General features: G+C 66.5%; 54 protein-coding genes, 1 tRNA gene, 3 rRNA genes and 1 riboswitch (2 of these 59 running past the window's edge). Of the genes, 37 read left to right on the top strand and 21 right to left on the bottom strand.

Annotated features, from left to right (window positions below; translation table 11 throughout):
* The 5 genes from OG205_RS23760 to OG205_RS23740 form a co-directional block, all read left to right on the top strand.
* On the top strand, window positions 1-101 hold the final stretch of the coding sequence (locus OG205_RS23760) for a histidine phosphatase family protein (protein WP_330270297.1). Its footprint begins 505 nt before the window's first position; the window shows 101 of its 606 coding nt (coding positions 506-606); its start codon lies off the left edge, out of view; the stop codon is at window positions 99-101.
* Window positions 98-829: a diglucosylglycerate octanoyltransferase gene (gene octT / locus OG205_RS23755; RefSeq protein WP_330270296.1), complete on the top strand. Its 732-nt coding sequence runs from the start codon at window positions 98-100 to the stop codon at window positions 827-829. Before OG205_RS23760 ends, octT begins: the two co-directional genes overlap by 4 nt.
* Window positions 830-849: 20 nt before the next feature.
* Entirely contained in the window at window positions 850-1,743 is an 894-nt protein-coding gene (locus tag OG205_RS23750; protein WP_330270295.1) for a DegV family protein, read from the top strand.
* Between the two features lie 87 nt (window positions 1,744-1,830).
* Window positions 1,831-2,529 carry a ComEA family DNA-binding protein gene (locus OG205_RS23745; RefSeq protein WP_330270294.1) on the top strand — a complete coding sequence of 233 codons (699 nt, stop codon included), beginning with the start codon at window positions 1,831-1,833 and terminating at the stop codon, window positions 2,527-2,529.
* Between the two features lie 759 nt (window positions 2,530-3,288).
* Window positions 3,289-6,045 carry a DNA internalization-related competence protein ComEC/Rec2 gene (locus OG205_RS23740; RefSeq protein WP_330270293.1) on the top strand — a complete coding sequence of 919 codons (2,757 nt, stop codon included), beginning with the start codon at window positions 3,289-3,291 and terminating at the stop codon, window positions 6,043-6,045.
* Here OG205_RS23740 and OG205_RS23735 read toward each other — a convergent pair.
* Complete coding sequence (locus tag OG205_RS23735; protein WP_330270292.1) at window positions 6,039-6,542, bottom strand: hypothetical protein; 504 nt, start codon at window positions 6,540-6,542, stop codon at window positions 6,039-6,041. The genes OG205_RS23740 and OG205_RS23735 overlap by 7 nt on opposite strands.
* A gap of 81 nt (window positions 6,543-6,623) precedes the next feature.
* On the bottom strand, window positions 6,624-7,880 hold the full coding sequence (thrC, locus tag OG205_RS23730) for a threonine synthase (RefSeq protein WP_319981652.1): 1,257 nt from the start codon (window positions 7,878-7,880) through the stop codon (window positions 6,624-6,626).
* A gap of 11 nt (window positions 7,881-7,891) precedes the next feature.
* Window positions 7,892-8,026, bottom strand: a riboswitch (SAM riboswitch).
* A 78-nt stretch (window positions 8,027-8,104) separates the two neighbouring features.
* Here thrC and holA point away from each other — a divergent pair.
* On the top strand, window positions 8,105-9,082 hold the full coding sequence (gene holA, locus OG205_RS23725; protein WP_442916579.1) for a DNA polymerase III subunit delta: 978 nt from the start codon (window positions 8,105-8,107) through the stop codon (window positions 9,080-9,082).
* 10 nt (window positions 9,083-9,092) lie between these two features.
* On the opposite strand, the gene OG205_RS23720 is transcribed toward holA, so the two are convergent.
* From OG205_RS23720 to OG205_RS23695, 6 genes are all read right to left on the bottom strand, one after another.
* Entirely contained in the window at window positions 9,093-9,902 is an 810-nt protein-coding gene (locus OG205_RS23720) for a hypothetical protein (RefSeq protein WP_330270290.1), read from the bottom strand.
* A 100-nt stretch (window positions 9,903-10,002) separates the two neighbouring features.
* Complete coding sequence (rpsT, locus tag OG205_RS23715) at window positions 10,003-10,269, bottom strand: 30S ribosomal protein S20 (RefSeq protein ID WP_330270289.1); 267 nt, start codon at window positions 10,267-10,269, stop codon at window positions 10,003-10,005.
* Window positions 10,270-10,394: 125 nt separating this feature from the next.
* Entirely contained in the window at window positions 10,395-12,659 is a 2,265-nt protein-coding gene (locus OG205_RS23710) for a glycoside hydrolase family 3 N-terminal domain-containing protein (protein ID WP_330270288.1), read from the bottom strand.
* Between the two features lie 116 nt (window positions 12,660-12,775).
* Window positions 12,776-14,128, bottom strand: coding sequence for an ATP-binding protein (locus tag OG205_RS23705; RefSeq protein ID WP_330270287.1), 1,353 nt, complete (start codon window positions 14,126-14,128; stop codon window positions 12,776-12,778).
* A 68-nt stretch (window positions 14,129-14,196) separates the two neighbouring features.
* Window positions 14,197-14,412 (bottom strand): hypothetical protein, encoded by a 216-nt coding sequence (locus tag OG205_RS23700; RefSeq protein WP_330270286.1) that lies wholly within the window; start codon window positions 14,410-14,412, stop codon window positions 14,197-14,199.
* Complete coding sequence (locus tag OG205_RS23695; RefSeq protein WP_330270285.1) at window positions 14,412-15,341, bottom strand: SPFH domain-containing protein; 930 nt, start codon at window positions 15,339-15,341, stop codon at window positions 14,412-14,414. Before OG205_RS23695 ends, OG205_RS23700 begins: the two co-directional genes overlap by 1 nt.
* 72 nt (window positions 15,342-15,413) lie before the next feature.
* Here OG205_RS23695 and OG205_RS23690 point away from each other — a divergent pair, with 72 nt between their 5' ends.
* The 5 genes from OG205_RS23690 to rrf all read left to right on the top strand — a co-directional run bounded on the left by OG205_RS23690 (window position 15,414) and on the right by rrf (window position 22,811).
* On the top strand, window positions 15,414-15,848 hold the full coding sequence (locus OG205_RS23690) for an NUDIX hydrolase (RefSeq protein WP_330270284.1): 435 nt from the start codon (window positions 15,414-15,416) through the stop codon (window positions 15,846-15,848).
* A 44-nt stretch (window positions 15,849-15,892) separates the two neighbouring features.
* Window positions 15,893-17,239 (top strand): polysaccharide lyase 6 family protein, encoded by a 1,347-nt coding sequence (locus tag OG205_RS23685; RefSeq protein ID WP_330270283.1) that lies wholly within the window; start codon window positions 15,893-15,895, stop codon window positions 17,237-17,239.
* A 396-nt stretch (window positions 17,240-17,635) separates the two neighbouring features.
* Window positions 17,636-19,152, top strand: a 16S ribosomal RNA gene (locus tag OG205_RS23680).
* Between the two features lie 346 nt (window positions 19,153-19,498).
* Window positions 19,499-22,581, top strand: a 23S ribosomal RNA gene (locus tag OG205_RS23675).
* Window positions 22,582-22,694: 113 nt separating this feature from the next.
* Window positions 22,695-22,811: ribosomal RNA gene (gene rrf, locus OG205_RS23670) — 5S ribosomal RNA — on the top strand.
* Together the 16S, 23S and 5S rRNA genes form the textbook arrangement of a ribosomal RNA operon.
* A gap of 58 nt (window positions 22,812-22,869) precedes the next feature.
* Here the strand turns inward: rrf and OG205_RS23665 are convergent.
* Entirely contained in the window at window positions 22,870-25,062 is a 2,193-nt protein-coding gene (locus tag OG205_RS23665; RefSeq protein WP_330270282.1) for a P-loop NTPase fold protein, read from the bottom strand.
* 98 nt (window positions 25,063-25,160) lie between these two features.
* Here OG205_RS23665 and OG205_RS23660 point away from each other — a divergent pair, with 98 nt between their 5' ends.
* The 5 genes from OG205_RS23660 to OG205_RS23640 are packed head-to-tail and all read left to right on the top strand — an operon-like array spanning window position 25,161 to window position 29,654.
* Window positions 25,161-26,792 (top strand): circularly permuted type 2 ATP-grasp protein, encoded by a 1,632-nt coding sequence (locus OG205_RS23660; RefSeq protein WP_330270281.1) that lies wholly within the window; start codon window positions 25,161-25,163, stop codon window positions 26,790-26,792.
* A 13-nt stretch (window positions 26,793-26,805) separates the two neighbouring features.
* A complete protein-coding gene (locus OG205_RS23655) occupies window positions 26,806-27,753 on the top strand; it encodes an alpha-E domain-containing protein (RefSeq protein WP_330270280.1) in 948 nt (315 codons plus the stop codon).
* A 2-nt stretch (window positions 27,754-27,755) separates the two neighbouring features.
* A complete protein-coding gene (locus OG205_RS23650; protein ID WP_330270279.1) occupies window positions 27,756-28,598 on the top strand; it encodes a transglutaminase family protein in 843 nt (280 codons plus the stop codon).
* A gap of 59 nt (window positions 28,599-28,657) precedes the next feature.
* Window positions 28,658-29,503 (top strand): helix-turn-helix domain-containing protein, encoded by an 846-nt coding sequence (locus OG205_RS23645; RefSeq protein ID WP_330270278.1) that lies wholly within the window; start codon window positions 28,658-28,660, stop codon window positions 29,501-29,503.
* Window positions 29,478-29,654: a DUF397 domain-containing protein gene (locus tag OG205_RS23640; protein WP_266042573.1), complete on the top strand. Its 177-nt coding sequence runs from the start codon at window positions 29,478-29,480 to the stop codon at window positions 29,652-29,654. Before OG205_RS23645 ends, OG205_RS23640 begins: the two co-directional genes overlap by 26 nt.
* Here the strand turns inward: OG205_RS23640 and OG205_RS23635 are convergent.
* Window positions 29,639-30,067 (bottom strand): type II toxin-antitoxin system PemK/MazF family toxin, encoded by a 429-nt coding sequence (locus OG205_RS23635; RefSeq protein WP_330270277.1) that lies wholly within the window; start codon window positions 30,065-30,067, stop codon window positions 29,639-29,641. The genes OG205_RS23640 and OG205_RS23635 overlap by 16 nt on opposite strands.
* An 83-nt stretch (window positions 30,068-30,150) precedes the next feature.
* Between OG205_RS23635 and lepA the strand changes: the two genes are divergently transcribed.
* The 8 genes from lepA to OG205_RS23595 all read left to right on the top strand — a co-directional run bounded on the left by lepA (window position 30,151) and on the right by OG205_RS23595 (window position 38,909).
* Window positions 30,151-31,986, top strand: a complete 1,836-nt coding sequence (gene lepA, locus OG205_RS23630) for a translation elongation factor 4 (protein ID WP_330278212.1) — start codon at window positions 30,151-30,153, stop codon at window positions 31,984-31,986.
* Window positions 31,987-32,541: 555 nt separating this feature from the next.
* A complete protein-coding gene (locus OG205_RS23625; protein WP_330270276.1) occupies window positions 32,542-33,474 on the top strand; it encodes a hypothetical protein in 933 nt (310 codons plus the stop codon).
* Window positions 33,471-35,927: a hypothetical protein gene (locus tag OG205_RS23620; RefSeq protein ID WP_330270275.1), complete on the top strand. Its 2,457-nt coding sequence runs from the start codon at window positions 33,471-33,473 to the stop codon at window positions 35,925-35,927. The genes OG205_RS23625 and OG205_RS23620 overlap by 4 nt, the downstream gene beginning before the upstream one ends.
* A complete protein-coding gene (locus OG205_RS23615) occupies window positions 35,924-37,387 on the top strand; it encodes a vWA domain-containing protein (RefSeq protein WP_330270274.1) in 1,464 nt (487 codons plus the stop codon). Before OG205_RS23620 ends, OG205_RS23615 begins: the two co-directional genes overlap by 4 nt.
* Before the next feature lie 2 nt (window positions 37,388-37,389).
* Window positions 37,390-37,887, top strand: a complete 498-nt coding sequence (locus OG205_RS23610; RefSeq protein WP_330270273.1) for a hypothetical protein — start codon at window positions 37,390-37,392, stop codon at window positions 37,885-37,887.
* A gap of 9 nt (window positions 37,888-37,896) precedes the next feature.
* Window positions 37,897-38,145, top strand: coding sequence for a hypothetical protein (locus OG205_RS23605; RefSeq protein WP_330270272.1), 249 nt, complete (start codon window positions 37,897-37,899; stop codon window positions 38,143-38,145).
* 55 nt (window positions 38,146-38,200) lie between these two features.
* The gene (locus OG205_RS23600) at window positions 38,201-38,737 is read left to right on the top strand and encodes an EF-hand domain-containing protein (RefSeq protein WP_330270271.1); all 537 of its coding nucleotides are present in this window, start codon (window positions 38,201-38,203) and stop codon (window positions 38,735-38,737) included.
* Window positions 38,738-38,835: 98 nt separating this feature from the next.
* Window positions 38,836-38,909: transfer RNA gene (locus OG205_RS23595), tRNA-Asp, on the top strand.
* Window positions 38,910-38,915: 6 nt separating this feature from the next.
* Here the strand turns inward: OG205_RS23595 and OG205_RS23590 are convergent.
* Window positions 38,916-39,278, bottom strand: a complete 363-nt coding sequence (locus OG205_RS23590; protein ID WP_330270270.1) for a PPOX class F420-dependent oxidoreductase — start codon at window positions 39,276-39,278, stop codon at window positions 38,916-38,918.
* The gene (locus tag OG205_RS23585) at window positions 39,275-39,862 is read right to left on the bottom strand and encodes a dihydrofolate reductase family protein (protein ID WP_330270269.1); all 588 of its coding nucleotides are present in this window, start codon (window positions 39,860-39,862) and stop codon (window positions 39,275-39,277) included. The genes OG205_RS23590 and OG205_RS23585 overlap by 4 nt, the downstream gene beginning before the upstream one ends.
* A gap of 91 nt (window positions 39,863-39,953) precedes the next feature.
* On the opposite strand from OG205_RS23585, the gene OG205_RS23580 reads away from it, so the two are divergent.
* The gene (locus tag OG205_RS23580; protein ID WP_330270268.1) at window positions 39,954-40,415 is read left to right on the top strand and encodes a winged helix-turn-helix transcriptional regulator; all 462 of its coding nucleotides are present in this window, start codon (window positions 39,954-39,956) and stop codon (window positions 40,413-40,415) included.
* A 37-nt stretch (window positions 40,416-40,452) separates the two neighbouring features.
* Entirely contained in the window at window positions 40,453-41,064 is a 612-nt protein-coding gene (locus OG205_RS23575; protein ID WP_330270267.1) for a class I SAM-dependent methyltransferase, read from the top strand.
* Window positions 41,065-41,117: 53 nt separating this feature from the next.
* Here OG205_RS23575 and OG205_RS23570 read toward each other — a convergent pair whose 3' ends face one another.
* Both OG205_RS23570 and OG205_RS23565 read right to left on the bottom strand, forming a co-directional pair.
* On the bottom strand, window positions 41,118-41,345 hold the full coding sequence (locus tag OG205_RS23570; protein WP_093600589.1) for a hypothetical protein: 228 nt from the start codon (window positions 41,343-41,345) through the stop codon (window positions 41,118-41,120).
* Between the two features lie 73 nt (window positions 41,346-41,418).
* Window positions 41,419-41,850 (bottom strand): HD domain-containing protein, encoded by a 432-nt coding sequence (locus OG205_RS23565; protein ID WP_330270266.1) that lies wholly within the window; start codon window positions 41,848-41,850, stop codon window positions 41,419-41,421.
* A 98-nt stretch (window positions 41,851-41,948) separates the two neighbouring features.
* On the opposite strand from OG205_RS23565, the gene OG205_RS23560 reads away from it, so the two are divergent.
* The 4 genes from OG205_RS23560 (at window position 41,949) to OG205_RS23545 (ending at window position 47,657) form a co-directional block, all read left to right on the top strand.
* Window positions 41,949-43,418: a chitinase gene (locus OG205_RS23560; protein WP_330270265.1), complete on the top strand. Its 1,470-nt coding sequence runs from the start codon at window positions 41,949-41,951 to the stop codon at window positions 43,416-43,418.
* Between the two features lie 129 nt (window positions 43,419-43,547).
* Window positions 43,548-44,594, top strand: a complete 1,047-nt coding sequence (locus OG205_RS23555) for an NAD(P)H-dependent flavin oxidoreductase (protein ID WP_330270264.1) — start codon at window positions 43,548-43,550, stop codon at window positions 44,592-44,594.
* Window positions 44,595-44,604: 10 nt separating this feature from the next.
* Window positions 44,605-46,128, top strand: a complete 1,524-nt coding sequence (locus tag OG205_RS23550) for a DUF885 domain-containing protein (protein WP_442916578.1) — start codon at window positions 44,605-44,607, stop codon at window positions 46,126-46,128.
* A complete protein-coding gene (locus OG205_RS23545) occupies window positions 46,128-47,657 on the top strand; it encodes a DUF885 domain-containing protein (protein ID WP_330270263.1) in 1,530 nt (509 codons plus the stop codon). Before OG205_RS23550 ends, OG205_RS23545 begins: the two co-directional genes overlap by 1 nt.
* Here the strand turns inward: OG205_RS23545 and OG205_RS23540 are convergent.
* Window positions 47,632-49,050: an amino acid permease gene (locus OG205_RS23540; protein ID WP_330270262.1), complete on the bottom strand. Its 1,419-nt coding sequence runs from the start codon at window positions 49,048-49,050 to the stop codon at window positions 47,632-47,634. The genes OG205_RS23545 and OG205_RS23540 overlap by 26 nt on opposite strands.
* Window positions 49,051-49,119: 69 nt before the next feature.
* Complete coding sequence (locus OG205_RS23535; protein WP_330270261.1) at window positions 49,120-50,088, bottom strand: zinc-binding dehydrogenase; 969 nt, start codon at window positions 50,086-50,088, stop codon at window positions 49,120-49,122.
* A 70-nt stretch (window positions 50,089-50,158) separates the two neighbouring features.
* Between OG205_RS23535 and OG205_RS23530 the strand changes: the two genes are divergently transcribed.
* The 4 genes from OG205_RS23530 (at window position 50,159) to OG205_RS23515 (ending at window position 51,531) form a co-directional block, all read left to right on the top strand.
* A complete protein-coding gene (locus OG205_RS23530) occupies window positions 50,159-50,371 on the top strand; it encodes a hypothetical protein (protein WP_319978651.1) in 213 nt (70 codons plus the stop codon).
* Window positions 50,368-50,811 (top strand): ribonuclease domain-containing protein, encoded by a 444-nt coding sequence (locus OG205_RS23525; protein WP_330270260.1) that lies wholly within the window; start codon window positions 50,368-50,370, stop codon window positions 50,809-50,811. The genes OG205_RS23530 and OG205_RS23525 overlap by 4 nt, the downstream gene beginning before the upstream one ends.
* Window positions 50,808-51,071, top strand: a complete 264-nt coding sequence (locus tag OG205_RS23520; protein WP_330270259.1) for a barstar family protein — start codon at window positions 50,808-50,810, stop codon at window positions 51,069-51,071. Before OG205_RS23525 ends, OG205_RS23520 begins: the two co-directional genes overlap by 4 nt.
* Window positions 51,072-51,264: 193 nt before the next feature.
* Window positions 51,265-51,531 carry a hypothetical protein gene (locus tag OG205_RS23515; RefSeq protein ID WP_330270258.1) on the top strand — a complete coding sequence of 89 codons (267 nt, stop codon included), beginning with the start codon at window positions 51,265-51,267 and terminating at the stop codon, window positions 51,529-51,531.
* 5 nt (window positions 51,532-51,536) lie between these two features.
* Here the strand turns inward: OG205_RS23515 and OG205_RS23510 are convergent, their stop codons facing one another.
* Window positions 51,537-52,307 carry an enoyl-CoA hydratase family protein gene (locus tag OG205_RS23510; protein ID WP_330270257.1) on the bottom strand — a complete coding sequence of 257 codons (771 nt, stop codon included), beginning with the start codon at window positions 52,305-52,307 and terminating at the stop codon, window positions 51,537-51,539.
* A gap of 62 nt (window positions 52,308-52,369) precedes the next feature.
* Between OG205_RS23510 and OG205_RS23505 the strand changes: the two genes are divergently transcribed.
* Both OG205_RS23505 and OG205_RS23500 read left to right on the top strand, forming a co-directional pair.
* Complete coding sequence (locus OG205_RS23505; RefSeq protein ID WP_330270256.1) at window positions 52,370-52,984, top strand: DJ-1/PfpI family protein; 615 nt, start codon at window positions 52,370-52,372, stop codon at window positions 52,982-52,984.
* Window positions 52,971-53,423, top strand: coding sequence for a MarR family winged helix-turn-helix transcriptional regulator (locus OG205_RS23500; RefSeq protein WP_330270255.1), 453 nt, complete (start codon window positions 52,971-52,973; stop codon window positions 53,421-53,423). The genes OG205_RS23505 and OG205_RS23500 overlap by 14 nt, the downstream gene beginning before the upstream one ends.
* Window positions 53,424-53,453: 30 nt before the next feature.
* Here the strand turns inward: OG205_RS23500 and OG205_RS23495 are convergent, their stop codons facing one another.
* The 4 genes from OG205_RS23495 to OG205_RS23480 form a co-directional block, all read right to left on the bottom strand.
* Window positions 53,454-54,068 carry a cyclase gene (locus OG205_RS23495; protein WP_330270254.1) on the bottom strand — a complete coding sequence of 205 codons (615 nt, stop codon included), beginning with the start codon at window positions 54,066-54,068 and terminating at the stop codon, window positions 53,454-53,456.
* A gap of 162 nt (window positions 54,069-54,230) precedes the next feature.
* Window positions 54,231-54,752 carry a hypothetical protein gene (locus OG205_RS23490; protein WP_330270253.1) on the bottom strand — a complete coding sequence of 174 codons (522 nt, stop codon included), beginning with the start codon at window positions 54,750-54,752 and terminating at the stop codon, window positions 54,231-54,233.
* A 68-nt stretch (window positions 54,753-54,820) separates the two neighbouring features.
* Window positions 54,821-55,438 (bottom strand): response regulator transcription factor, encoded by a 618-nt coding sequence (locus OG205_RS23485; protein WP_330270252.1) that lies wholly within the window; start codon window positions 55,436-55,438, stop codon window positions 54,821-54,823.
* Window positions 55,435-56,538, bottom strand: coding sequence for a sensor histidine kinase (locus tag OG205_RS23480; RefSeq protein ID WP_330270251.1), 1,104 nt, complete (start codon window positions 56,536-56,538; stop codon window positions 55,435-55,437). The genes OG205_RS23485 and OG205_RS23480 overlap by 4 nt, the downstream gene beginning before the upstream one ends.
* A gap of 112 nt (window positions 56,539-56,650) precedes the next feature.
* On the opposite strand from OG205_RS23480, the gene OG205_RS23475 reads away from it, so the two are divergent.
* Window positions 56,651-56,772: the 5' portion of a hypothetical protein gene (locus tag OG205_RS23475; protein ID WP_330270250.1), read on the top strand. Its footprint extends 55 nt past the window's final position; 122 of the gene's 177 nt are visible here — the first part of the coding sequence; the start codon lies at window positions 56,651-56,653; the stop codon falls past the right edge of the window.

Below are 56,772 nucleotides of genomic sequence, written 5' to 3'. Positions count from 1 at the left end.
GGTCGCAGCTCGGCGGCATCTCGAACTGCCACTGGACCGTGTTCACCCGTCGCAACGACCGGTGGCGGCTGTCGTCGTACAACGCGGGCACCACGCGTTGAGACTGCTCGTCCTCGGGGACTCGCTGTCGTTCTTCGGACCTTCCGGGCCGCTGCCCGCTGATCATCCACGCCTGTGGCACAACATCTGTGCCGAGGCGCTGGGTGGATCGGCGGAGCTGGCGGCCGGGTTCGGGTGGACGGCGCGGGATGCCTGGTGGGCGTTGACCGGGGACCCGCGGATCTGGTCGTTGCTGCCTCGCACGGACGTGCTGGTGTTCGCGGTGGGCAGCATGGACACGTTGCCCTCGCCGTTGCCGACGTACCTGCGCGAGGGGCTGCGTTATGTGCGGCCGGACTGGCTGCGGCGTTGGGTGCGTGCGGGCTATCAGGCCGTGCAGCCGCGGTTGGCGCCGTACACACGCGCGTCGCTGCCCCCTGCGCTGACCGCGCGCTATCTGCGCGACATGCACAAGTCGGTCCGCAATCTTCAGTACACGATGCCGGCGGTCGGGATCGTGCCGTCGGTGCACCGCGCAGCTACGTACGCGTATGCGCATCAGGGGCACGCGGCTGCGGTTGCCGCTGTGCGCGGGTGGGCCGCGGGTGCGGGTGTGCCGTTGCTGAACCTGCCCGCCGTGATCGGGGAGCACGTGCGGTCCGGTGCCGGAAATCCGGACGGGATGCACTGGGGCTGGGAGGGACACGAGCTGGTGGGCAAGGCGATGGCGGAGTTGATCTCGTCCTTGGACACCATCTCGTCCGTGGCGTTGAGTCCCTCGGAGGAGTGAGCACCGTAGGCTCGTCGCTCGTGCGCATCTCCATCGTCACCGACTCGACGGCATACCTGCCTGAGGGGTTCGCGAAGCGCCATGCGATCACTGTCGTGCCGTTGCACGTGGCGGTGGACGGTGCCGGACGCCTCGACGGCGTCGACTTCGGTCCTTTCGAACTGGCCGCCGCCCTCGCCGAGCACCGCCGGGTGACCACGTCCCGTCCCACACCTGGCGAAATGGCCGCGGTCTACCGCGAGGCCTTGTCGTCCTCGGATGCCGTCGTGTCCGTGCATCTCTCTCGTGAGCTGTCCGGGACGTGGGAGGCGGCACGGCTGGCGGCGGAGGAAGTCGGCCCCTCGCAGATCCGCGTCGTCGACTCGCGGTCGACGGGCATGGGACTCGGGTTCTCGGTGTTGCGCGCGTGCGCGGCCGTGGCGGCTGGAGGTTCGCACGCCGAGGTGGAGGACGCCGCTTCCTCGGCCGCGTCCCAGACCCGGATGTTCTTCTGCCTCGAGACGTTGGAGCACCTGCGCCGAGGCGGCCGGATCGGCACGGCGGCGGCGCTGGTGGGGACCGCGCTGGCGGTGAAACCGTTGCTGCACATGGACGACGGCCGAATCGTGCCGCTGGAGAAGGTGCGCACGATCAGCCGTGCCGTGGGTCGCCTGGTCGATCTGGCGGCGGCTGCGGCGGGGGACGGCCCAGTCGGACTGGCCGTGCACCACCTGGCCGCTCCCGAACGCGCCGCGGAACTGGCGACCCGCCTGGACGAACGGCTGCCCGGCTCGACGGGATGCGTGATCTCGGAGGTGGGCGCGGTGATCGGCGCGCACACGGGCCCAGGCGTGCTGGGAGTCGTGGTGCTGCCGGGAGGACCGGACAGTCTCCCACAGACCCCCGACAATTCCCCGTCCTCACGGCCCGAGTGATCGCGACCTGTCCACAACCCGCGAGTAATCCACAGCCCCGGAGCCAACCCCACCTCCCCGCCCACCCCGCTCCGTAACGTCGCTCGCATGTTCCCCCGCTCCCACCAGGACACCCTCCCGACCGAACGCCTGGCCGCCCTGGCCGACAAGGTGAGAGCCGACCCGACCCTGGTCTACGCACGATCAGAGGACTCGGACGAACACGGCCCGCCTCGCCGCCGCCTCTCCCTGCCGCGCCTCCCACGCCGAGGCCTGCTGGCCTTGGGCGTGGCCGTGGCGTGCACGGTGATAGGCCTGGGCAGCTGGTGGCAGAGCCCCGCCGCCGAACCCGCCCCGGACCTGGCACTGGTGAGCACCTCGGCCCCGGCCCCCGAACTGGTCGTGAACGTGATCGGCGAGGTGGCCACGCCAGGCCTGATCACCGCACCGTCAGGCGCACGGGTGGCCGACGCCATCCGCCTGGCAGGAGGCATGAAACCGGGCACCGATCTCCACAACCTGAACCTGGCCCGAAAACTCACCGACGGCGAGCAGATAGCGGTGGGCGTCCCACCCCCGCCCCAAGGCGGCGCGGCCCAGGCCGGTGCGTCCCAGCCGAAGCTGAACCTGAACTCCGCCACGGCGACCGAACTGGACGCCCTGCCCGGCGTGGGCCCAGTGACGGCTCAGCGCATCGTCGACCACCGCGCCCGCAAAGGCCCCTTCGCCTCGGTCGACCAGCTTCGCGACGTGGAGGGCATCGGCGATTCGAAGCTGGCCAAGCTGGCCGATCTGGTCCACACATGAGCCTCGCCGTCCAAGTCCTGGCCCTCTACCACCGCATCAGGGCCCAGTACCGCCACCTGACCAGCCCATCGCTCGTCCCAGCTGACCACTACCACCCCGTCCGCCGGCTGGCCATCGCCTTCCCGGTCCACCGCTCCCCAACCCCACCTCGCCGCCGATCCCGCCCGCTGACGACAGCCCTCCGTCACCTGCTGGCCGAAGCCTTCTCGCCGCCCCCACCCGCACCACCGCGCCCGGCACCACCCGCTCCGCTCCCAAGCCCGGCGGTTCCCCATCGGCGACCTTGCCGCATGTGCGCGGCAACCGTTCAACCCTGAATCTGCTGCCGGCACAACGGAATCAACCGCTTTCCCGCTCCCCGCCGTCCGATCGCTTTCTCTCCAACCGCAGCCCGTTTCTCCGCTGCACCGTGCCGTGGCTCCGGAACTTGCCGCAATCCCAACGAAAACCAGCGGGGCGTGCCCCGCCGAGCCGTGATTCCAGACCCGGATCGGCCGCCGGTTCGCACTCATCCCCGAGCAGCAGCCGCACGTCACCCGCGCCGTCACCTCACCGATCGGAGTCAGCCATGCCCTCGGTCCGCATCACCCGCCACACCCGCATCGACACCGCCTGGCACCACCCCACTGCCCGCCGCCCCCAGATCCAGCCGCAAGCTCTCCCACGCCACTCACGGCCGCGCCCTCCGAAGTTGCCCCAACCCCGCCAGGGCAGCCCCACCCCTGACCCGAGACCTCCCACCGACCAGGGGAGGCGCCGATGTCTCGCAAACATCCGATAACCCACGACTACCGCCTGGTCCCAGCGGCCGCCGCAGTCTGGACCACCGCGGTGGCCGGCCTCTTCGTGAGCTGGCAGGCAGCGGCGATCGCCGGCCTGGCAGCAGGAGCCGTAGGCCTGATCGCTTGGCGAAGAGCGTGGTGGACCAGGACCTGCGCGATAGCCCTCCTGATCTCCGGTCCGCTGGCGGCGGCCTGGGTAGGAGGCCACGTCCTGCGAGCCGAGTCCCACCCGCTCCGCCTGGCCGCCAACGAGGGCCGCACGACCACCCTCACCGTCGAGCTCACCACCAGACCGAAGGGAATCCGAGCAGCGGGCTTCGGCGGAACCCAGGCAGGCGTGGAGAACGTCGTGATCAGAGCGACCGCGAACGGCGCCCAGCTCGTGCTGCTGGCTCCTGCGGACAAGTGGCGGGATCTGTTGCCAGGCCAGAAGGTCACGGTCAAAGGCACGCTCGCCCCACCCAGGGGCGGCGACCTGGCGTCGGCACTGCTGCGCGTACGAGGTCCGCCGGGTGATCCGCAACCGCCGCCGGTCTGGCAGGCCTGGGCCGACGAACTCCGTGGCGGCCTGCGGCAAGCCAGCACGGTGCTGGACGACGAGGAGGCCGGTCTCCTGCCGGCGCTGGTGGTGGGCGACACCGAGCAGATGGTGCCGCGCATCGTGGAGGAGTTCCGCACGGCAGGCCTCTCCCACCTGCTCGCCGTGAGCGGGGCGAATCTAGCGATCGTGTGCGGTGCGGTCTACCTCCTGACGAGGCGGCTCGGTCCGCGGCCGGCGGCCTTGGCCGCTCTGGCGGCGCTGGTCGGGTTCGTCGTCCTGGCCGGGCCGGAGCCGAGCGTTCTTCGGGCCGCGGTCATGGGTGCCGTCGCGTTGGTGGGGTTGGTGCTGGGGCGGCAACGGTCCGCGGTGCCGAGCCTCGCGACGGCGGTGCTCGTCCTGGTGCTGCACGATCCGGCGCTGGGTGGTGATCCGGGGTTCGCGTTGTCCGTGGTGGCTACGGCGGCGTTGGTGCTCGTCGCGCCGAGGTGGGCGCGTGCGCTCAAACGGCGTGGCGTACCGAACGGGCTGGCCGAGGCGATTGTCGTGCCGATGGCCGCGAGCCTCGCCACGGCTCCGCTCGTGGCGGGGCTGTCCGGGCAGGTGAGCCTGGTGTCGGTGCTGGCCAACCTGGTCGCCGGGCCGGTGGTCGCGCCGGCGACGGTGCTGGGTGTGCTGGCGGCGGCCGTCGCACCACTCTCGCCCTGGGCGGCCGAGGCCATCACCCGCGTTGCCGGGCCCGCGGTGACCTGGCTGATCCAGGTCGGCCGGCAGGCGGCCTCCGTGCCCGGTGCGGCGGTCGGCTGGCCCGCGGGCTGGGCCGGGGCGATCGCGCTGGCCGCCGTCACCGTGGCGGTCGTGTTGTTGCTGCGGTTCAAGAAGACGCGAACGTTGATCGTCGCTGTGCTCGTCGGCGGGTTCGTGGTGCTGGTGCCCATGAGAGTCGTGGCGCCGGTCTGGCCGCCCGACGGGTGGAAGGTCGTCAGCTGCGACGTGGGCCAGGGCGATGCGCTGGTCCTGGCCACCGACACCGCGGACACGGCAGTTCTCGTCGACACCGGGCCCGACCCCGGCGCGGTGGACCGGTGCCTGAAGACGTTGGGAATAAAGAAGATTCCGCTGGTGGTGCTGACGCACCTGCACGCGGACCACATCGGCGGTCTCGACGCCGTGCTCACCGGGCGTGCGGTGGGGGCGGTCGCGGTCGGGCCGCTCAAGGAGCCCGCGTGGGCGTGGAGGGAGGTCGGCCAACGAGCCCGCGCCCGGAACGTGCGGGTGGTGGAGCCGAAGGCGGGCGAGCGGTTCACCTTGCCAGGACTGGAGTTGGAGGTGCTGGGACCGAGGCGGCCGCCGGTCGCCCAGGACGAGAACACGACGGTGAACGACTACTCGCTCGTGCTCAAGGCGCACACGAGGGCGGGCCGGGTGTTGCTCACCGGCGACGTCGAACTGGCCGGCCAGGCGGCGTTGCTGGGGGAGCGGGACCTCAATGCCGAGGTGCTCAAGGTGCCGCACCACGGGTCGCGGTACTCGCTGCCCGCGTTCCTCAAGGCGGTGCGGCCGCGGGTGGCGCTGGTGAGCGTCGGCACGGGCAACAGGTACGGGCACCCGAGTCCGCACGTCCTCGACGTGTTGCGGACGGGAGGCGCGCTGGTGTTGCGCACGGACAAGGACGGAGACCTGGCGGTGTTGCCGGGAAACCGAATCGTACGAAGGAGAAGAGATGGTCTGGGTCAGGTTGTTCAACGCGCGTTACCCGATTCCCGGCGGCACGCCAGGACTCGCATGGGCGTTGTGGCAGACGAACTACACGGCGACGCCGTGGCCGCACGACGAGCTCAAACCCGATTTCGGTTACTACATCTGCGAAACGCTAGAAGACGGCACACGCGCCGTCACGTACCGGGCGACGACCACGCACGTGCTGCCGCCGACGAAGGCCGCGACTCCGGAGGAGGCGTACGACCTCACCGCGCAGCACGTGTTCGACGACGGCCTGCGGATCGAGCCGGACGTGTGGCACGACTACCACTACAACGCGCTCAAGGCGGAAGCCCCGTGGCCGCAACGGATCGTGGCGTGGCGCGCGAACGTGGAACCGGTCGGCCCGCACGTCGTGGACGGCCTGCAGCGCTTCCCGCGCACGGGTTGGCTCAGGACGGACGCGATCACCTTGTGAGCCACCGTGTTCAGTGATGGTGGTCGAGGAGACTGTCGGCCAGTGGCAGGGAAAGGCGTCTGCTGTCGGGCCACGGAGGGCGGTCGGGAGCCGATCGCCACGTGAGGTGGACCTGAGCGAACCACACGGGGTCTTCTTCGACGCTGAACACCACCTCGTCGCAGGCATCGCAGCGAGCGATCGCGATGATCGTCTTGCCGAACAACGGGTGTCCGTTCGCGACCTCGGTGCGCAACTGGGCTTCCAGAGCGGCTCTGGTGTCCTTGTGCGTGATCGTCGCCCACGGTTCGGGCAGTGGTCGTAGCGTCGCGAACAGGTAGTCGTGCTCGGGAAGCGATCCGCCATCGGACCACGGACCCGTGCCGCCTTCGTGTCGCCAGGCGACGTGACCGCAGTGTCCGCATCGCCGAAGCTCACGAATGTCCTTGCGGCGCGCGCGAAGCGGGTCCTCAGGCGAGGCTTGGCGGACGGTCCGGCCGGTCAGCGGCGCGGAACAGCTCGGGCACAGGTCCACGCCCGGAGCATGGCAGGAGTTGATGATCAGGCACAACGCGGTTCGGGGACGCGGGTGCGTCCCCGAACCGGAAGGAGGTGATTAACCCAGTGCCTTGATGACGGCCTCGGCGGACGCCGGGACCGTCGCGCGCGGGCCGATCGTGTCGCCGAGCGCGTCGAGGGTCTTGAGGCCGTCGCCGGTGATCAGCAGCACGGTCTCGGCGTCCGGGTCGAGCTGGCCCGACTCGAACAGCTTCTTCGCCGTCGCGACGGTCACGCCGCCGGCGGTCTCGGCGAAGATGCCTTCGGTGCGGGCGAGCAGCTTGATGCCCTCGACGACCTCTTCGTCGGTGACGTCGTCGATGGCGCCGTTGGTGCGGCGCACGGCGTCGAGCACGTACGGGCCGTCGGCCGGGGCGCCGATCGCCAGTGAGCGGGCGATCGTGTCCGGGCGGACCGGGCGGATGACGTCGTGGCCCGCCTTGAAGGCGGCCGAGATCGGGGAGCAGCCGGTGGCCTGCGCGCCGAACACCTTGTACGGCGTGGCTTCCACCAGGTCGAGCTGGCCGAGTTCGCGGAACGCCTTGTCCACCTTGGTGAGCTGCGAGCCGGACGCGATCGGCACGACGATCTGGTCGGGCAGGCGCCAGCCGAGCTGTTCGGCGACCTCGTAGCCGAGCGTCTTCGAGCCTTCCGCGTAGTACGGGCGGACGTTGACGTTCACGAACGCCCAGTCCTCGTTCTCCGCGGCGAGTTCCTGGGCGAGGCGGTTCACGTCGTCGTAGTTGCCGTCGACGGCGATCAGGGCGCCGTCGTACACCGCGCTCATGAGGATCTTGGCGCGCTCGAGATTGGAGGGGACGAGAACGACCGACTTCCAGCCCGCGCGGGCGGCGGCAGCGGCGACGGCGTTCGCCAGGTTGCCGGTGGACGGGCAGGCCAGCACCTTGAAGCCGAGTTCACGGGCGGCGGCGAGCGCTACGCCGACGACTCGGTCCTTGAACGAGTGGGTGGGGTTGCCGGTGTCGTCCTTCACCCAGATCTTGCGGACGCCCAGGGCCTTGGCGAGGTTGTGCGCCTCGACCAGGCGGGTGCCACCGGGATCGGTGTTCGGGTGCTGTTCCACAGTGGACGGAACAGGGAGAAGGCCGCGGTAGCGCCAGATCGACCTGGGGCCGGCCTCGATGTCCTCGCGCCGGATCTTCCCGAAGTCGTAGGCCACTTCCAGCGGCCCGAAACACTCGAGACAGGCGTACTCAGGAGCGAGAGGGGTTTCGTTTCCACACTCACGGCACAGCAGCGCGCGGGCGGGTCCGAGGTCGAACTTGGTGCTCGTAGGCACAGAGACAGCAGTCATCGCGAGGTATCTCCTCATCTTTCCCGCGAAATCGAACGGGTCGGAATTGGCACCGTGATCGTCTTCTACGCGCAGTTCTGCGCATAGCGGTGACGCCGGTTGCCGGGGCTTCGTCGGGCCGTTCCCTCTGCCCCTCTGGATGAGCGGTGTTCAGTTGTGGCTACCAACGTACGGCACCTGTCCGGTGGTCAGCCACCAACGTCCACGATTCGGGACGTGGGAAGATGCGGAGCGTGAGCGCACCGGAGTCACTGCACCTCGTCATCGGCGAGGAGGAGTTGCTGGTCGAACGTGCTGTTCGAGCGGCTCTCGAGGCTGCCCGCGAGGTCGATTCGACCGCCGACCTGACCCGCGTCCAGGTGACTGATCTCACGGCTCCGGAGCTGGCCGAACTGGTGAGCCCGTCGCTGTTCGCGGAGGGTCGCGTGATCGTCCTGCAGAACGGGCAGGACATCAGCAAGGAGGTCGCCGACACGGTGCTCTCCTACGTCAAGGCGCCCGCGGACGGGGTCACGCTCGTCGTCGTGCACACGGGCGGTGGTCGCAGCAAGGCGGCCAAGGACCTCCCCGGACAGCTGAAGAAGGCCGGTGCCGCGGTCACGGAGTGCGCCAAGGTCACCAAGTCCGCTGAACGCGAGGCGTTCGTGCGCAACGAGGTGCGGCGGGCGGGCGGCAAGATCGACCCGGAGGCCGTCGCCACGCTCATCGACGCCGTGGGCACGAACCTCCGCGAACTCGCCGCGGCCTCGTCGCAGCTCGTCTCCGACACCGACGGCAAGGTGACGGTCGAGGAGATCCGCCGCTACCACCAGGGCAAGGCCGAGGTGACGGGGTTCGCCGTCGCGGAGAAGGCCGTCGTCGGTGATCGGGCGGGCGCCATGGAGGCGTTGCGCTGGGCCATGCAGCTCGGTGTGCCGCACGTGCTGGTCGCGGACGCGCTGGCGGACGCGGTGCGCACGGTCGCACGGGTGTCCGCCGTGGGGCGCGCCGACCCGTTCAGCCTGGCCGGGCCACTCGGCATGCCGCCGTGGAAGATCAAGAAGGCGCAGGCCCAGTCGCGCGGCTGGGACCAGGCGGGGCTCGCCGACGCGATGCAGGTGGTCGCGGGGCTCAACGCCGACGTGAAGGGCGTGGCGGCCGACGCCGGCTACGCGCTGGAACGTGCCGTGCTCCGGATCGTGTCCGCGCACAGCCGCCGCTGACGCCGCGAGATCACGGCGAGCGCGGTATCCCGATCAGGTACTGGGCTCCCGTGAAGCCGGGTTCGACGCCGATCGTCCACGCGAACGACTCGGTGCCGTCGAGGCCGTCGACCATCCGCCGCAGTTCCGCGCGCCCGTACATGCGCAGGAACGACACGACGCTGTCCCAGAACATCATGAACGGCAGCACCGGAACGACGTAGGTCAGCACCAGCCGCAGCAGGTAGTGCGGCAGGGGATTGCGCTGGAACGGCGCCGCCAGCAGCACGGCCAGCGTCAGGAAGAACGGGAAGACCAGCACGTAGAGCCAAGAACGCTTGGTGTCCACGACGACCATCGGCTGCTGTGTGTCGACGGCGTTCTGCAACATGCGCGTGGCCAGCGCGGGCGGGAAGTGGTGGAAGGCGCCGTAGATCGTCCGCGTCCCTTCCAACAGGCAGTCCGTGGCGTCGACCGGCGACGGCACGTGATCGACCGAGCAGCACGGGTCCGGCAGCCGACGCCGGTTTCCCGCGGCGACGCGTTCGAAAGCGGGCACGTTCGGCACCAGGTCCGTCAGCGTGACCTGGGTGTGGACACCCGAGGCGTGCAGCCGGCGCTGGATCAGTGGCACCGGCCCGCCCGAACCGGCGCAGAGGTCGACGATCCGGTGGTCCGCGCCCGACCACAGAGCCAGTGCCAACGGGCGTGCGTACTCGCGTGCGGCATCCGTGAGCCGGTAGATGGTCGTGATGGACTCCGTGTGCAGCGTGCGCAACACGGCCGGCGTGCCGTCGAGATCGTGGAGCTCGACGAAGTCGATGCGCGGAAGCGATTCCATGGAGCTACGCCTACCGTGCCCGAGACAACACGCGAAAGGGCTCCACCTCCGCGAGGAAGTGGAGCCCTTTGCAGAAGCTCGATGCGAGCTACGAGCGAGATCAGCCCTCGAGGGAGTTCGCGCGCAGTGCCATCGCCGACTTCTTGTTGGCGGCCTGGTTGGCGTGGATGACGCCCTTGCTGGCGGCCTTGTCGAGCTTGCGGGACGCGTCCTGCAGCATCTCCAGGGCCTTCGCCTTGTCACCGGCCTCGGCAGCCTCGCGGAACTTGCGGACAGCCGTCTTCAGGGACGACTTGACCGACTTGTTGCGAAGGCGAGCCTTCTCGTTGGTCTTGATCCGCTTGAGCTGGGACTTGATGTTCGCCATGCGACATCACCCTTCTTGTCGAAACCGGAGTTCGTGACGCGCTACGTCGGCACCGGCCACAAGGGCCAGGTCTCCTCCACGGCGGAGAGCCGCGCGTTCACGACGACGAAGGATATCAGGCCAGCTCAGCGCACCGTGAAGGTGGCCTTCTCGGCACCCACCACGGCCTCGTAGCCGCCGCGGGCGACCTCACGCCGTCCGTCGCCGTCCACGTCGCCGACGGTCAGGGCCAGCTGCGAGAGCTTGAACGACACCTCTACCTGCTTCGACTGTCCCGCGGCGAGTTCCACGCGCGTGAAGCCCACCAGCCGGGCGTCCGGCGTGAGCACGGGGGAGGCCGGCTGACGCACGTAGACGGGCACCACAGTGGTGCCCGCACGCCCACCGGTGTTCGCCACCGTGAACTTCACCACGCCGTTGTGACGATCAACGGACACCGAGGTCCCCGAGGTCGTGAAAGACGTGTACGACAGCCCGTGCCCGAACGCGTAGAGCGGGTCGTACTTCGCGCCCGCCGAGGTGTTCGCGCCGGGCAACTGGTCGTAGGTCAGCGTCGGGTCGCCCAGCGCCTTCGGCCACGACACCGGCAGCTTGCCACTCGGGTTCACCGCGCCGAACAGCACGTCGGCGATCGCACGGCCACCCTCGCTACCGGGCAACCAGCCCGCGACCAGCGCGTTCGCGTCCGCCGCCGCACCGAGCACCTGCGGACGCGCGGTCAGCAGCACCACGACCACCGGCTTGCCGGTCGCCTGCGCCGCGTCCACCCACGCTTGCTGCTCGGGCGTCAGCACCGGGTTCTCCGTGTCGGCGGGACCCTCCGCACCGGGCTTCTCACCCAGCACGACGACCACCGCGTCCGCGCCGTCCGCCTCAGCCACCGCCGCGGCCTGAGTCGGAGCGTGCACGACGGACGCACCAGGAACGGCCTCGCGCACACCGGCCAGCACGGTCGCGGTCGGCGGCAACGGCGAGTCGTCCGGCACGCCCTGCCACTCGACGGTCCAGCCACCGAGCTGGCGGCGCACGTCGTCCGCGGTCTCACCGGTCACGACGATCTTCTTGGCAGACGACGAAAGAGGCAGCACACCGTCGTTCTTCAGCAGCACGGTGCCCTCGGCGGCCGCCTGGCGAGCCAGCGAGCGATCCACGTTCACCACGTTGCCGTCGGCCTTCGCCGGGTCCACGTACGGCTTCTCGAACAGCCCCAGGTCGAACTTGAGCTTCAGCACCCGCCGCACGGCCTGGTCGATCCGCCCGCGCGACACGGAACCGTCGCGAACGTTCGCCAGCAGCAACGACGTGAACTCGGCCGCGTTCGACGGTTCCATCGCCATGTCCACACCGGCGTTGACGCTCATCGCGATCGCCGTCTTGTAGTCGGGCGCGACCTTGTGCCGGTCCACCAGGTACTTCATGTCCTGCCAGTCCGAGACCGCGACGCCCTTGAAGCCCATCTTGTCGCGCAGCTGCGTCTGCAGCATGTACTTCGACGCGTGCACCGGCACACCGTTGAGCGAGCCGGAGTTGATCATCACGGTCTTCACGCCCGCGTCGAACTGCGCCTGGAACGACGGCAGCACGAGGTCCTGCAACTGCCGGATCGGGATCTGCGCCGCCGCGCGGTCGTGCCCGTTCGCCGGCGCCGAGTACCCGGCGAAGTGCTTCGCCGTCGCGGTCAGCTGCGCGGTGTCGTCCACCTTGGACTGCTGCCCGCGCACGTTCGCCGCCGCCAGCTGCCCGGCCAGGAACGGGTCCTCGCTGTAGGTCTCGTAGAAACGGCCCCAGCGCGTGTCCCGCGCGATGTCCGACACCGGCGCGAAGTTCCAGAAGACACCGGTCGCGCGCAACGCCTTCGACGCCGACACGCCGATCTTCTCCTGCAGCCCGGGATCCCACGTCGCACCGAGCCCGATCTGGTGCGGGAACATCGTCGCCGAGATGACGTTGTTGTGCCCGTGCACGCCGTCCGCGCCGTAGATGATCGGGATCTTCAACCTGTTGTTCTCCAACGCATAGCGCTGGATCGCGTTGTTCATCTCGGCCCACGCCCTGGGCGTGTTGTCGAGCGGCGCGTCACCGCCGCCGGACAGGATCGAACCGACGTGCGCGTCCGCGAGCACCGCCTTCAGGCAGGAGTCGACCAACGGCCCGTTGACGTTGTTGCAGTCACCGCGCAGCTTCCCGACGCGGATCTGGGCCATCTGCCCGATCTTCTCCTCGACCGTCATTCTGCGCAGCAGGTCCTCGACCCGTCGCTCCGTTGACGCCCGACTGTCCAAATAGATCTCTTTACCCGCCGCCAGACCACCCGCCGGTGTCAGCGACGCGATCACCACAGCAACGCCCAGCACGCCGAAACCAGCGCGCTTGCGGGAGAACAAAGACAAGACTCCTCCACGTACCCCGGTGCGCCCGCCGCACACGATCGCGTGGAGGAGTCGGTCAAAACACCCCCGAACGGATGAACTAAATGACAGCGTTTTCATGCTGGTGAAACGCCTGTTCAGCCGCCCAGGAGAGTGCGCGTCAACAACTGTTTTTCTTCCATCAGTCCGGCCAGCGCGGCCGAGATCGTGGCCTCGTCGAGTCGCACGCGTCCGACACCCGGTTGCTCGTCCAACGCGAGCAGCGTCGCCCGCCGCACGAGTTCCTTCACGAACGACGCCGTCACGCCCTCGCTCGCCGCCACGATCGCCGAGGCGTCCGAAAGATCGAGATCGGTGCCGGAGGCGTAGAGGCGCAGCAGCCGTTCGCGGGCGTCCGCGTCGGGCAACGGCACGTGCGTCGCGAGGTCGATCCGGCCGGGCCGCTGGGTGAGGGCCTGCTCCAGCACGTCCACGCGGTTGGTGGTGAGCACGAACGTCACGTCCGCCTCGGAACCGATGCCGTCCATCTCGTTCAGCAGCTCGAACAACGCCGGGCTTCCCGACTCGGTGTGCCGCCGGTCCTCGGCGATCAGGTCCACGTCCTCGACGACGATCACCGACGGTGCGAGCTTTCGTGCCATCGACGTCGCCACCTTCAGGAGCTTCAGCATCGCGACGCCGCTCAGCACGATCACCGTCGAGGACTCCAGCCGTCCCATCAGGTACCGGATCGTGTGCGTCTTGCCGGTGCCGGGCGGTCCGTGGAGCAGCAGTCCGCGTTTCAGGTGTTGTCCGTGTGCCTTCAGCCGTGCGCTTTGTTCGGCCGTGCGCACGACGTGGCGTTCGATCGCGTCCAGCACGCCCTCGGGCAGAACAACGTCCTCGGGTTGCAAGGACGGTCTTGGCAGGAAGGTGAGGAGCTGATTGCGCCGGTGCTCGCTGAGTCCGAACGCCATCACCTTGCCCTGGAACAGGTTGTGCCGCGCGATCTGTCTCTCGACCGCCTCACGCGTGGCCGTCGCGATCTCTCTCGACCCTGCCAGCACCTGCAACGAACAGAGCGAGTCGCAGTCCTCTCCCGGACCCTGCAACGCGAGGACCACCGGCTCACCGTCCGGTGACCGCGAGAGGACCAGCCCGAGCTGCACCGCCTCGACCGCGGTGTCGGGACCGGTGGCCACCGTCGCGTAGTCGACGGGCCCGAGCCCGAAGCTGCCGTCGTGGACCGCCCCGCTCACCATGTCCACGAGGTACTGGAACGCGCGCTTTCCCGCTATGCCGAACCACTCCGCCTCCGGAGAGTGCTCGGCGAGGTACGTCTCGATCCCGCGGTGGACGTTGACGTGCTCCCAGGCCATGAACTTGGCCGTCACGGTGGGAACCTGTGCCATCGGAATGCCCATGTGCCCGGAGACCTTCCGGACCAGCGTCGACTCCGCGCCGTCGGAGACCAGTTTCCTGGCCTCCTCCAACAACCCCTGCAGAGCCAACGCAAGCGATCGTGCGTCAGATGTGTGGAGATCTGTCATCGATTTCCACCGTACGCACGACCGTCCGGTCAGTCCTCGGCGTTCTGCTCAGGATCCTTCGGTGGCCTGCCTCGACGCGGCATTTTCTTTGCCCCGTCGGGCAACCGGCCGGCTTCCGCCAGCGCACGTCGCAGCAGGAACTCGATCTGCGCGTTGGTGCTGCGCAGCTCGTCGTTCGCCCACCTGCTCAACGCGTCGTGCACCGCCGGGTCCAGCCTGAGCAGAACGCTTTTACGCTCAGCCATCAGGTGTAGAGCGATCCCGCGTTCACCACGGGCTGGGTGGATCGGTCACCGCACAGGACGACGAGCAGGTTCGACACCATCGCCGCCTTGCGTTCCTCGTCGAGCTCCACGACGTCGTGCTCGGCGAGCCGGGCCAGCGCGAGTTCGACCATGCCGACGGCACCCTCGACGATCCGGGTCCGCGCCGCGACGACCGCGCTCGCCTGCTGCCGCTGCAACATCGCGTGGGCGATCTCCGGCGCGTACGCGAGGTGCGTGAGCCGCGACTCGATCACCTTCACGCCCGCGGACTGCACCCGTGCCGAGATCTCGATCGCGAGCGTCTCGGTGATCTCGTCCGCGTTCTCCCGCAGTGAAAGACCGGTCTCCTCGTGGTTGTCGTACGGGTAGCTGTTCGCGATGTGCCGCACCGCGGTCTCGGTCTGGATGCCGACGAACCGTACGAAGTCGTCGACCTCGAACCGTGCGCGCGCAGTGTCCTCGACCTGCCACACGACGACGGCGGCGATGTCGATCGGGTTGCCGTCGGCGTCGTTCACCTTCAACGTCGCGGTCTCGTGGTTGCGGATCCGGACGGAGATCTTCTCCCGCGTGGTGATCGGATTCGCCCACCGCAGACCGTCCGTGCGCACCGTACCCACGTAACGGCCGAGGAACTGCAACACCCGCACCTCGCCGGGCGCGACCGTGAAGAGCCCCTTCCAGATCAGCGCCGCCGCCAGCACCAGCAGAACGCTGGCGATCATCCACCCCACCGGCGCCTCTTCGGTCGTCACGGCGTAGTCGATCCCCTTGATGATCGTCCACACAGCCAATGCGAACACCGCCAACCCTGCGAAGAACATCGGCAGACCCGACAGCTCCCGCGCGTGCTTCTCACGGACGGCAGGTGCGGGCATGTGCACTGTCGCTTCGATCGTCGCGCTCATTCGGACCCCCTATCGAAGTAGTAGCTAAGTGATATCACTTTTCGCGGGTGATCGCCAGTTAGGCTGGATCGCATGAGGGCGAAGAAGCAGCGCGTGGCCGCGTACGGGGTCTGCATCAACGACGACGACGAGATCCTGCTGGCGCGCTGGATTGGCCCAAAGGGCAAACGTTGGATCCTGCCCGGAGGCGGCATCGACCACGGCGAGCACCCGTACGACGGGGTCATCCGGGAGTTCGAGGAGGAGACCGGCCACACCGTCGAGGTGCTCCGCCTGCTCGGCATCGACTCCGAGTTCCGCGAGGAGCCGGACCGCGACTACCACGCGCTTCGCATCATGTACGAGGTGCGGATCGTGGGCGGCGAGCTGCGCAACGAGGTGGGCGGCTCGACCGACCTCGCGCATTGGTTCCCCGTGGCAGAGGTCGGACAACTGGACCGCGTGCCGTCCCTCGATACGGCCCTTGGTTTGTATCGGACTGCCCCACCTGCCGGAATCTTGCGGTAGATTTCGTTCTACCGCCGCCAACTTGCCTCCAATGGAGTTGGCGAATGATCCGATCACTGGCCGCAGTCGGCGCGGCCGCCCTGCTGTCGTCCTTCGTTCACGTGCCGGCCCACGCGGCTGTCGTCAGCGTCTCGAGCGTGTCCTCCCTGCAGGCCGCTCTCGACACCGCGCGAGCCGGTCAGCGCATCGTGCTGGCCCAGGGCCTGCACACCGCCGACCGACCCATCAAGATCACCAAATCGGGCATCACCGTCGCCGCGCAGACCGTCGGCGGCACGGTGTTCACCCGTGGCGGCTTCGAACTCGGAGCCGTTCGAGACGTGACAATCGAGGGCTTCGTCTTCAACGGAACCAGCACGCTCTCGGTACCGGCGGAAGCGCAGGCCACGCGCATCACCCGCAACACGTACTCGGGGAACAAGGACGGCGCTTCGCTCAGCGTGAGCGCCGACGACGTCCAGATCGACCACAACACGTTCCAGAACCGGAACAACGAGGGCGTCTACCTGCAGATCACCGGCCCCGGCAGCGAGATCGCCAAGCGGTCGTGGATCCACCACAACTACTTCTACAACCACCAGTTCACCGGCGCGAACGGCGGTGAGTCGATCCGGCTCGGCTACAGCCACAAGCAGTCGAAGTCGGCGAACGCGATCGTCGAGCACAACCTGTTCGAGAAGGCGGACGGCGACGCCGAGGCCATCTCGATCAAGTCGTCGGACAACATCGTCCGCTACAACACGATCCGCAACAGCAAGGGCTACATCGTCCTGCGTCACGGCCACCGCACCACGGTCGAGGGCAACCTGCTGTTCAACAGCGGCATCCGCTTCCACGGAAACGACCACAAGGTCATCAACAACTACGTGGAGACCACCAAGGACCGCGCGATCGTGTTCGGCTCCGGCAAGGAGGCCGACAGCGGCCCCGACTCGAAGCTGCACGATCGTCCTGACCGCGTGACGGTCGCGTTCAACACTCTGATCGGTACCGGCGCGGTGGTCGACAGCGACGGCGGGGACTTCAAGCCGAAGGACTGCGTGCTCGCGAACAACGTCATCAAGGGTTCTTCGGGTGGCGTCGTATCCATGCACTCCGGTTCGACCGTGAAGTACGAGGGCAACGTCATCTGGGGCGGGACCGGCGGCAACATGCCGGCGTCCGGTTACAAGTCCGTGGACCCGAAGCTGGTGAAGGACGCCAACGGGCTGCTCCGGCTGTCTTCCGGTAGTCCTGCCATCGACGCGTCGGTGGGCACCTACTCCTATGTGACGCGTGACTTCGACCCGCAGCCACGCGCGGGCAAGCCTGATGTCGGGGCGGATGAGTACAACTCGTCGGCGGTGCGGAAGCCGCTGACGAAGGCCGATGTCGGGGTCTCCGCGCCCTGACGAACGCATTTGTCCTGGTGATCGCACGTTTCGCGGTCACCAGGACCCCCCGATTTGGAGATCGAAACAGCCCCGTGTAATGTTCTCCATGTCAGAGCGAAGCGGGCCGGGAAATACAGACCGGAACGGGCCTGGCCAAAAAACCGGAAGACAAAGAGCCTCCAAGAGGCCGATTTGACACCGGGAAGCAACACCAAATAAGCTTCAAACACAGCCCCGAGAGAAAGCCTCCGGAAACGGAGACTGGAACCGGTGAGCGCGTGTTCTTTGAGAACTCAACAGCGTGCCGAAACACAGCCAGTAATATATGAATTACCTCCTCGTCGAGGTAGTTCCTTTGAGGCAAGACCAGATTGATGCCAGACATATTCCGTCTGGAGCGATCAAACACAATCCTTATTGGAGAGTTTGATCCTGGCTCAGGACGAACGCTGGCGGCGTGCTTAACACATGCAAGTCGAGCGGTAAGGCCCTTCGGGGTACACGAGCGGCGAACGGGTGAGTAACACGTGGGTAACCTGCCCTGTACTCTGGGATAAGCCTTGGAAACGAGGTCTAATACCGGATACGACCACGGGATGCATGTCTTGTGGTGGAAAGTTCAGGCGGTATGGGATGGACCCGCGGCCTATCAGCTTGTTGGTGGGGTAATGGCCTACCAAGGCGACGACGGGTAGCCGGCCTGAGAGGGTGACCGGCCACACTGGGACTGAGACACGGCCCAGACTCCTACGGGAGGCAGCAGTGGGGAATATTGCACAATGGGCGAAAGCCTGATGCAGCGACGCCGCGTGAGGGATGACGGCCTTCGGGTTGTAAACCTCTTTCAGCAGGGACGAAGCGCAAGTGACGGTACCTGCAGAAGAAGCACCGGCTAACTACGTGCCAGCAGCCGCGGTAATACGTAGGGTGCGAGCGTTGTCCGGAATTATTGGGCGTAAAGAGCTCGTAGGCGGTTTGTCGCGTCGGCCGTGAAAACTTGGGGCTTAACTCCAAGCTTGCGGTCGATACGGGCAGACTTGAGTTCGGCAGGGGAGACTGGAATTCCTGGTGTAGCGGTGAAATGCGCAGATATCAGGAGGAACACCGGTGGCGAAGGCGGGTCTCTGGGCCGACACTGACGCTGAGGAGCGAAAGCGTGGGGAGCGAACAGGATTAGATACCCTGGTAGTCCACGCCGTAAACGGTGGGTGCTAGGTGTGGGGGGCTTCCACGCCCTCTGTGCCGCAGCTAACGCATTAAGCACCCCGCCTGGGGAGTACGGCCGCAAGGCTAAAACTCAAAGGAATTGACGGGGGCCCGCACAAGCGGCGGAGCATGTGGATTAATTCGATGCAACGCGAAGAACCTTACCTGGGCTTGACATGGACTAGAAAGCTCTAGAGATAGAGCCTCCCTTGTGGCTGGTTCACAGGTGGTGCATGGCTGTCGTCAGCTCGTGTCGTGAGATGTTGGGTTAAGTCCCGCAACGAGCGCAACCCTCGTTCCATGTTGCCAGCGGGTAATGCCGGGGACTCATGGGAGACTGCCGGGGTCAACTCGGAGGAAGGTGGGGATGACGTCAAGTCATCATGCCCCTTATGTCCAGGGCTTCACACATGCTACAATGGCCGGTACAAAGGGCTGCTAAGCCGTGAGGTGGAGCGAATCCCATAAAGCCGGTCTCAGTTCGGATCGGGGTCTGCAACTCGACCCCGTGAAGTCGGAGTCGCTAGTAATCGCAGATCAGCAACGCTGCGGTGAATACGTTCCCGGGCCTTGTACACACCGCCCGTCACGTCACGAAAGTCGGTAACACCCGAAGCCCGTGGCTCAACCCGCAAGGGGGAGAGCGGTCGAAGGTGGGACTGGCGATTGGGACGAAGTCGTAACAAGGTAGCCGTACCGGAAGGTGCGGCTGGATCACCTCCTTTCTAAGGAGCATCTACCGATGATCTTGGGCAAACGTTCCGAGCATCGGTCAGAACCACACCAGCCTTGATGCTGGGTGGGCTCATTAGTGGATGCTGGCTGGCTAGACGTCCGGTTGCCGGATGAGTGAGTACTGCAGGCTTGCCTGCGTGGAAAGGTCATCGGGGGGCTGGGTGAACAGATCGGTACGCTGTTGGGTCCTGAGAGAACACGCTTTTGTGTGTCTTTCGGTGATCGGCTCTCTGCCGCGGATGAACCACCTAGTCATTGGACTTGGTCGGCGTTCGCAGTAGTGCGGAGAGATCTGATTGTTCTTTGAGAACTGCACAGTGGATGCGAGCATCTTTGTAGCAAGTTAGTAAGGGCATACGGTGGATGTCTTGGCACCAGGAGCCGATGAAGGACGTAGGAGACTGCGAAAAGTCTAGGGGAGCTGTCAACCGAGCTGAGATCCTAGAATTTCCGAATGGGGAAACCCGGACCCAGTCATGTGGGTTCACCCATACCTGAACACATAGGGTATGTGGAGGGAACGCGGGGAAGTGAAACATCTCAGTACCCGCAGGAAGAGAAAACAACCGTGATTCCGTGAGTAGTGGCGAGCGAAAGCGGATGAGGCTAAACCGTATTCGTGTGATACCCGGCAGGGGTTGCGTGTACGGGGTCGTGGGACCTCTTGGTCAGTTCTGCCGAACTGGCAAACAGTCAGAAAACGTGTGGTTAGAGGAATACGTCTGGAAAGCGTGAGCGTAGAGGGTGAAACTCCCGTACTCGAAAACCTATCGTCTGTTTAGAGTGTTCCCAAGTAGCAGCGTACTCGTGAAATTCGCTGTGAATCTGGCGGGACCACCCGCTAAGCCTAAATACTCCCTGGTGACCGATAGCGGACTAGTACCGTGAGGGAAAGATGAAAAGTACCCCGGGAGGGGAGTGAAATAGTACCTGAAACCGTGTGCCTACAATCCGTCGGAGCCTTTAGGGGTGACGGCGTGCCTTTTGAAGAATGAGCCTGCGAGTTAGTGCTACGTGGCGAGGTTAACCCGTGTGGGGTAGCCGTAGCGAAAGCGAGTCTGAATAGGGCGCTTGAGTCGCGTGGTCTAGACCCGAAGCGGTGTGATCTAGCCATGGCCAGGGTGAAGCGCGGGTAAGACCGCGTGGAGGCCCGAACCCACCAGGGTTGAAAACCTGGGGGATGAGCTGTGGTTAGGGGTGAAAGGCCAATCAAACACCGTGATAGCTGGTTCTCCCCGAAATGCATTTAGGTGCAGCGTCGTGTGTTTCACCACGGGGGTAGAGCACTGGATGGTCTAGGGGGCCTACAAGCTTACCGAAATCAACCAAACTCCGAATACCGTGGTGTGAGAGCGCGGCAGTGAGACTGCGGGCGATAAGGTTCGTAGTCGAGAGGGAAACAGCCCAGAACGCCAGCTAAGGTCCCTAAGTGTGTGCTAAGTGGGAAAGGATGTGGGGTCGCACAGACAGCCAGGAGGTTGGCTTAGAAGCAGCCACCCTTTAAAGAGTGCGTAATAGCTCACTGGTCAAGTGGTCCTGCGCCGACAATGTAGCGGGGCTTAAGCACACCACCGAAGCTGTGTCATTTCGAGTTTACTCGGGATGGGTAGGGGAGCGTCGTGTAGCGGTTGAAGCGGCGGAGTAATCCAGCCGTGGACGCTATGCGAGTGAGAATGCAGGCATGAGTAGCGAAAGACGAGTGAGAAACTCGTCCGCCGGATGACCAAGGGTTCCTGGGCCAGGCTAATCCGCCCAGGGTAAGTCGGGACCTAAGGCGAGGCCGACAGGCGTAGTCGATGGACAACGGGTTGATATTCCCGTACCCGTGTGAACGCGCCCATGATGAACCTTGTGATACTAACCGCCCAAAGCACCTCCTGAAAGCCTTCGGGCCGATGGGGACTGTGGAGCGCGGGAACTGAACTTGTAGTAGTCAAGCGATGGGGTGACGCAGGAGGGTAGCTCCGCCAGTGAGTGGTAGTACTGGTGCAAGCGTGTAGGCCGAACTGTAGGCAAATCCGCAGTTCACATAGGCTGAGACGTGATGCGTAGCCGATTGAGGCGAAGTAGAGTGATCCCATGCTGCCGAGAAAAGCCTCTAGCGAGCTTTCACGCGGCCCGTACCCCAAACCGACACAGGTGGTCAGGTAGAGAATACCAAGGCGATCGGGCGAACTGTGGTTAAGGAACTCGGCAAAATGCCCCCGTAACTTCGGGAGAAGGGGGGCCGTAGCGCTTGAAGCCTCTTGCAGGCTAGGGCGAGACGGCCGCAGAGACCAGCGAGAAGCGACTGTTTACTAAAAACACAGGTCCATGCGAAGTCGCAAGACGATGTATATGGACTGACGCCTGCCCGGTGCTGGAACGTTAAGGGGACCGGTTAGTCCTTCGGGGCGAAGCTGAGAACTTAAGCGCCAGTAAACGGCGGTGGTAACTATAACCATCCTAAGGTAGCGAAATTCCTTGTCGGGTAAGTTCCGACCTGCACGAATGGCGTAACGACTTCTCGACTGTCTCAACCGCAGGCCCGGCGAAATTGCATTACGAGTAAAGATGCTCGTTACGCGCGGCAGGACGGAAAGACCCCGGGACCTTTACTATAGCTTGGTATTGGTGTTCGATTCGGCTTGTGTAGGATAGGTGGGAGACTGTGAAGCGCTGACGCCAGTCAGTGTGGAGTCAACGTTGAAATACCACTCTGGTCGTATTGGATGTCTAACCTCGGTCCGTGATCCGGATCAGGGACAGTGCCTGGTGGGTAGTTTAACTGGGGCGGTTGCCTCCCAAAGAGTAACGGAGGCGCTCAAAGGTTCCCTCAGCCTGGTTGGCAATCAGGTGTTGAGTGCAAGTGCACAAGGGAGCTTGACTGTGAGACTGACGGGTCGAGCAGGGACGAAAGTCGGAACTAGTGATCCGGCCATGGCTTGTGGAAGCGTGGTCGCTCAACGGATAAAAGGTACCCCGGGGATAACAGGCTGATCTTCCCCAAGAGTCCATATCGACGGGATGGTTTGGCACCTCGATGTCGGCTCGTCGCATCCTGGGGCTGGAGTAGGTCCCAAGGGTTGGGCTGTTCGCCCATTAAAGCGGTACGCGAGCTGGGTTTAGAACGTCGTGAGACAGTTCGGTCCCTATCCGCCGCGCGCGTAGGATACTTGAGGAAGGCTGTCCCTAGTACGAGAGGACCGGGACGGACGGACCGCTGGTGTGCCAGTTGTTCTGCCAAGAGCATTGCTGGTTGGCTACGTTCGGAAGGGATAACCGCTGAAGGCATCTAAGCGGGAAGCTCGTTCCAAGATGAGGTATCCCACCCTTCGTGGGTTAAGGCCCCCAGCTAGACCACTGGGTTGATAGGCCAGAGGTGGAAGACCGGTAACGGTTGGAGCTGACTGGTACTAATAGGCCGAGGACTTGTTACAAAGACGCTACGCATCCACTGTGCGGTTCTGGAAGAACAACCAGAACCGATCGAACCCGCTACGGGCCTTCTGGGGTCTGTTGGATCGGGGTTCTAGGTTGAATTCCATAGTGTTTCGGTGGTTATAGCGTTGGGGAAACACCCGGTCCCATTCCGAACCCGGTAGTTAAGCCCTTCTGCGCCGATGGTACTGCACTGGTTACGGTGTGGGAGAGTAGGTCGCCGCCGAACTTAATTTGCCCTGCGGGTCGAGCGCCATTGAGCGCTCCCCGCAGGGCTTTTTCATGTTCTAGAACAATCTGTTCGCCAGCTCCGCGACCGCCGGCGCATCGCAGTCGCGCAGCAGGTCCCGCAGGCTCGCCGCGGGTCGGCGGTCCGAGTAGGCGAAACCCAGCCTGGCGATCGTCGCGCCCCACTGGACGTCGTCCTCGACCGCGTCGGCCAGTTCCTGCCAGGCACCGCGCGTCCGGTGCAGATACGCTGGCCAGCGCGTGGCGATCTCTGCGACGGCGACCAGGTGGCCGGCTTCCTCAGCGTCCACTGTGCCGAGCATTCGCAGGTAGAACTGCCAGACGTTGAGCAGCCGTTTCTCCTCCCGCACCGACTGCTCAGGCTGAGCTCTGAGCCGTCGGCGCAGATGTTCCCGGACCTCTGGGTGCTGCTCGATCGCGACGACGGACTTCCCCATCCTGCTGAGGGCCGCGATCTCGGACATCGAGAACAAGATCCGCTCAGGCTCGGCCTCGGCCGGGGTGGTCTCGTCTTCGCGATGCACCGGGCCGAGTTGGGACAACAGCACCTGGTCGACGTTGTGCGTCGTGGCCCGAGGCAGCCTCACCGGGAGTTGGACCAGCTTGCGCAGGAACGTCCACCCAGGACTCGGATCGTCGGGATGCGTCACGATCTTCGCGTCGGCGAGCTCCTTGTAGGCGTAGTCGACGTGGGCGGCGACGACCGTGGTGTCGAGCCCCAGCACGAACCTCGTGGCCGGGAAGTCGTCCGACAGGAACACGTTGATCGCCTCGAACACCTGCGCCGTCGTGCGGGGTGTGCAGCGGTCGAGATCGTCGATCAACAGGATCAGCTCGTGATGACTGGCAGCCAGGTCCTTCACCAACGCCTCGACGTCGTGCTGCACGAGGTAGAGGTAACCGGCGCGGGCGTTGTAGTAGGGATCACGGATCAGCGGATCTGTTGTGGTGCCTGCGAAAGCGTTGCTCGCCACGGGGCCGGCGAACAGCTCACCCGGCAGGAACGCCGAGGCCCTGGCGAACAGGTATCGCCATCCCGTGTGCAGCACCCCGGTGGACGCGAGGCCCGCGGTCACCCACCACGCCCAGCCGAACTTCAGGTTGGTGAGGGCGTTGAGCACCGACAGCCCGAACCCCAGGGCCGCCAGCGACAGGAAAGGCGAGAGGGTGCGCCGCCACAGCTGACGCTGGAGGTGCCGGCGGTCGACGCGGCCGGCGTTGCGGGTGAACCAGTACCGCTCGCGGGCGTTCTGATGCGGCATGATCACCGACTCGGCGGCCTCCGTCACGGCCTTTGCGAGTCCTGCCCACACCTGTTCGCTCGACTGGTGCCGCCACGGGTTGAACGACACGAGGACAGGCCTGGACTCCGGCAGGGATTTCGAGGGCTTCGGCTTCTTCCTGGTGTGCGGATGCCACAGCAGGAGGTCCGCGCCGAACACGGTGAGCCTGCGCCCCTTCGGAATCCGCAGCGGCGGTGGGGACAGCTTGCGTTTGACGAGCTCCAGCAGTGTGCTCTTACCCGAACCCCACGCGCCTTCGACCGTGATGATGGTCGGTGCGTCCACACCTCTCGGCCGGAGCATGTCCCTGAGCGCTTCCACCAGTGCGCCGCGGCCGAGCAGGTCCTGCTGTGCCACCCGGTCGCTGAACCCGTGGGTCGACACCAGGCCGGTCAGCGGGCCCCATGGCAGCCGTGGGTTCCACACGCGCAGCTTTCCGGTACGGCCGCCCGACGCGATACGTGGCCGGCCGTCCGGTCCCGTGAACACGAGCAGCGCGGAGACCCTGCACGGCGCACTCTGGCTCACGAGCTCGCCGGTGCGCGGGTTCCAGATCCGGATCGAGCCGCCCTCGCTCCCCGACAGCAGCATCGGCGCACCTGGAGTGAGGAACAGGCTCAACGTGGTGACAGGCGTGCCGTGCCCGATCAGCCGACGGGACAGACCGGAACTGGAGGTCACCAGGATGTCCGGGCCGTCGGCGTTGATCCGGAAGTCCTCTGTGGTCAGAGAGCGTTGTGGCCTGGGTGGTCTCTCCATGAGGGAGTCGGGTATCTCGAGAACGAGTTCACCGGTGGCCAAGTCGAACGTTTGCGCCCGTTGCTCCTCGAAGTACACCGAAATCTCTTGGTCGGCTGTGTCGTCGTCGCCTCCCGAGAGGCCGGTGATGGGTGATTTGAGCTCGATCGTGCGTTCGAGTTCCATCCGCTGCGGCTCGGCTGAGGTCACGCCTGCAAGGTCGGGAAAGGGACGAGTTTCGTTTCCGGCAGGTTTCTGTCCGGTCGGACTAGTGCGAAATCGGCCTGAACAGGGTGAAGATGTGGACCATGGAACGCCGAGCCCGCACCTCAGGACTGCGCAGCAGCCGCACGGTCACCACGCCGAGGCTCGGTGAGCTGTTCAACGGCTATCTGAATCCGGAACGGCCGCACGCCGGCGCGTACGACGAGATGTTCTCCACCGACAACGGGGTGCGGAGTGCTTACCGCGCGCTGTACGAGTCGGTGGCTCCGTCGCAGGTCAACGAGCTGAATGCGCGCTCTGAAGCGTTGGGGCGGGCCTTTGTCGACCAAGGGATCACGTTCTCGCTGAGCGGTCAGGAACGGCCGTTTCCGCTTGATCTGATTCCTCGGATCATCACCGCGAGTGAGTGGTCGAAGCTCGAAAAAGGCATCGTTCAACGGGTGCGGGCGATGGAGATGTTCCTCGCGGACATCTACGGCGACGCGCAGATCGTTCGGGACGGAGTGTTGCCTCGACGTCTCATTACGAGCTGCGAGCACTTCCATCGGGAGGCCGCCGGCATCAGTCCGCCCAACGGGGTGCGCATCCACGTGTCGGGTGTGGACCTGGTGCGGGACGAGCAGGGGACGTTCCGGGTTCTTGAAGACAATCTGCGCTGTCCTAGTGGCGTTTCCTACGTCATGGAGAACCGGCGGACGATGGCGCGGGTGTTTCCCGATCTGTTCGCACGGCATCGCGTGCGCGCCGTGGGTGATTACGCGGTGCATCTGCTGAGGGCACTCCGCAACGCTGCCGCGCCTAACGCGGCGGATCCAAACGTTGTTGTGCTGACGCCGGGTCTCGGCAACAGCGCGTACTTCGAGCACTCGCTGCTCGCGCGGCAGATGGGTGTGGAGTTGGTCGAGGGGCGGGATCTGTTCTGCCGCGACAACTTCGTTTACCTCCGGACGACCGAGGGGGAGCGCCAGGTCGACGTCGTCTATCGGCGCATCGACGACGACTTCCTCGATCCCGTGCACTTCCGGCCGGACTCGGTGCTGGGCATCGCCGGGCTGTTGAACGCGGCACGGGCGGGCAACGTCGTCGTGGCCAACGCGGTGGGCAACGGGGTGGCGGACGACAAGCTCGTCTACACGTACATGCCGGAGATCGTGCAGTACTACCTCCACGAGAAGCCGTTGCTGCCGAACGTCGACACGTTCCGGTGCTGGCTGTCCGAGGAGCGGGCGCACGTGTTCGACTGCCTCGACGAGCTCGTCGTGAAGCCCGTCGAGGGGTCTGGCGGGTACGGGATCGTGTTCGGGCCGGACGCGACGGTCCGGGAGCTGAACTCGCTGCGGAAGCGGATCAAGAGCAACCCTCGCGGGTGGATCGCGCAGCCCGTGGTGCAGCTGAGCACCGTGCCGACCAAGATCGGGGACAGGCTGGCTCCGCGGCACGTCGACCTGCGGCCGTTCGCGGTGAACGACGGCAACTTCATCTTCGTGCTGCCCGGCGGGCTCACTCGCGTGGCGTTGCCGGAGGGGAGTCTCATCGTGAACTCCTCGCAGGGCGGCGGGTCCAAGGACACCTGGGTGCTGGCGGCGAAGTCGTCGAACCAGGAACGGGAGCTCGCGGAGCCCGGGCTGGCCGGGCCGGGCGAGATGGAGGCCGCTGCCGCCGAGCAGGGGCCTGAGCTGTCCACTTCCCAGCAACAGCAACAACAGCAGCAGTAAGGAGGCGCGCGAAATGCTGGCACGCAACGCGGAGTCGCTGTACTGGATCGGCCGTTACGTTGAACGGGCCGACGACACGGCGCGCATTCTGGACGTCTCGGTCCACCAGCTGCTGGAGGACGCGACCGTCGACCCTGACGCGACGTCGCGGCAGTTGCTGACGGTTCTGGGCATCAAGCCGCCGCCCGGGGCCGACCAGTTCGACGTGTGGTCGCTCACGGAACTGGTGGCCTACAACAAGGACAACCCCAGTTCCATCGTGTCGTCGGTCAACAGCGCGCGCGAGAACACACGTGGTGCTCGTGAGGTCGTGTCGACCGAAATGTGGGAGTGCCTCAACGCGATGTGGAACGCCGTCGCGGAACGGCAGACCTACGCGCGCACGATGGGACCGCACGCGTTCTTCAGCTTTGTCGAGGAACGGGCGGCGATGTTCGCGGGCCTGGCCGACTCCACGATGTCACGGGACGATGGCTGGCGGTTCCTCGTGCTGGGACGGTCTGTCGAACGCGTCGACATGATCGTGCGGCTGCTGTTGGCTCGTGTGGGAGACAAGGCGTCTTCTCCTGGTTGGGTCACGGTTTTGCGGTCGGCCGGTGCGCACGACACGTACCTGAGGACGTACCGCGGCGCGTTGGACGCGTCGAGAGTGGTGCAGTTCCTGTTGCTGGACAGGCTGTTCCCGCGGTCGGTGTTCCACGCGCTGAGGCAGGCCGAGGCCTGTTTGGAGCAGCTGGAGAACCAGCCGTCGGTGCGCGTGGGGGCGCGGGCGGAGGCGCTCCGGTTGCTGGGCCAGGCTCGCAGTGAGCTGGAGTTCCTGCGGCCGCACGATCTGCTGGACGACCTGCCGAAGCGGCTGGCGGCGTTGCAGAAGACGGTTCGTGATGTCGGTGAAGCCGTGTCGCAGCAGTACTTCCACGTGGCGCAGTGGGTTGCCTGGACGAACACCGAGGTGGGCTGACCATGAGCTGGCGAGTACGTGTCGTGCACACGACGGGTTACCAGTACGACGCACCCGTCGTGCAGTCGTACAACGAGGCGCGACTGACACCGCGTGGTGACCGCCGACAGAACGTGGTCGTCTCACGCGTCGAGACCACCCCTGCGACCCGTGCGTACCGGTACACGGACTACTGGGGCACGGAGGTCACGTCGTTCGACCTCCACGCACCGCACAAGGAACTGCAGGTCGTCGCGTCATCGGTCGTCGAGACGAGCGCGGAGATCGAACCGGTGACCACGGGCACGTGGGGCGACGTGCGCGCGGAGAACATCGTTGACCGCTACACGGAGTTCCTCGAGCCCACGCGCTACACGCCGCGCAACCGCGACCTGCTGGCCGTGGCACGCGACCTGAAGAAGGGGCAGTCGCCCTCGGGTGCGGTGCTCGCGGCGTCGCAGTGGGTGTGGGAGCAGTTGACGTACCAGCCAGGGTCGACCGGCGTGCACAGCTCGGCCGTCGACGCGTGGCAGGAGAAGAAGGGCGTCTGCCAGGACTTCGCGCATCTGACGTTGGTGTTGTTGCGCGGCATGGGGATTCCGGCGCGCTATGTGTCCGGATACCTGCACACGAAGAAGGACGGCGCGCTGCGAGAGACGGTGCGCGGCGAGTCGCACGCGTGGATCGAGGCTTGGACCGGCGGATGGTGGGGGTACGACCCCACGAACGCGATGCCGGTCGGGCCTCGGCACGTGTGGGTCGCGCTCGGCCGCGACTACGCGGATGTGGCTCCGTTGAAGGGGATCTACTCGGGTAGCGCGGCGACCGCGTTGGAGGTGACGGTCGACATCACGCGCCTCGCGTAGGACGTTTTCACCCGAACGAGGCTCTATTTTGGAGCAAGGGCAATCCCTAGCGTCGCCCTATGACTGTGATCACATCGACCGCGTGCAGCAGGGCTTTGGGCGACGAACTGCGCCGGCTTCGGGAGACGTGTACCGATCTGGGCGGTGCCCACATGGCCGTGCGATTGGGCTGGCACCCGAGCAAGGTGACCAACATCGAGAAGGGCAAGGCGCGCGCCAGCGAGATCGACCTGGTGCAGTTCCTGACGATGTGCGGCAAGGACATCGACTTCTTCGAGGACTTCCGAAGGCGCTACAAGAACGCCTTCGAGGAGTACGTCGTGCAGGTGCACGAGGATCTGCGAATAGTCGCGTTCGCCGAGTCCACGGCCAAGACGATGACCAGCTACTCCCCGAGGGGTGTGCCGGGGCTGGTTCAGACGTCGGAGTACGCCGATGCCCTGTACAGGCTGGGCGGATTCGTCCCCGAGGAGCGGATCCCGAACCTCGTGCGGTTCCGCATCGAGCGGCAGGCGATCCTGCGACGACATGATCGGCCGACTTGCTTGTTCTACGTCCACGAGTTGGCGCTCCGGCAGACGGTCGGAAACGACCAGATCATGGAGGACCAGTACGCCAAGCTGCTCTTCTCCGCACAGGACATCCGGATCGTGCCCGCGGACGTCGTGGTGCCGTCGTCAGGCTGCGTCTTGTGGTCGTATGAGAAGTCGACGTCAGCGGTCTACTGCGAGGCCGATCTCGTGAACGTGTTCGTGCAGGATCCGGGCGCCATCGCGCGGACCAGGCTCCTCTTCGACCATCTGGATCAGGTCGCGTTGGATGCGGGACAATCGCGGACGAAGTTGGCGGAGTACGTCAGCCCACCGCGAGAGGAATTCGATGGCCGGGGACCGCGTCTGGCGTAAGAGCAGCTACAGCGGAGCAACCGAGGGCGGCGAGTGCGTCGAGGTGGCGTTCGGCCACGACGTGCTGGTTCGTGACTCCAAGAACGCCGACGCGGGCACGCTGAGCTTCAGCGCACCCGCGTGGCGTGCGTTCGTTCAGCGCCAGCCGTGACGTTCGCGTAGGGCGTCCACGACCTGGCCGAAGGCGGCGGGTGCCAGCACGGCACCCTCACGCCGGATGTCGTCGTCCGAGTCGAGGGCGAAGACGCGGTCGAGGCGCAGGTAGGAGGGCCTGCCCTCGCGGTCCCAGGCGCCCGCGCCCAGTTCCAGGAAGTCGTCGCGCGGCTCCTTCGACGAGAGCATCAGCGCCACGAGGTCGCTGCCCGCATGGCCCACGACCAGCAGCGGGCGGTCCTTGCCGCGGTTGGCGTCCTCCTCGAAGGGCACCCACGCCCACACGACCTCGCCAGGGTCGGCGTCGCCGTCCATGGTGGGCGCGTAGTCCAGCTTGGCGGCCTGTGCCGCGTCGAAAACCTCACGGACCGCGCCCTTCGCCGGGCGGGGGTCTTCACCGTTCGTCTGCACGGACGCACCCTAGTGGTGCAGGGCACAGCGACCTCTATGGGACCATAAGGGGACACCCGTCCGATTTCCTGTTGAGGACTGCCTTGACCTCGTTCGCCGACACGACCTTCACGCCGCCGGAGCTCATCCGGAACTTCTGCATCATCGCGCACATCGACCACGGCAAGTCGACGCTGGCCGACCGCATGCTGCAGCTCACCGGCGTGGTCGACGCGCGGGCGATGCGGGCGCAGTACCTGGACCGCATGGACATCGAGCGGGAGCGCGGCATCACCATCAAGGCGCAGAACGTGCGCCTGCCGTGGCAGCTCGACGGGCAGGACCACGTCCTGCACATGATCGACACGCCTGGTCACGTCGACTTCACCTACGAGGTGTCCCGCGCACTGGAGGCCTGTGAGGGCGCCGTGCTGCTGGTCGACGCCGCGCAGGGCATCGAGGCGCAGACGCTGGCGAACCTGTACCTGGCGATGGAGAACGACCTCACCATCATCCCGGTGCTGAACAAGATCGACCTGCCCGCCGCGGACCCGGACAAGTACGCGAAGGAGATCGCGCACATCACCGGCTGTGAGCCGGACGAGGTGCTGCGCGTGTCCGCGAAGACCGGTCTCGGCGTCGGCGCGCTGCTCGACGAGGTCGTGAAGAAGGTGCCGGCCCCCGTCGGCAGCGCCGACGCCCCGGCCCGCGCGATGATCTTCGACTCGGTCTACGACACCTACCGCGGCGTCGTCACCTACATCCGCGTCGTCGACGGCAAGATCACGCCGCGCGAGCGCATCAAGATGATGTCGACCGGTGCGACCCACGAGATCCTCGAGGTCGGCATCGTCTCGCCGGAGCCCAAGCCGTCGCAGGGCCTCGGCGTCGGCGAGGTGGGTTACCTGATCACCGGTGTGAAGGACGTGCGCCAGTCCAAGGTCGGCGACACCGTCACGTCGGAGCGCAAGGGCGCCACGGAGCCGCTGGCCGGCTACCGCGAGCCCCGTCCGATGGTCTACTCCGGCCTGTACCCGGTCGACGGCTCGGACTACCCGGAGCTGCGCGAGGCGTTGGACAAGCTCCAGCTCAACGACGCCGCCCTGACCTACGAGCCGGAGACGTCGGCCGCGCTGGGCTTCGGTTTCCGCTGCGGCTTCCTCGGCCTGCTGCACCTCGAGATCACCCGCGACCGCCTCGAGCGCGAGTACGGTCTCGACCTCATCTCCACGGCCCCGAACGTCGTGTACCGCGTGGTGATGGAAGACGGCACGGAGATCGTCGTGACGAACCCGTCCGACTGGCCGGAGGGCAAGCGCGCCGAGGTCTACGAGCCCATCACCAAGTGCACCATCATCGCGCCGTCCGACTACATCGGCCCGATCATGGAGCTCTGCCAGTCCAAGCGCGGCCAGCTCGGCGGCATGGACTACCTGTCGGAGGACCGCGTCGAGCTGCGCTACACGATGCCGCTCGGCGAAATCATCTTCGACTTCTTCGACTCGCTGAAGTCGCGCACCCGCGGCTACGCGTCGCTCGACTACGAAGAGTCCGGCCAGCAGGACGCGGAGCTCGTCAAGGTCGACATCCTGCTGCAGGGTGAGACGGTCGACGCGTTCAGCGCGATCGTGCACAAGGACTACGCCTACGCGTACGGCACGCGCATGGCGACGCGTCTGCGTGAGCTCATCCCCAGGCAGCAGTTCGAGGTGCCGATCCAGGCCGCGATCGGTGCCCGCGTGATCGCCCGCGAGACCATCCGCGCCATCCGCAAGGACGTGCTGGCCAAGTGCTACGGCGGTGACATCACCCGTAAGCGCAAGCTGCTCGAGAAGCAGAAGGAAGGCAAGAAGCGCATGAAGATGGTCGGCCGCGTCGAGGTGCCGCAGGAGGCCTTCGTCGCCGCGCTGTCCACTGATGAGCCGAAGGGCAAGAAGTAGGTTCATTCCGCCGAGAAGAGCCGGATCCGCATGTCGGGTCCGGCTCTTCTCGTATCCGGAAATCCCGCGCGGGTTGGAATAGTGGTGGCCTGGAAAAACCACGTGATCAAATTCGGTTTGGGGCCACACGCCGTTTCTGTCACCCGTTCGGACTCAACCTGCGGCCGTCGGTAACGACCGTTCGGCGGCGTTCGATGAGCGGCGTAGACAGCATCCAGAACTGTTAAGGGAGCACCGCGAAATCGTGCACCGCGGCGAATTTGTCGTGGCGCGATGAATCGCGCCCTGAATTCGTGCCGCGCCGATGGAGGTCAGTCGATGTCTGAATCCGCCACACCCGACGATTACGACTACCTCTCCGATGCGCCACCGGCAACCGATGATGATGAAACGTCGTTCGTCGCGGACGACGAACCGTCAGTTCCAATCGCGCGCCCGAGACCAGTCGCGGAAGTCAGGGAAATCCCGGCACCGGTCTGGCCGCGAACTGAGCCCCCGAACGTCGTCCGGCCACGTCCGGTGACGCCCAGGGCACCGCAGAGGGCTCCGGCGGACGTGCGTCTCGGGCTGTGGGGAGCGCCGCGAGCAGGCAAGACCACCTATCTCAGCGCCCTGCGCATCGCCGCGCAGAAGCCGGTGGGGGGATACAACTGGAGCATCTCCGGATGTGATCCCGCGTCGGTGAAGTTCTTGAAGGAGAGCGTCCAGAGGTTCGTTCGTGACAAGGACTTCCCTCCCGCGACCATCGGTTATCGGCCGTTGTCGTGGCGGTTCCAGGGCGCTCGCCACCACGAAGTCGAAAGCCTGTTCGGGCGGCTGCGCAAGAAGTTGTCGGCGGGCACCTCGCATGAAGTCACCCGCGAGTTCATCGTGGAGATGCAAGATGCCGCCGGTGAGTCGTTCGGGGAAGACGAAGCCGCGCGTCAGAACACGGGTGTGCTTGACCACCTGTTGAACGCCAACGGAATCGTCTACGTGTTCGACCCGATCGGGAACAAGGAGAAGGGCGCCGGCAGCTTCGACTTCTACTACGACACGGTCGACCGGCTCAAGGAAAAGATGCGGGAACTGGACATGCTCGCCGGGAGCAGTCTTCCGCACTTCGTCTCGGTGTGCGTGACCAAGTTCGACCACCCGGACATCTTCGACGCCGCGATGAAGGCCGGAATCATCTACCAGGAGCACGAGGGCGCGATGCCCGTCGTGCCCTCCTCCATCGCCCCGGAGTTCCTGCGCAGTCTGTGTCAGGACGAAGGCTCCCGCTGGGTCTGCGACACCCTTCAGTCGGACTTCCTGCCGGAACGGGTCAAGTACTTCGCCACCTCCTCGGTCGGCTTTCACCTGAACAACGGCAAGTTCAACCTGCGCGACTACTCGAACGTGGCGGAGGACGGGCGGCACTTCCTCAGCGCGGCGGCGCCGATCAACGTCCTCGAACCGATCATCTCGCTGGCCGACCGCGTTCGTGACCAGGAAGGCATGGCGTGAAAGCAGAGCACGCCCTCACTGCGACGTGGGCGATATCGAGCAAAACGCCGGGGAAGACCCAGGGGTACCAGACGAACTGCGCCACCCTGAACAAGAAGGTCGTCGGCCGGCTGGTCATGCAGGCCAACATGATGGGCACACCGCACGGGCAGCGTGACGGCAAGCTGGACGCGTTGCCGTGGCTGACCATCTCCGGTGGCGGTGGAGAGGCGCCCGACATGGTCGCACTCGCCTCGGTCGTGTGGTCGGAGGACCAGGACGGCACCGGGCAGCCGATCACGCCCACCAGGATGGTCTGGCTTCCGTGGAACGACGTCGCGAGCCTCGGGCTCGACCACTTCTCGTTGTGGCAAGGTGTGCGGCAGCTGACCTGGCCGGCGGTGGACGCCGGTCCCGCGGGCGCGGCAGGTCACCGGACCGAGATCGCCGTGCGTCAGCCGGACCAGCGAGATCTCGTCAACGAGATCGTTCGGCGTGACCTGGACTTCGTCTCGGCGATCGCGGCGCATCTGGTCGATGGCAGCCGCGTCGCGATCGTGCTGGACCAGCACGACGAGATGACTCTCCCGCAACGACTGCGGCTGCTGGACGCGGTGCTGGCGCTGCTTCCGTTCGGTGCGCGCAACTGCCTGACCGTCGCGACCTGGGCGAGCTCCCAGTCGGGCCAGAACGCGATGCTGACCTTCTCCGACGACTACCAGTCCGATCAGGTCGGGGTGTTGTGGCGCAGCAAGGAGTTCTCCTCCCCGCCGACCGACCTCGGCAAGGAGTACCTGCAGGAGCTCACCAGGATCCGGGAGGAGGACTACAGCGTCCCGGCGATCGTCGCGCATCTCGCGACCTACACCGACCCGCTCGGCCGCCTCGATGCCGGAGTGATCAGCGTGCTGCGCGAGGTGCGGCTCGTCTCGGTCGTCTACGACGAGGTCCTGCAGGGCCGTGGCTCGGTGGACAAGGTCGGTCAGGCGCTCGAGGAGCACTGCTCGGACCGGCACCTGAAGGTGTTCGCGGACTTCCTGGCTCGGCGCGTGACTTCCTCCGACCGCAAAGACGCGAAGGCGGCGGGGGAGGTCATCGTGGACCGCTGGTGCCCGACGTTCGCGTTGGTGCTCGGTGACCTGTGCCGTGCAGGACAGGGGGCGGCCGTCGAGACGTGCGAGAAGTGGCTCGAACTGAGCCTCGTCGCGGACAAACGGCACAGCGACGCTGCGGCGTCCTTTCTCCGGCACGCGCTGCGGCCTCCTGCCGTCGAGCCGCAGGATCGGGTTCGGGAGGTCCTTGCTGGCCTGACGGTGGAATACCTGGCAAGGACGAAAGATCTCGACCGGCCGACCTATCAGGCTCTGGTCGCGCAGCCGCACGTTCTGATCCGCGTCTTGCGGGTGATTCTGCTGAGCGGGTCGAGCAGTCCGTTGATGCGCCAAGCCGCGTACCTCAGGAAGAAGTTCAGCTCCAACATCAACGCGTTCGTGAGAGCGCTGGAAGCGCATTCTGCTTCCGAGGGACCGACCTGGGTCCAGCCGATCCTGCTCGCCGCAGGGCGAGAAGCGGACCGCATCGCGCCGGAGGACGTCGAGACGCTGGCCGAGTGGGGACCTGCGGCGATGAACTGCTTGGTCACGCTGCTGGCCCACAAGTCCAGCGCGGTGCACAGCATGGAAATCTGCTGGTCAGGTATCTCCCATCTGCTGTCCACTCAGAACTCTCAGAAGGCGCGCGAAGTCGTGGCCGAGTTGATCGGCATGGAGCCGCGCAAGCGCGAGGCCCGGCCGGCCAAGTACGAGGCGCAGGTCGACGCGCTGAGTCTGTTGTGCAAGGGACAGCCGCGGTATGTCGACCTCACCGATACCACGCCGGGAAAGGAGTACGTCGCCGCGTTCCGGTACGCGGTGTCCGGGCCGTGCGGCGAGCTGGTGAGCAAGGGGCTCATCAACTACGTGGAAACGAAGTTCGCCGAGGTGCCCTCCGAGGTCGTGCAACGGCTTGACCGGGACTTCGGCCTCGGCCTGGAACCGCGGTACCTCGACAGGCTGGAGCACATGCTGCTGGGCGGAAGCGTGGCGAAGGTGATGCAACTGGACCTTCCCCAGGCCTGGCAGGAGAACCTGAAAAGGCGCGACCGGCTCAAGTGGTATAGGGCGTTGCGCGAGCTGCAGTCGCTCGTCGTCTCCACCGTCGACGTGCCGGAGGTGTTCGGCCGGGCAACGGATGCGCTGCGCGAGGCCTCCGCGATCGGCGACGTGGTGCGCCTTCTGCACGACTACGCCCTCCGATCGGACTCCGTCGCGGTGGACGACCTGTTGCGGCGGCTCCACCAGAAGAACGGGAACGACCGGATGGCCGCCGCGGCGCTGTCCAGGCATCTGTTCAGCGACCAACAGCATCCGTTCGGCGAGTACGTCATGAACAAGCGCGACTGGTACCAGTGGCTCGAACGCGAGGGGCGGAGATGAACCGGTTTTCGATGGCTGCGGCTGTTCTGCTGATCGCGATGTCGGCCTTGCCCGCGGCAGCCGAGGCCGACCCCACCAGGGCGGAGATCCTCGCCTCGCTCGGGTCTGACAAGGTGCCTGCCGACTACGTGGTGCTCCTCGACACGTCCGGCTCGATGGCGCAGGGAAACCGTTATATCACAGCGGTCCAGGCGCTCGGCGGGCTCTTCGAGGCGTTGCCGGCGGAGGACCGGATCGCGCTCTACACCTTCGACAGCACAACGGATCCGCAGTACCTGGGGCCGAGTCTGCCGCCGGCGGACCTGCTCGGGAAACTGCCTGCCGCTCCGGACCCGTCCGGGTCCACCGACCTCGGCCAGGCGATGTCGGTCGCCTTGCAGGAACTGGGCCGCGACGGTGCCGCACAGGTGGCGAACGTCGTGATCATCACTGACGGCGCGCACGACGCTCCACCGGGTTCGCCGTACGCGGACCAGAAGGCTCCGGCGTGGGAAACCCTTCGGCAGCAGGCGAAGAAGAGGAGCGGGCAGGCGTTGTCGGTCTACGCCGTCCCGCTCGGTGACGGCACTTCCGGCGCGGCGGTGGTCAAGTCGGTCTTCGACGGTGCGATCGTCCTCGCGCCTGCCGACGTGCAGAACCTCCGCGAGTACCTGAACCGTTCCAAGACGAAGGTGACGATGGACAAGGCCCGCACCGTGCTGGGCCAGGACATCGGGAAGTCGCTCGACGCCAAGTGGGACATCAGGCCCGTCGACGGCGGGAACGCCCGCGTGGTGGTCACGCTGACGTCGAAGATGACGAACGTGCCGCTGGAAGTCGGCAACGTGCGCATGGACGCCGGTGCGGCGCGGGTGGACATCGAGCCTCAGCAGCACGTGATCGAGCCGGGAAAGTCCATAGAGGTCAACGGTTCTCTGGTGCAGCAATCGACCGACGACCTGTTCATGCGACGCCCGGTCACGACCGAGACCGCGGTGCAGTTGAGCGCGACGGTGCGGTCGGGGTGGACAGCGTCGCTGAAACCGGAGATCGATCTCGGCGTCGATCGCGACTTCACCACACGGTCCGCGTCCGTGGCTCTCACCCGCACTGTCGGGTCGCCGTTGTTCCTGCCGATCCTCGTGCTCCTCGCGTCCGCACTCGTGGCCTCAGCGCTGTACTTCGGCTTCCGCCGCGGGAGGGCGCTGACCGGTCTGCTGGTCGTGAGCAGCGGCGCCGAGCCCGTCGAGATCGCCCAGTTCGTGCTGAGAGGGCACAGGACTGTGCTGGACGGTGGCGACCTGCCCGGACGGGGCGTTGTGACGCCGGGCGGTAAGTGGTGGGACAGGCGTGGAGCCCATCTGAAGATCTCGTACACGAACGCCCCCGGGACGCGGACGCCGGTCATCGGGCGATGTGGCACCGGCGGTTCGCTGATCCTCGGCGGACTCACCTTCTCGCACTTCAAGAACGGAGACTAGACATGCGCGAACTCGTGCTCGGCGTGATCTTCTACGCGCTCGTTCCTGGAATCCTCGCGTCGATGCTGGTGATGGGCGTCATCATCGCGATGAGAGCCGAGTCCACACACCGCATCTCGGCGTTCGCCGGATGCGGCTTCGGGATCATGATGTTCATCATCTACGTCATGATGTCCGGCGACGCGGAGACGGCCAAGAACACAGGTCTGCCCAGTGTGGACGGTGCGTGGCTGCCCGCGCTGACCGGCCTGTTCATCGGTTTTCTGGTGCTCTGGGGCGTGCAGAGGGCGATCCAGTTGCGGGCCGGCATCCAGGGCCTCATCACGATGTTCCTCACGACTACCAGCTCGATCGCGATCTTCGGCTACTTCTACGACGCTCCGCTGCGCAACTTCACGGTGTTCTTCGCCGCGGGAGCGTTGTCCGGGATGCTCCTGTACTTCGTGTTCCACTCGCGGCGGGTCGTGGAGCTGCTGCGTAAGCCCGCCAGCGCGAGGTGAGCGATGTCCTTGCTGCCCGATCTGCCCGAGAAGATCGTCAAGTACGTGTTCAACCTGGACGCAGGCGAGCACCTCGACCGATACTGCCGGAAGTGTGACGACATCACCGACCAGGTGGCGATCAGCTTCAGCGAGCTGCCGGAGCTGCGGGACAACGAGCTCGAACGGTTTGCCGGTCGCTTACTCGACATCATCCCGCTTGCGCCGGTCTTCGGTGGTAAGCCGACCGCCTGCAGGTGCGGCACCGTGAATCGATGATTCAGCTGTTTGTGCGACTGTTGGGGTCGTGGGGCGTTGCCTAACGTCGGTGGTCATGACCTCTGTTACGAGCCATGAGATCGACGTCCGCCGGTTCCAGAAGTGGGACGTGAACGGCGACGGGATCATCGACCGCAGTGACTACGAGGCCGAGGCGCGGCGGATCGTTGCCGCGTTCGGGGAGAGCCTGAACAGTGGGCGTGGCCGTGCAGTCATGGAGGCGCTGGTGGATCTGCACCGGCGGCAGGCCGAGGCGGCCGGGGTCGGTCCTCGTGGTGCGATGAACCAGCGGGAGTACCTCGCGGCGAACCAAGAGCTGATGTTCGGCCGTGGTGACTCGGGGTTCGACGAGTTGTTGCGGCCGGCCATCTCGGCGATCGCTGATCTGTGCGACACGGACCGCGACGGGCTGGTGAGCAAGGTCGAGCTGCGGCGGTGGCTGGGGTCGGCGGTGGGGTTGAGCGATGCCGACTCGGATGCTGCGTTCGATCGGATCGACCTGGATGGGACCGGGAACCTCACTGTCGACGAGTTGGTGATCGCGGTTCGTGAGTACCACTACGGGCGGTTGGACATCGCCTTGCTGGGCTGAGTCGTGAAAGGGGCCGGATTCGCTTCGGGAGGGTCCGGCCTTTATTTGTCTGACGGTCAGGGCCGGTGTGCGTGCTGCCGTGAACAGCAGCGTTTCAAGCTCATGTGGCCTAGTTGGCTAGGGCGCCGCATTGTCAGTGCGGAGGTCACGGGTTCGAGTCCCGTCGTGAGCGCAATTTTCAGTGTGCGATTTCGATTAGCGCAACTACGCGCTCTTCGTCGCGTGAGTACGGGCTTCCGATGTACTTCTGGGCGATCGCGTCCACGACCTCCCACCCCGCGTCGCCGTCCAGCCACTCCACGACCCGGCCGCGCAGCATGATCGGCTTGAACGGGTTGTCCGGCGCCGTCAGCGAGATCGCCACGCGTGGGTCGCGGCGCAGGTTGCGTGCCTTGCGGGCGCCCGGCCCGGTGGCGATCGCGATGTGGTCGCCGTGCGTGCCGATCCAGACCGGCACGGAGTGAGGCGCGCCGTCGGGCAGCACGGTGGCGAGGTGGGCGATCGGGTTGCCGTCGAGGATCTCGCGGACGTCCGGGTTCATCGCTGCACCTCGTAACGGAGGTGCGTGACGCCGGGGGCCGGGGTGACGTCGATCAGGTTGAGGCGCACGTGGTTCGGCAGGTCCTGGAAGAACGGGCGGCCGGAGCCCAGCAGGATCGGCACCTGGTGCAGCACGACCTCGTCGACCAGACCGGCCTGCAGTGCCGCGTTCAGCACGCCGCCGCCCATCAGGCCGACGTCCTTGCCGTCAGCGAGTTCCCTGGCCTTGGCGATCGCCTCTTCCACGGTCGTGGCCGGGGTTTGGCGTTCGGTGAGGTCCGCCGGGCGGTGGGAGAGCAGGACCAGCCTGGCGGCCGGGTGCGGGCTGCCGCCGCCGAAGCGGTCGGAGTCCTCGTAGGTGTTGCGGCCGGCGATCACGGCACCCACGCGTCCGGCGTGGAAGTCGAAGACGGGGGCGCTGGCCTCGCTCAGCTTGAAGCCGTCGAACACCTCGCTTGCGACCGTGCCGTCGAAGTACCAGTCGAACAGCATGCCTCCATCGCCCAGGCCGTGGCCCGGACGTGGGTCGCGGCCGGTGATGTACCCGTCGACCGACACCGAGTGTGCGCTTATGACCTTGCTCATCCGAGGCTCCCCCTGGGTTCCTTTAAGAGACTCCGTGGACCGTAGCAGGGCAGAGTTCCTTAAGGGAACCCCGGCGCGCTAGAGTCGAACCATGCAGCGGACGAGTTTCAGCGGGATGGCGTGTTCGATCGCGCGCACGCTCGACGTCATCGGGGAGCCGTGGTCGCCGCTGATCCTGCGCGACGTGTGGGTCGGGATGAACCGGTTCGAGCAGCTCCAGTCCGATCTCGGGATCTCCCGCAAGGTGCTGACCGAGCGACTGAATCACCTTGTGGGACAAGGGGTTCTGGAACGCAGGCCGTACGACCAGCGGCCGCGCTACGAGTACGTGCTGACGCAGAAGGGCACGGAACTGCTCGACCTGATCATGGTCATGAGGGGCTGGGGTGACCGGTGGCTGGCGGGCGAGGCGGGGCCGTCGGTGCTCTACCGGCACCACGCGTGCGGGGAGATCGCGAACGTCGAACTGCGGTGCGACCACTGCGGTGAGCCGATGCGCGCGGGCGATGTCGACCTGCTGCCCGGCCCTGGCGTTGCCGGATCAGCAACATAGATTGCCAATCTGGCACGGCGGAGTGCACCTTGGAACCATGACGACCGCACAGGAGTTCTGGGAGACCTTCTACTCGGAGCGGGACCAGGTCTGGTCCGGCAAGCCGAACCCGTTGCTGGTGCGCGAGGCCGAACGGCTCACGCCCGGCAGCGCGCTCGACATCGGGTGCGCGGAAGGTGGTGACGCCGTCTGGCTCGCGAAGAGGGGCTGGCGGGTGCTGGGCGTCGACGTGTCGCAGGTCGCGCTGGACCGGGCGCTGAAGCACGCGTACGACGCCGGCGTCGAGATCTCCGTGGAGCAGCACGATCTCAAGGCCACGTTCCCCGACGGCCTGTACGACCTGGTGAGCGCGCAGTTCCTGCACTCGCCGGTCGAGGAGGACGGGGAGCGCAACAGCATCCTGAAGCGGGCCTCGAAGGCGGTGGCGCCGGGCGGGTACCTCGTCGTCGGCGGGCACGCGGCGGCGCCGTCGTGGTCCGAGCACCAGGACTACTACTTCCCGACGACGAAGGACGTGCTCGACCATCTCGCGCTGAAGGACAACTGGATCATCGTCACCGACGAGGTGGTGGAACGGCCGCTCGTCGGGCCGGACGGCCAGCAGGAGACGCGCAAGGACAACGTCCTGACCCTCAAGAGGTTGTTCTAGAAACGCGAAGGCCACCCTCGGCAACGTTGCCGGGGTGGCCCCAGGGTGACTCGTCAGGCGGACCGCAGAAGGCGGTCCATCGCCTGCCGGTTGATGATCGAACGGAGCTCGCCGGTCTCCTCCGCGCTGTGGCGCGACAGGATGGCGTCCAGTTCGAGACGGTCGCTCTCGGTGGTGTAGCTGGCCAACTGCCGTTCGAGGCTCCGGCGTGAGTACCGAGCTTCACGGCGCGAGGCCAGGCTCGAACGCAGGGACTTCACGGACAGGTCGTGGCGGGTCATCTTGTCCTTCCAATCTTGGTTACGTTTCGATAATACACCCTGTTCAAGCGACCTGTACCGATGAAGAAGCGAGTTAGCTCACGTACTCCGCGAGCAACCCGAGGGCGCGCGCGTACTTGGTCTTCAAACGATCTTGGGTCTCCTCATCCAGGCGGGCCATCCGGGCGGGGGAGAGGTTGTCGCCGATGTCCGCGCGCTTCACGGAGAGTGCCAACGGGTTCGCGGCGACGCGGCGGAGGTAGTCCTCCTGCGGCTCCTCCGGCAGATGCGACAGAGCCACGACGGCGTCGACCACGACCTCAGGACAACCGCGCGCCAGTAGGTCGTCCGCGGTGACCGGGGTGTCCTCGATGACGTCGTGCAGGACGGCGGCCATCTGCTCGTGCTCGCCTGTCATCGACGCCATGACCCGCAACGGGTGCCCGATGTACGGCCGGCCCGACTTGTCGACCTGGCCGTCGTGGGCCGCGGTGGCGATCGTGATGGCGTCTTCGAGGGTGAACACGCCCCTCAAGCTAAACCAGGGCTTGACCAGACGCAGTGGTCTAGTCCATTTTTAGTCCACTCACAACATGGCCGCCGCATGATGTGTGGAGGTGGACCATGTCCAAGACCAGACGAGCAGCTGTAGCGCTGCTCGCCGCGCTGTTCGCGTGCGCCGGTCTGGTGCTGGTGATCAACGGCAGCGCTGCGGCCGCGAACCTCGCGGCCAACAGCGGCTTCGAGGCCGGCAACCTCAGCGGTTGGACCTGCACCGAGGGCACGAGCGTCTCCAACAGCACGAAGCGCACCGGCACGTACGCCCTGCAGGGCGCGCCCGCCGGGCAGAGCAACGCGCGGTGCCAGCAAACCGTTTCGGTGCAACCGAACACGGCCTACAAGCTGTCCGCGTGGGTGCAGGGCAGCTACGTCTACCTCGGCGTCACCGGTGGCGTGGAGAAGAACACCTGGACGCCCGGCACGAGCGGGTTCTCGCAGCTGACCGTGGACTTCACCACCGGCAGCGCCACCAGCGTCACGATCTACCTGCACGGCTGGTACGGCCAGCCCGCGTACTACGCCGACGACGTCAACCTCGACGGCCCCGGCACGCCGCCGACGACCACGAGCACCACGACGTCGACCACCACCACGACGACGACCACGACGACCACCACCACGACCAGCAACCCGCCGAACACCGGTCTGCCGAAGCACGTCCTGACGGGCTACTGGCAGAACTTCTACAACGGTGCGCGCGCTCTGAAGCTGGCGGACGTTCCCACCACCTACGACATCATCGCGGTCTCGTTCGCCGATGCCACGGCGGTGCAGGGCCAGGTCGCGTTCAACCTCGACCCCGGCCTGAGCAGCCAGCTCGGCGGCTACACCGACGCGCAGTTCCGCGCGGACATCAAGACCGTGCAGAACCGCGGCCAGAAGGTGATCATCTCCGTCGGCGGTGAGAAGGGCACGATCAGCGTCGGCAACTCCACGGCGGCGACCAACTTCTCCAACAGCGTCAAGAGCCTGATCTCCACCTACGGCTTCAACGGCGTCGACATCGACCTGGAGAACGGCGTCAACGCCCAGTACATGGGTCAGGCGCTGCGGGCCATCCACGCCGGCGGCGGCACCGTCATCACCATGGCGCCGCAGACGATCGACATGCAGAACGTCGCCTCCGAGTACTTCAAGCTGGCGCTGGCCACCAAGGACATCCTGACCATCGTCAACATGCAGTACTACAACTCCGGCTCGATGCTCGGCTGTGACCAGCAGGTCTACAGCCAGGGCACGGTCAACTTCCTGACCGCGCTCGCGTGCATCCAGTTGCAGAGCGGCCTGCGCGCCGACCAGGTGGGCCTCGGCCTGCCCGCGTCGCCGTCCGGTGCCGGTGGCGGTCACCAGTCGCCGTCCAACGTCAACAACGCGCTCAGCTGTCTCGCCCGCGGCACCAACTGCGGGACGTTCAAGCCGAGCACGACCTGGCCGTCCATCCGCGGCGCCATGACGTGGTCGATCAACTGGGACGCCTCGAACAACTGGCAGTTCGCGAACACCGTTGCCCCTCATCTGGACTCCCTGCCCTAGATGATGGAAGCGTCGGCGCCACGTCCACAGTGGACGTGGCGCCGACGCCCGTTCGGAGCAGTCCTTGCGTCATCAAGGACACAGGGCTTCACCAGGCATTTGCCGGCCGATCCAACTAGGTTGTCTTCCATGTTCCACACGCTGGCCGTGCCTGTGATCGCCGCGCCGATGGCAGGTGGCCCCTCCACCCCCGAACTGGTCGCCGCGGTGAACGAGGCAGGCGGGTTCGGGTTCCTCGCGGCCGGATACGTCACCGTCGAGCAGCTCGCGGAGAAGATCACACGCACGAGCGAGCTCACCGCGAAGCCGTTCGGGGTCAACCTCTTCGTGCCCGGAACACGGCCTACCAGCGACATCTCGTCCTACGTGCGTCGCGTCACGGCCTGTGCCGAGAAGGTCGGCGCCGCGCTCGGTGATCCCCGCTGGGACGACGACAACTACGCGGCGAAGCTCGAACTGGTGCTGGCGCTGCGGGTTCCGGTGGTGTCGTTCACCTTCGGCCTGCCCGACGCCGACGACGTCCAGCGGCTCAAGGCGGCGGGCTCCACGATCGTCGTGACGGTCACCACCCCGAGCGAGGCGCGGCAGGCACGGCAGATCGGCGCCGACGTCCTGTGCGTGCAGGGCTCGGACGCGGGCGGCCACCGCGGCACGTTCGCCGACGACGGCATCTCGCCCGGCGGCGGTGAGCTCTACGGCACCCTCGCGGCGATCAGGCTGGTGAAGAGCACCGTCGACCTGCCGGTGATCGCGACCGGTGGCCTCGTCAGCGGCGCCGACGTCGCCGCCGTGCTGGCAGCGGGTGCGGTCGCGGCACAGCTCGGCACCGCGTTTCTCGGCTGCCCGGAGGCGGGAACCAATGCGACGCAACGGGAAGCGCTCGCCGAAGGAGCCCGGCGCACGGCGCTCACGCGGGCGTTCAGCGGACGGCCCGCCCGAGGGCTCGTGAACCGGTTCCTGATCGAGCACGGCCCGCACGCGCCGGCCGCGTACCCGAACGTCCACCACCTCACCAGGCCCGTGCGCGCGACCGGCGAGGTGGAGGTCATGTCGCTGTGGGCGGGCACCACGTATCCGCTCGCGACGGCCGAACCGGCGGGCGCGATCGTGCGGCGAATCGGCTCGGAGCTGACCGAAACGATCAAATCCCTGGCTCAGCGGTTCCAGCGCGGCTAAGAAGGAGAGCGTGACCTCGCTCTCCGATGAGATGTTCCACGCTCTGATGGACTCGAACCCGCTGTTCGCCACGCTCATCGGTGTGCCGGGCTGGGACGACCGGCTCGAAGACCTCAGCGCCGACGGCCACCAGGCGCTGCGGACGAGGCTGACCGGGATCCTCGAGCGCCTCGACGACAGCGACGAGGACCCGGTCTCGCGAGACGTGATCCGGCACCAGGCCGAGTCGATCATCACCCGCGTCGACGCGCGGCTGGTCGAGCACACGGTGTCGAGAGGGGCCAACGCACCGGTCGCGGGCCTGCTCAGGACCGCCTCCCAGGTGGACGTCTCGCAGCGGCTGCACCTCGTTCCGCGTTTCCTGGAGCAGGCACAGCGACGGTTGCTCGACACCGACCGCACACCGTTGCGCCGGCACGTGGAGAACGGCGCGGCCTACGTCGAACGGTTCCTCGTCTCTCCGCGCCAGCAGTGGGAGGGCGACGCGGACCTGCGGCCGGCGTTCGCCCGGTACCGCGAGGTCCTGCTCGGCCTGCCGGGACGGGACGACGAGCAGGCCGGTCTCTGCTGGCTGCCCGACGGCGAGGAGAACTACCGCAAGCTCGTTCACGACTACACGACCGCTCCCTACAGCCCCGCCGAACTGCATCGGCTCGGGCTCGACCTGATCGCGTCGCTGCGGGACGAGTACGCGGAGATCGGTTCGCGGGTCTGGGGCATCTCGGACGTGCCGGAGATCTTCCAGCGGTTGCGCACGGATCTGTTGTGGGACAACGAGGACGACATGCTCGTCAGCGCGGTCGACGCCGTCGCGCGGGCCGAGGCCGAGGCGCCGAACTGGTTCGGGCGGTTGCCGAAGGCGCGCTGCGAGATCAGGTTCGTGCCGGAGGTCGACCGCCACAACGCCGCGTTCGCGTACTACGAGGACGCCGCGCTCGACGGGTCTCGTCCCGGCACGTACTTCGTGAACCCGTTGAACGCCACCGGACGCAGCCGCACGGTGTCCGAGGTGACGGCGTTCCACGAGGCCATTCCCGGCCACCACTTCCAGCTCTCGATCGCCGCCGAGACCGAGTTGTCGAACGTGCGCAAGTTCGCGTTCATCGAGTCCTACCTCGAAGGCTGGGGCCTCTACACCGAGCGCCTGGCCGACGAGATGGGCCTGTACTCGTCGGACGAGGCGCGCCTGGGGATGCTGGGGCTCGACGCCATGCGCGCCGGCCGGCTGGTGGTCGACACGGGCCTGCACGCGCTCGGATGGCCCCGGCAGCAGGCCGTCGACTACCTGCGCGAGAACACCGCGATGGACGACGCGGAGATCAACTCCGAGGTCGACCGGTACATCGAGGCACCGGGTCAGGCGCTCGCGTACATGGTGGGGCGGCTGGAGATCCAGCGCGTGCGCGAGGAGGCCCGGTCGGCGATGGGCGATAGGTTCGACATCAGGGCGTTCCACGATCTCGTGCTGGAGAACGGCATCGTGCCGTTGCCCACGCTCGGCAAACTTGTCTCCGACTGGTCCGGGAGGGCCTGATGTCGCTCGCTGAAGAGATGTTCCAGGCGGCCATGGACCACTCGCCGCTGTCGGCCACGATGCTGGGGGTGCCGGGCTGGGAGGACGGGCTCGAGGACCTGAGCACGGACGGCGAGCAGGTGATCAGGGACCGGGTCGCCAGGCTCCTGGACAAGGCTGAGACGGACGACACCGAGGACCCCGTCACGCTCGCGGTCATCAGGCAACAGGGCCAGGCGATCGTCGACCGCATCGACGCCAGGCTGGTCGAGCACACCGTCGCGACCATGAGCGCGCCGGTGAACAGCCTGCTCATGGTCTCGTCGAAGCTCGACGTGTCCCAGCGCCTCGACCAGTTCCCGCGCTACATCGAGCAGGCGGCGCAGAGGCTGCGCGAGTCCGACCGCAGGCCGCTGAGCCGTCATCTGCGGACCGGTGTGCAGCGCATGGAGGGCTTCTTGGCCCTGCCGGTGCAGGAGTGGGAAGGCGCGCACTCGGCGCGGATCCGCACCGCCGTCGCCGGGTTCCGCGACGTGCTGGCGTCGATCGAGGACGGTCGCGCCGACGACAGGGCCGGGCTCTGCTGGCTTCCCGAGGGCGAGCGGAACTACGCGAACCTGGTCCGCACCTACACCACGACCTCCCGCAGGCCCAGCGAGTTGCACCGGCTGGGGCTCGACATCATCGCGGCGCTGCGCGAGGAGTACGCGGAGATCGGCTCGCGGTTGTGGGGCACCACGGACGTGCCGGAGATCTTCCACCGGCTGCGCACGGAAATGTTGTGGGACAGCGAAGAGCAGATGATCGAGAACGCCGTCGAGGCGATCGCCCGCGCGGAGGCCGAGGCACCGAAGTGGTTCGGCCGCATGCCGAGCATCGGGTGCCAGGTGCGCGCCGTGCCCGAGGAGGAGCAGAGCACGTCGGCCATCGCGTTCTACCAGCCCTCGCCGGCCGATCGCAGCCGTCCCGGCACGTACTGGCTGAACCCGTTGGGCGCCACCGAACGCAGCCGCACGCTGTCCGAGGTGACGGCGTTCCACGAGGCCGTGCCGGGCCACCACTACCAGTTCTCGATCGCCTCCGAGACGGAACTGCCCAACATGCGCAAGTACGCGTTCATCGAGGCGTACCTGGAGGGCTGGGGTCTCTACACCGAGCGCCTGGCCGACGAGATGGGCCTGTACTCGTCCGACGAGCAGCGCCTCGGCATGCTCGGTCTCGACGCGATGCGCGCCGGGCGGCTCGTGGTGGACACAGGTATCCACGCGTTCGGCTGGTCGCGGCAGCATGCCGTCGACTACCTGCGTGAGAACACCGTCATGACCGGGCCCGAGATCGACTCCGAGATCGACCGGTACATCGAGACGCCGGGCCAGGCGCTCGCGTACATGGTGGGGCGCCTGGAGATCCAGCGCGTGCGGGCCGAGGCCGAGACGAAGATGGGCGACCGGTTCGACGTCCGCGCGTTCCACGACCTGGTGGTGGGGAGCGGCGCGGTGCCGCTCTCCACCCTCGACCAGATCGTCACTGCTTGGGCTGACGCTCCATGACGGAGTGCTTCTTCGAGTAGGCGAAGTAGATGATCAGGCCGATCACGAACCAGATCGCGAACCGCAGCCAGGTCTCCGGGTTGAGGAACGTGATCAGCCAGATCGAGAAGATCACGCCGATGATCGGCACCACGGGCATGCCCGGCGTCCTGAACGTGCGCGGGAGGTCGGGCTGCTTGTAGCGCAACACGATCACGGCGACGCAGACGACGACGAACGCCAGCAGGATGCCGATGTTGGTGAGCTCGGCGGCCTCCGCGATCGGCAGGAAACCGGCGATGAGCGCCGACGCGATGCCCAGCACCCAGGTGATGCGCGACGGAGAGTGCTTCACCGGGTGCGTCTTCGCGAACCACGGGGGCAGCAGGCCGTCGCGGCTCATCGAGTAACCGACGCGGGCCGCGCCCATCAGGAACGTGAAGAGCACCGTCGTGATGCCGAGGATGGCGCCGATGCTGATGATGATGCCCAGCGCGGGCAGGCCGACGTCGGCGAACGCCGTGGCGAACGCGGACTCCGCGTCGACGTCCTTGTAGTTCACCATTCCCGTCAGCACCAGGCAGGCCAGCACGTACAGCACCATCGACACCGCGAGCGAGTAGATGATCGCCTTCGGCATGTGCTTCTGGGAGTCCTTCGACTCCTCGGCCGCCGTCGACATGGCGTCGTAGCCGAACACCGCGAAGAACACCGTCGCCGCACCCGTGAGCGCACCGGAGATGCCGAACGGGAAGAACGGGTTGTAGTTGTCGGTGTTGATGTGGAACGCGCCGACGATCACGACCAGGGCGACGACCGCGACCTTCAGGTACACCAGCGTGGTCTCGAACCGCGCCGCGTTCTTCATGCCCGTGTTCAGCACGTACGCGATCAGCAGGCACAGCACCACCGCGAACAGGTTGACCTTGTAACTGCCCGCGGCGACGTCACCCGTCTCCGTGCCCGGCGCGCCCAGCATCCACTGCGGTAGATGGATGTCGAGCAACGACAGCAGTTCGGTGAAGTAGCCGGAGATGCCGATCGCCACCACCGCCACGATCGCGGTGTACTCCAGCAACAGGTCCCAGCCGATGAACCAGCCGACGATCTCGCCGAGCACCGCGTAGCCGTAGGTGTAGGCGCTGCCGGCCTTCGGGATCATGCCCGCGAACTCCGCGTACGAGAACGCCGCCGCCGCGCTCGCGATACCCGCGATGAGGAACGAGACCAGCACAGCCGGTCCTGCCGTCTTGTTCGCGACGGCGCCCGCGAGCGAGAAGATGCCCGCGCCGATGATGCCGCCGATTCCGATCGCCGTGAGCTGCCACAGGCCCAGTGTTCTGGTGAGCCCGTCGCCCTTGTCCTCGGCGATCTGGTCTATGGGCTTGCGCCTGAAAACGCCCTGTGTGGTCATGGAGACCACTGTCACGCGGTTCGTCCGAACCCGCTGGGCAGAAGGGCGTTTTCAGGCGTCTTGTGCCTTTTACGGGCGGGTGAAGACGATCTTGCCCGCGGTGTCGCCGTCGAGCATCGCCCGCAGGCCCTGCTCGGCGTCCTCGAACTTCAGCTCGGCACCGATCTGCGGCTTGAGGTCGTTGAGGGCGCAGAACCGGATCAGGTCGCCCAGTTCCTCGCGCGTGCCCATGGTCGAGCCGACCACGCGCAGCTGCAGGAAGAACAGTCGCTGGAGCTCGGCCGCGGAGGCGTCACCGGACGTGGCGCCGGAGATCACCACGATGCCGCCGGGCTTCAACGCCTTCATCGAGTGCGACCAGGTGGCCTTGCCGACGGTCTCGAACACCGCGTCGACCCGTTCGGGCAGCCGGGCGCCGGACTCGAACGTGGCGTGGGCGCCGAGGGTGGTGGCCAGCGCGCGCTTCTCTTCGCTGCGGCCCGTGACCCACACGCGGAAGCCCGCGGCGCGGCCGAGCTGGATCAGCGCCGTCGAGACACCGCCCGACGCGCCCTGCACGAGCATCGTCTGGCCGGGGCGCAGGCCGGACTTCACGAACAGCATCCGGTACGCCGTCAGCCACGCCGTGCCCATGCAGGCGGCCTCGGCGAACGTGAGGTCCGCGGGCTTGGGCAGCGCGTTGTTGGCCGGCACCGTGACGTAGTCGGCGAACGTGCCCTGGTGCTTCTCGGTGAGCAGCGTGCGCTTCGGGTCGAGCGTCTCCTCGCCGGACCAGTTCGGGTCGCCGATGACGGAGTGCAGCACCACCTCGGTGCCGTCGTCGAGGACGCCGGCACCGTCGCAGCCCAGGATCATCGGGAACTGCTCCGGCTTGATGCCGACCCCGCGCAACGTCCACAGGTCGTGCATGTTGAGGCTGGCTGCCTTGACCGCGACGCGCACCCACCCGGCGGGGACCTCGGGTTCGGGGCGCTCGCCCACGCGAAGCGAGGCCAGCGGGTTCTCGGGACTGGGTTCTGCTGCGTATACGGCGAACATGGTTCGCAACATACCCACCTGGATCGTGGCCAAATGCCGTGACACGGGTCACGGGACTACGCTCGGGGGCGTGGATTGGCTGGTGCAGTGGTGGGACGGGGTCGAGCTGTGGGTCGTGCAGCTGCCCGTCGCCGTGCAGTTCCCCGTCGTGATGATCGTGGTGTTGCCCTTGTGCCTGGGCGTGGCACGGCTGATCGACCGGGTCGCTGACTGGGGAGCGAACAACCCCGCGTCGGTCCCCGAGCCGGACCCGGAACCCGAATCGGAGAAGGTCGCAGCGTGAGTCCTGGTCGTCGCCTGACCGTCGCACTGGTCGGGCTCGTTGTCCTGGTCGTGGTCGGATGGTTCTTCAAGGACACCGCCTCGAACCCCGAGACGCCGCCCGCGAGCATCTCGCCGTCCGCGTCCCAGCTCGCCGTTCCCGGCGTGAAGTCGGGCCTGGACGTGCAGTCGCTGTCGAAGCTGCCTCCCGAGGCCGCGAAGACGTGGAAGCTGATCGAGGCCAAGGGGCCGTTCCCGTACCCGCGCAACGACGGCGTGACGTTCGAGAACCGCGAGAAGCGGCTGCCGCAGCAGAAGTCCGGGTACTACAAGGAGTACACCGTGCCGACGCCGAACAGTCCTGACCGCGGCGCGCGGCGGATCGTCACCGGGTCGGAAAAGGAAGTCTTCTACACCGGCGACCACTATTCGTCGTTCGTCGTCGTGGACGTGGGCAAATGAAACGGCACATTCTCGTTTCGGAAAAGTCCGCCGCGATCTCGGCCATTGCCGCCGCGCTGGACTTCCCCGAGTGGTTCGGGCAGAACCTCGATGCCCTGTACGACAGCCTGACTGATCTCTCGTGGCTGCCCGAAGGTGAGTACACGCTGGTCGTGCCCGCTGATTTGGACTCTTCCGTTTTGTCGGTGCTGCGTGACGCTGCGAAGCAGACCGCTGAATCAGGTGACCGGAAAGTGCGCGTGATTCGCACAGAACGGTGACTGGGGCTGCGGGTTCGGCGTCCGGAGTGGACAGTGCCATTCCATGGGAACGCAATTCCGCCGCTTGAGCTGTGCGCTCGGCGTCGTCGTGGTTGTTGGAGTGCTTTGTCCGGCGGTGTCATTCGCCGGTGATCCCGACTGCTCTCAAGAGGGACCCTTCTCGCCGTTCGAGACTCTCGACGGCGACAACCCCGTGACGATGCAGAACGGCCGTGTGGTCGAGCTGCGCGCGTCGAACGAGTCAAAGTGCGCGTGGGGCCGCATCTCGCACGGCACGCCCGGCGAGGAGATCTGGACCGACCGCAAGGACCCCTCGGCCAACGGGCACGAGGGGTTCCTCGGCTACACCAGGATCGACTCGGGGACCGCGAAGTACACCGATGCGTTCAAGAACGACGGCAAGCTGATGCGCGCGTGCGGGTCCTCGCAGGGCAAGATCGAGTGCACCGGCTGGTTCTAGTCAGATCAGTTCTCGGCGGGCACCCAGGACGGCTTGCGCTTCTCCTTGAACGCCGTGATGCCCTCCTGGCCCTCGGGTCCGCCGAAGTGCTGGGCTGACAGCTCGAGCATGTCCGCGAAGACCTCGCCGAGGTTCGTGGACCGCTCCTGCCGCAGCATCTCCTTGGTGGCCGCCAACGCGTTGGGGGCGCCGAGCGCGAGCATGTCCGTGTAGCGGCGGACCTCCGCGTCGACGTCGTCGGTCGCGGCGTTGAGCAGGCCGATTTCTTGGGCGCGCTTGGCGTCGAACGTCTCGCCGGTCAGGAACAGCTCGTGAGCCTGGCGGGGGAGCAGCCGCGGCAGCACCGTCACCGAGATGACGGCCGGCACGACGCCGATCCGGACCTCGCTGAACGCGAACGTGGCGCTGTTGGCGGCGATGGAGATGTCGCACGCCGCGACGATGCCGACGCCACCCGCGCGGGCCGGGCCGTTGAGCGCCGCGACGACCGGCTTCGGGCTGGTCCAGAGCTGTTCGAGGATCGCGGGGAACTCGTTGACGCCCTGGTCGCCCGCGCTCGCCCCGGCGGCCTCCTTGAGGTCCATGCCGGAGCAGAACACGGAGCCCGTGTGGGTCAGCACGACCACGCGCACGCCGTCGTCCTTCGCCGCTGTGTTCAGGTGCTCCTTGAGCTCCCTGCGCAGCTGTGACGACAGCGCGTTGCGGTTGTGGGGGGAGTCCAGCGTGATCGTCGCGATGCCACGCTGCACCTCGTAGTGGACCAGCTCATCTGCCATGAGGCTGACCTTAGCTGCGGCGGTGTTTGACAGGATACTGTCACTTATGACAGTCTACTGTCATGACACAGACGGTGTACCTCGTTCTGGCCGACAAGCTCGCCGACTGGGAGTACGGCCACGTTGCCGCACAGGTGAGCCTGCAGCAGTTCCAGCAGCAGCCGGGGCGGTACGAGATTCGTACCGTCGGGCTGACCACGGACCCGATCCGCACCGTCGGCGGCGTGCGGATGCTGCCCGATGTCGCGATCGAGGACGTTTCGCTGGACGATGCGGCGATGCTCGTGATGCCCGGCGGCGACGGCTGGGAGACCGGTGAACTGGCGGCGTTCGGGAAGCTCGCGCGGCGGTTCCGCGAGGCGGGCAAGCCGATCGCGGCGATCTGCGGTGCGACGGTCGGGCTGGCGGCCGAGGGGTTGCTCGACGACGTGGCGCACACGTCGAACTTCCTTGAGGGGCTTGGTTCTTACGGTGGTGCGGCGCTGTACCGCGACGAACGCGTGGTGCGCGCTGATGGTGTGATCACGGCCGGTGGCGCTTCTGCTTTGGAGTTCGCTCGCGAGGTGCTGGCGGAGCTGGAGACGTTCTCGCCGGCCACGTTGGAGGCCTGGTACGAGTTCAACCGCGACGACACGCCCGCGGCGTTCGGGAAGCTGGTGGCCAGTGTCCACGAGTGAGACGGCGTCCAGGACTGAATCAGGTGACGTGCTGACCGACGTCGTGATGAGGACTTTCCGTTTGTACGGGGCGTTTCTCGACGCGGCCGAGGTGATGACGAAGCCGGTCGGCCTGACCGCGGCGTGGTGGCAGGTGCTCGGCGCGGTGCTGCGCGAGCCGTTGTCCGTCTCCGGGATCGCACGGGAGATGGGGCTGGCGCGACAGTCCGTGCAGCGGATCGCGGATCTGTTGGTGGACAAGGGTTTGGCGGAGTACCTGCCGAACCCAGCGCATGCCCGCGCGAAGCTCGTGCAGCCCACACCTGAGGGATATGCGGCTATCGAACGGTTGCGGGACGCGCAGTACGAGTGGGCCGACCGCGTCAGTGCGCAGGTCTCCTTGGAAGACCTGCGCACGACGCTCGCCACGATGACCGCGTTGGTCGCGGCTACTTCCTGATGCCCGGCAGGGGGTGGGGCATCGGGGTTTCTAGCCGATCGTGGTGGTGGTCAGCACGGGGCTGGGGTCCGGGTAGCCCTTCGCCGCGGCGTTGATCGGGAACCCGATGACGACGACGACCGCGGTGAAGGTGAGGCCCGGGGCGTCGTAGCTGGTGCCACCCAGCTTCGTGGTGATCGTCCCGGTGCCGCCGGCCTGCAGGTTGATCGTGACGGTCGGCAGTTCGAAGTCGGCGCCGCCCTTGATCGGACCGGGTACGTTCAGCACGACGTCGTTGCCCGACAAGGCGACCGTCGGCGTGCCACCCAGTCCGGAGCCGCCGGACAGCGACGCGGACTGGAACTTCGAGTTGGCCGGAACCGGCAACCGGAGCGCGAGACCCTTGATCTCCCGCACCTGCCGCCCACCGGCCTCGGTCGGAATCTTGTTGGGCGCGGGGTCGACGGTGACCGCGACCGTGCCACCGGGGGCGACGGTCGCCGGCGCCGACGCGTCGACGCCCTGGTCGAGCGTGAAGTCCGACGTCTGCCCGACGGCAGTCGCCCGGAGCTTGTAGGTGATCGTCTGCGGAGCGGCTGCTGACGCGTGGGTGGCGAACATCAGCATCGGTACCAGTGCGGCTGCGGCAATTCCGGCTAGCTTCATGGCCTCTCCCCGTTGAGTGGACGAGGGACACTTCCAGCACACGGCGTAGTCAACTGACTACTCATGAGTAGGTTTCACGTCAACAGTTCACACTTCACATCGCCCGAACGGCGCTGCCTACTCGATCTTGTGGTCTAGGCCGAAGGAGGTCCCCGGGGCCGGTCAGCGCCGGGTCGAGGTGCTGTGGCCCAGCGCGCCGATCGCCGTCAGCACGAAGCCGGTGAAGAAGAGCCCGAAACCCAGTGCCAGGTTCGTGCCGTCGAAGGTCGGGCGCGTGAACTGACCGGTGGTGGAGGGGAAGTTCGTCGGGCCGACGGGCCGGAACTCGGGTGGCAACTGGTCGGCGGGGAAGCCGGGTGGCAGGTCGCCGACCGTGAGGATCGGCGTCGGGTCGACGACGGGGAAGGTGGGCGTGAACGGGTCGTGCGTGATCAGAGGAATCACGACGCCGAACAGGATGACGCCGAAGCCCGACATCGCCAGGAGGACGCCCGCCCAGATGAACGCCTTGACCCACGAGGGCGCCCCGGACAGGTCGTGACGGCCTGAACGGGAACGGCGTCGCGAGTGAGGGAAGTCGTCGTCCTCGAAGTCCGGATGGCTGAGATCCTGGATGTCGTCGGCGCTGCCGTCGAAGATGCCGTCGCGAACGCTGTGATCGAAATGGTGTTGATCGTCGTGCACGTCGCCCCCCGGTGCCGTTGCACAGTTGGTACCACGTCGTGGTTCCACTCCGGGGGCGATTCGGTGGATCAGACCGGCGGCGGCAGCCAGCCGCGGCTCATCGCCACGGTCACCGCGGCCGTTCGGTCGCTCACGTCGAGCTTGGTGAACACGTGCAGCAGATGGCTTTTCACCGTCGCCTCACTGACGTTCAGCGCCTGACTGATCGCGCCGTTGGACAGCCCACCCGCGACAAGCCCGAGCACCTCGGCCTCACGTGCGCTCAGCCCAGGCCGTTGCACGGCACTCACGAGCTTGGTGGCGACAGGAGAAGCCAGCACGGTCTGGCCGCGCGAAGCGGCACGCACCGCGCTGATCAGCTCCTCGCTCGGCGCGTCCTTCAACAGATAAGCCGTGGCACCAGCTTCGATCGCGCGCAGGATGTCGCCGTCGGTGTCGAAGGTGGTCAGCACGACCACGCGGCTGGACGTTGACGCGACGACCTGTGCGGTGGCCGTGGCGCCGTCCATGCCGGGCATCTTGAGGTCCATCAGCACGACGTCCGGCTGGAGTTCCGAAGCCAGCCGGACTGCCTCGGAGCCGGAGCCGCACTCACCGACTATGGTCAGATCTTCTTGTGCCTCAAGGATTGTGCGCAGGCCGAAGCGGACGACGGGGTGGTCGTCGACCAGCAGCACCCGGATCACGCGTCCTCCAGTCGTACGTGCACGCGGACTCCTGAACCCAGCTCGGAACGGATGTCGAACACACCGCCCGCGGCACGCACACGGTCTCGCAGCCCGTCGAGGCCGTAGCCGCGCGGAGCGTCGGAACCGAAACCGCAGCCGTCGTCGACGATAGACAGCTCGACACCGGCCGCGTAGTCGAGAGAGACGGTCACAGCCGAGGCGTGTGCGTGCTTGCGGACGTTCGCCAGCGCTTCCTGCGTGACGCGCAACAGCGTGACTTCGTGGTCCGGTGGCAACAGGCGATACGTGCCGTGAACGGTCATCGACGCCGAGAGCCCTAACTCCTGGCCCAGCCGCGACGTGAGGCGTTCGAGAGCGGCGGGCAGGGCGGCGCCGTTCAGTTCTACGGGTGTCAGTGCGGCGACCAGCGCGCGGATCTCGGCCAGGTTCTCGGACGTGGTCTGCTCGGCGAGTGCCAGGTGTTGTTCGCGCGCAACGGGATCGGTGGTGGTTCGGGCCGCTCGCAACAGGAGCAGCACCGAGGTCGCGCCCTGGGCGAGGGTGTCGTGCAGGTCGCGGGCCAGGCGTTCGCGTTCGGTGAGGACGCCGGCTTCGTGGCTGACGACGGCCAGGTCGGCGCGTTCGCGGCTCTGCGAGATGATCCTGGCGATCCACAGGCCCAGCATCACGGCGGGCACGACGCTCAGGAAGATGACCACCGCGGCGCCGACCGAGTTCTCGCTGAAGCTGCCGGACACCAGCACGACGGTGCCGATCGACAGGGACGTCAGCGCGGTCGCCCAGATGGCGAGTCTGGGTTCCAGCAACGACCAGATGTGCGGGTAGAGCGTGAAGAACAGCACCGACAGCGCGGGCACCAGTGCGAACATCGCGATCACCAACGGGATCGCGACGGCCAGGTAGCGCACGCCGCGTGCGTCACGGGCGAGCGGTGCTCCGACACGCCAGTACCAAACACAAAGCGCGGCCAGCAGCACCAGGGCGACCGGCACGAAACGGCCTTCCGCGAACACCAGCACCACGCCGACCAGAGCGAACACCGCGAAAGCAACGTGCCAGGCGACCTTGGTGCGGTCCCAGGCGTCATCAGACGACACCGGGGAACTGTGCGGCCCCATGCGCGAAAACACCAGTAGCCGGTCGACTGAGCGCGAAACCCACCGGTCCGTCGATGCGCGCCGGCACCCGGAAAGCCGAGGATTCGGAGCCATGACGAGAAAGAAGTCCGGACTGGTCCTGCTGATCCTGTCGATGGTCTACGCGGCCGTCATCGCCCTGCTGGCGGTCGCCGATTCGAGCTTGCTCACCCCCGTCGCGATCGCCGGGGGAGC

Origin of the sequence: Lentzea sp. NBC_00516 (assembly GCF_036346835.1) — a bacterium.
Taxonomy (GTDB): domain Bacteria; phylum Actinomycetota; class Actinomycetes; order Mycobacteriales; family Pseudonocardiaceae; genus Lentzea; species Lentzea sokolovensis.
Note: the sequence above shows the minus strand (reverse complement) of the source record. Positions and strands in the feature narration are given on the sequence as shown.

Excerpts from the sequence above, each read along its gene's own strand:
- OG205_RS23745 (WP_330270294.1), top strand. The coding sequence starts at position 1,831 with ATGTTCCCCCGCTCCCACCAGGACACCCTCCCGACCGAACGCCTGGCC.
- OG205_RS23740 (WP_330270293.1), top strand. The coding sequence starts at position 3,289 with ATGTCTCGCAAACATCCGATAACCCACGACTACCGCCTGGTCCCAGCG.
- thrC (WP_319981652.1), bottom strand. The coding sequence starts at position 7,880 with ATGACTGCTGTCTCTGTGCCTACGAGCACCAAGTTCGACCTCGGACCC.
- holA (WP_442916579.1), top strand. The coding sequence starts at position 8,105 with ATGCGGAGCGTGAGCGCACCGGAGTCACTGCACCTCGTCATCGGCGAG.
- OG205_RS23720 (WP_330270290.1), bottom strand. The coding sequence starts at position 9,902 with ATGGAATCGCTTCCGCGCATCGACTTCGTCGAGCTCCACGATCTCGAC.
- rpsT (WP_330270289.1), bottom strand. The coding sequence starts at position 10,269 with ATGGCGAACATCAAGTCCCAGCTCAAGCGGATCAAGACCAACGAGAAG.
- OG205_RS23700 (WP_330270286.1), bottom strand. The coding sequence starts at position 14,412 with ATGGCTGAGCGTAAAAGCGTTCTGCTCAGGCTGGACCCGGCGGTGCAC.
- OG205_RS23695 (WP_330270285.1), bottom strand. The coding sequence starts at position 15,341 with ATGAGCGCGACGATCGAAGCGACAGTGCACATGCCCGCACCTGCCGTC.
- OG205_RS23690 (WP_330270284.1), top strand. The coding sequence starts at position 15,414 with ATGAGGGCGAAGAAGCAGCGCGTGGCCGCGTACGGGGTCTGCATCAAC.
- OG205_RS23685 (WP_330270283.1), top strand. The coding sequence starts at position 15,893 with ATGATCCGATCACTGGCCGCAGTCGGCGCGGCCGCCCTGCTGTCGTCC.
- OG205_RS23660 (WP_330270281.1), top strand. The coding sequence starts at position 25,161 with ATGGAACGCCGAGCCCGCACCTCAGGACTGCGCAGCAGCCGCACGGTC.
- OG205_RS23655 (WP_330270280.1), top strand. The coding sequence starts at position 26,806 with ATGCTGGCACGCAACGCGGAGTCGCTGTACTGGATCGGCCGTTACGTT.
- OG205_RS23650 (WP_330270279.1), top strand. The coding sequence starts at position 27,756 with ATGAGCTGGCGAGTACGTGTCGTGCACACGACGGGTTACCAGTACGAC.
- OG205_RS23645 (WP_330270278.1), top strand. The coding sequence starts at position 28,658 with ATGACTGTGATCACATCGACCGCGTGCAGCAGGGCTTTGGGCGACGAA.
- OG205_RS23640 (WP_266042573.1), top strand. The coding sequence starts at position 29,478 with ATGGCCGGGGACCGCGTCTGGCGTAAGAGCAGCTACAGCGGAGCAACC.
- OG205_RS23615 (WP_330270274.1), top strand. The coding sequence starts at position 35,924 with ATGAACCGGTTTTCGATGGCTGCGGCTGTTCTGCTGATCGCGATGTCG.
- OG205_RS23610 (WP_330270273.1), top strand. The coding sequence starts at position 37,390 with ATGCGCGAACTCGTGCTCGGCGTGATCTTCTACGCGCTCGTTCCTGGA.
- OG205_RS23600 (WP_330270271.1), top strand. The coding sequence starts at position 38,201 with ATGACCTCTGTTACGAGCCATGAGATCGACGTCCGCCGGTTCCAGAAG.
- OG205_RS23590 (WP_330270270.1), bottom strand. The coding sequence starts at position 39,278 with ATGAACCCGGACGTCCGCGAGATCCTCGACGGCAACCCGATCGCCCAC.
- OG205_RS23585 (WP_330270269.1), bottom strand. The coding sequence starts at position 39,862 with ATGAGCAAGGTCATAAGCGCACACTCGGTGTCGGTCGACGGGTACATC.
- OG205_RS23580 (WP_330270268.1), top strand. The coding sequence starts at position 39,954 with ATGCAGCGGACGAGTTTCAGCGGGATGGCGTGTTCGATCGCGCGCACG.
- OG205_RS23575 (WP_330270267.1), top strand. The coding sequence starts at position 40,453 with ATGACGACCGCACAGGAGTTCTGGGAGACCTTCTACTCGGAGCGGGAC.
- OG205_RS23570 (WP_093600589.1), bottom strand. The coding sequence starts at position 41,345 with ATGACCCGCCACGACCTGTCCGTGAAGTCCCTGCGTTCGAGCCTGGCC.
- OG205_RS23560 (WP_330270265.1), top strand. The coding sequence starts at position 41,949 with ATGTCCAAGACCAGACGAGCAGCTGTAGCGCTGCTCGCCGCGCTGTTC.
- OG205_RS23555 (WP_330270264.1), top strand. The coding sequence starts at position 43,548 with ATGTTCCACACGCTGGCCGTGCCTGTGATCGCCGCGCCGATGGCAGGT.
- OG205_RS23545 (WP_330270263.1), top strand. The coding sequence starts at position 46,128 with ATGTCGCTCGCTGAAGAGATGTTCCAGGCGGCCATGGACCACTCGCCG.
- OG205_RS23540 (WP_330270262.1), bottom strand. The coding sequence starts at position 49,050 with ATGACCACACAGGGCGTTTTCAGGCGCAAGCCCATAGACCAGATCGCC.
- OG205_RS23535 (WP_330270261.1), bottom strand. The coding sequence starts at position 50,088 with ATGTTCGCCGTATACGCAGCAGAACCCAGTCCCGAGAACCCGCTGGCC.
- OG205_RS23520 (WP_330270259.1), top strand. The coding sequence starts at position 50,808 with ATGAAACGGCACATTCTCGTTTCGGAAAAGTCCGCCGCGATCTCGGCC.
- OG205_RS23510 (WP_330270257.1), bottom strand. The coding sequence starts at position 52,307 with ATGGCAGATGAGCTGGTCCACTACGAGGTGCAGCGTGGCATCGCGACG.
- OG205_RS23505 (WP_330270256.1), top strand. The coding sequence starts at position 52,370 with ATGACACAGACGGTGTACCTCGTTCTGGCCGACAAGCTCGCCGACTGG.
- OG205_RS23495 (WP_330270254.1), bottom strand. The coding sequence starts at position 54,068 with ATGAAGCTAGCCGGAATTGCCGCAGCCGCACTGGTACCGATGCTGATG.